This window comes from Paenibacillus sp. GM2FR (assembly GCF_002803325.1).
Taxonomy (GTDB): domain Bacteria; phylum Bacillota; class Bacilli; order Paenibacillales; family Paenibacillaceae; genus Paenibacillus_AQ; species Paenibacillus_AQ lautus.
On the sequence record NZ_MKZM01000008.1, the window covers coordinates 3,170,121 to 3,226,355 of the forward strand.

Genomic DNA, 56,235 nt, shown 5'->3' on the forward strand with positions numbered 1-56,235 from the left:
CCTTAAATACTTTTAGTACACCACTCATTATAAAATTATCAGACATACTAATTTCATCTTGAAATTTAGACATATAACTTGGTTTTTGATCATCAAAATACTTTAATACATATTCAAGCGCCTCTGATTTTGTGTAATATGCTGTAGCAAGATCTGATTTAGCGGCTTCTAATTCTTTTTTTACATCCTTCGGCAAATCTTTTGCTATTTTCATCTGGTAATACTGTGATTGAATATTCTTTGCTGCATCTCTTGCCTTTTCTGTCGCTTCATATGCTGTAAAAATATCAACCGTACCTTGGCTAACTCCATTTAAAGCATTTTGATAATTATCCATATATGGTTTCATCGTTTCCTCAATAGCATACATGTCTTTTTCAAATTGTAATACCACTTCTTGATATTTCTTTGTATTATCTTCTTCGGTTTTCGCTGGCTTAGCTGGCGTCGAAGGCTTCACATCTTTTTTCGTAGCTTCTTTAACTGGTACTTCGACAGGTTTTTCTTCTTCGGGTGTTTGTTTGGCTTCATTGGTATTTACGCCTGCTGTTACTGTAGTCGTAGATTTGCTTGTGTCTGCTTGTTCAGTGTTACCTGATGCAGCATTTATTACTTGAGAAAAAGCTAATATAGCCCAAATAGCACCTAAGACTCTTGCAATCTTTCCAATCTTCTTCCATTCAATAAAAATCATGATAAACGGAATAAATATCCACGCTAATATTCTCCAAACCTTCAAAAAAATAACCCCCAATTATATTTTTTAATTCCATTATAGGATAATTGGAAAATATTATCACTACATTTTATGATTAACTATCACAAATTCCGGGCTTTTTCGATTCAATTAATAGGAGATATTACCCGAAATTCTATTAAAAACGATATCTCAGGAACTATATTCTTCACTTCTTCCCAAACTTTATACAGCCCCTCAAAGAAACCAATGAACTTCAATGTGTTTGGTCATGCTCTCTGTTCCCTCAAGAATCTTCCAACGGTCCGTACTGTCGTAAAACTTGATAATAAACAGAAAAAGACGAGAAGAGTTACGCCCCGGTCATATGCCGCATTCATGCAGCCGTGCGTGTCATTCTCGCCTTATTCTATGATTACATCCTATCATGGGTAAACAGTCATGTGATGTTCAACTTTGGTTCAAATTACGTTCAATTCATGTTCATTTCAGTCTAATTCTAGTTGGTCTTACTCTTTGTTTAATTCATTCTATTGTTAAAATTGATTAGTGTTATTAAGCTAACCAGCAGGATTCACAAGCTACTAAGTAGAATAAAGTTAATTTACGAAAGTAGTACAATAAAAGGAGACTAGAAATGGTACATGAGTATTTTAGTGATCGGGAACTTGGCAAGAAAGAGATGAATTCCGAAGAAATTGAGGATTCTGTCTATGATGGCATTATTGCCGTTTACAAGAAATTTCTTAAGAACTTTTCTCTTGAATTCCCTAATACTTGCCCTGATAACGAAATGGTGTGTGGCACGGACGTTCAGCTTCTTAATGCCGCTATAAAAGCACAAATCCCGAACATGGAAACACCCGTCAACGTAAGATGGGACGGAGACAATGAGATTGATAAATATTCGTTGCTTGATTTCGTTGAATTCTGTTACTCAAAAATCGTAGATATCAACGAAAGTGATTGGCATAGTTATTATAAGCATCATCATATTTTCTTTCCTGGCAGCGAAAACGACAAAGAAAAATTCCGCTCCGAAGTGAACCAAATTTTCCAACGTAACGGAATTGTGTTCTATCTCGACAAAGATGGTGTGGTTAAGCGAAAGTTGCCGACCCAATTGGATGCCGTCCTTCAAAACCTCAACGTCAGATCAAAGGACAAAGATTTGAACGAATTGGTAAACGCAGCAGTCGATAATATCCGCAAACCGATGGAATTTGACCGCCGTATAGCTCTTGAGAAAATTTGGGACGCTTTCGAACGATTAAAAACATTTTATAATCCGAGCAACAAAAAAGCATCAGTCCTGACTTTAACAAAGAATATAGCGGCAGGAACATCACAATTTGACGTGCTGCTCGACAACGAATTCAGGGCGCTTACGACTATCGGTAATGAATATCAAATCCGTCATTTTGAACAAGGGAAAATCAAAATAACTACAATGAAACAAGTCGATTACCTATTCTACCGTATGATTTCGTTGATTGACCTTTGTATGGAAAGTGTGAACACCGAACAGTAATAAAACAACTTTAGCGGCAAACTAAGACATTATTTCACCTTAGTTTGCCGATTTTTTTCTCCATTTCTTAAAACTCAGCATCATCTTGCTCAAAGAATCCCATCAATTTCAGTGTATTTGCCATGCTCTCAGTGCCTTCAGCGATCTTCCGACGAATAGTGCTGTCACTCAGACCATGCCGGAAGAAGAGAAGTGTTTCCTTATAGGAGTAACCCTGCATGTACCTGTAATCGACAGCCTTCCTTTCATCATCGTCTTGAATCAAGCTGAATGCCCTACGGAGCTGATGAGTATAAAACTGATATCTCTGGTATACCCAACGCTGCTTCTCAATCAAGATAGTGGCATTGGCTGTCTTGTCGGCGTGTAGATCCTCCTGATCGATGCGACGAGCTGCTTCACCATCAATGGCCACTTGTTTAAGATCCTGTTCGAATTTTTCAAAATCCTGCATGAGCATCGTCATCTCTTTATATTTTCCGAGCAGGAATTTTGTGCGCTGGATCTCCGCATCATTTGCTTTTGGAAAGAGCTCTCCTTGTCCCCATGCCATCGCCATTCCCCTCAATCCCCTTTATGATATAATAATTGAGAGGAATATATTACCGAGTGACCCCCGCCCCGGCCACGGATAGGGGGTCTCATTCATCCGTAATCACTCCTTATGGGTTAAATATTCCTACCGAGGTGAAAATGATGAACGGTAAGAAATTTGTTATTATCATGGTTCTTATTTTGCTAGTGATATGCGCTTGCTCTTTAGTCGTAGCACAACTGTTGAATTCACTTGGTCACCCAGATATATGAAAATCAGCCCTGCCTTTCAATGTGCTGTCTCTCTTAAACGCCTACGTTTAAAGTCAAACCCCATGCGCTCCAACTTTCCTCGAACACCAAGCGCACTTTTTCCTAGCACCGAGCCGATTGTTTCGTAGCTGTATCCTTCCTGAGCCATTCGGAGCAGTGTCTGAACCTCATCAGGTGTATATTTTATTAGGTTATTCAGACGGACCGGCCGCATTTTGAGGTTGAGATCATGGATGCGTCTTTTTATAGACGATTCCGATCGGTTAAACATGCGGGCTAATTCTGGATAGGTGATATCGGTTTTCAGGATTTGGGAAAGTCTCTGGTCATCTGCAGGTGTCCAGTCTACTGATTGACATGTTTTCTGGGATCTTAATTGATCCGCTTTTCGTTTTACTTTCGCCCATTCAGGTTCAGGACCAATTGTCCCGGGTTCCATTTTTGCTAGGTTCAGCAGTTCTTTATGTTTCTCAGCCCATTTCCAGAAGTCGAAGTACGATATAACCAAAACCCTCGCGCTTTGCGCAAACAACTTCTTCCTGGCTGGCATTCCATAACGATTGATCCAATTTTTCATGGTAGAGTATTCTCGACCAAGCGCTTTACCAAGCTGGCAAACCGTTATACCGTCAAAATTCATTCTGGCATCAGATAGCCCCATACGCTGGGCTTTAAGCTTTACAGCATTGACACTTTTTCCGAGGTGATTCGCAATTCCTTTAATGCTTATCACTCCCCACTGATCTTGAAGGTAATCAGCTTCTTCTTTTGTCCAATTCGGGACCCTTGCCACGTCTACACCCCCAATGACTGGAATTCTGCACCCTCGGTATCGTCGATCGTGACTGTAGACATCCCGTCCCATTTCTCACGGATTTCCTTGGCCTTTGATTTAACCGCGGCTGCTTGTTTCGGCTGCAGCACGATCCCCATCGCTTCTTCATAATGCTGAGCTGCCTTTGCGTAGACTCTATTATGCATGTAGTTCATCCAGTTCCAAAATTTATGATTGCTGAAGGTTTTCACCTTTTGAAATACTCGTCTACGAGTCTGTTCATCCACCGTTTAATCCCCTCCCCAATTCAAGAACTGACGTTCTGTTAAAACCATGTATTTAGGTACCCCGGTCTGCTTCGACCGGGGTTGTGACTCTGGTATCTATTAAGCGGCTCCGCCATCTCTCATCATCTTGGTGACCATTTCCTTATACTTCTTCCACTTCGGCTGAATTTGGCTGGAAGGAATGCCAGCAATCTTTGAAATCTCAACCCATGTCTTACCCTCATTCAGACGTTTTTCCAAAAACAATGGGAAATCCAGTGGGATATCTTCGAAAGAAGGACGTTCTTTTAGAATGAACTGTTCCAATGCTTCCTTGCTGATCTCTTCATCACTGGATGGCTGACTTCCTTCAGAATCATTAGTTCCGTCTGCTGCAGGTTCCTGATCAGCATCCTCAAAACTCATCTCATGTCCATCCGGTTTCTCCTCTTCCTTCTGCTCCTGCATCCATTCCGGAAGATCGGAACCTTCTTGTGTTGAACCCTCGCCCATGATTTCCTTTTCATAATCGTTCAGCTCGTCGTTGTCTTCTGTCGGCGAATGATCTCCTTCAGATCCCTCAGGCTGTCCGCCTTCGGTTTGTTCAGTATCTTCCCCTGATCCGGATCCCACAAGGTCCAGCTCGGCCTGATTTTCGTCTTTTTGTTCATCCGGCTGCTCAACTGCTGTCACTACACCGGAAGCATCTGCAGTTACACGCCGACCACCTTGGTAAAGCTTGTAGGCATCGTCTTCATCTTCATCAAAATCGAATGACATCTGCGGATCTCCCAGGAATACGTTGAGCTCTTCCCCTTGGTTGTTACTTAAGAACACCAAATGCGGTAATGCTGCTTTAAGCGGAAAAGTCAGTTTAATCTCAATAGTCGACTCCCCAATTTTGATGCCTTTTGCCAATTCTCCAGTAAGCTTCGCAAAATCTTTCCCCATATCGATCACTTTCCCTTCTTCTTTTTAGCCGGCTTTTTAGCTGGCGGATTTTTAAGGTTATGAATGACTTCCTGTTGCGGTTTGGTCAGTTGCACAGGCTCATGAATTGCTCTTATGACTTGCGCCAAGACAAAAGCATCCCTGACGTTATCACTTGGATGTTCAAATCCCCATCGTTTATAGATGGGTAAGATTAGCTCTTCTTTAGATCCTTTCCCGACCCCGGTCACAAATTTTTTAAGCTGCGTGGGGGCAACCTCGATATACTTTTGCTTTCGCACATATAGACCAATGCGAATTGCCCAACCTATCGCGTATTGTTGTCCCACAAACGAACCCGTTGAAGCGTAAGAAAATCCTTCGATGGCCACTTTGTCGGTTGGCTGGATTAACCGGAGCGTCCTGATAACGACATCGTTGATTCGTGCAGCATCTAACACACCATCGGCTTGGATCTCGATCCTATTCAAGACATTGCCGTTCGGGTCCAATATAGCGACCCCTGTTTTTGTTGAGTGGTCAACTCCGACGTATCGATTCATAACCCCACCTTTTTCAACTCTTCGGCAGCATACTGGTAAGCTGCAGCAGCCGCCTCGTTATCCACGACCTCGGCCTTCGTTTCAAGATCGTCAATAACTCTTTCGATTTCGTCTCTTACTTCCACGTTTCTTGGCCCTCCTTTTTCTGTTGGACTTCGACCATCCGCGGAGCACGAAAACTTCTCCAATTTGCCGACCGTCGTTGTCATAGAAGATTTCCCAGGGTGACTCTTGAAAAAACGGATCGATTCGAGCTTCACTGCGCAAGCTGTCCGCCTCCGATCTTAATAGCGAGTTCAAACTCATTGACACCCTCGTCAATCTCAGAAGATTCCATGCCCGAGAACTCGATAAACAGTTCCTGACGATCGGGAACGTTGCCAGTATTCATGAACCGGTGTCTCATGTATTCGAACACGCTCCACTTGCTCCAAGGACTCCCCATCAGGCACCTCGGCGGATGGAACGTTTCTTTAATCCGCTCTTGCTAATCAGAAGCAACTCATTCGGGGTATCCTGGACGACTAGCCAGGAGTCCGGAACAAGCTTCCATGCCTTCATTTCTTCCTTCTGCTTACGAGTAGGTTTTGTTGGCCTCGTTTGTTTGCCCAATGTTATTCCTCCCTCACGCCCATTGGCGCTTATCCATATTGACCACCTTGTTCTGTTTTGGTGGCTGCGGACTGGGATCCGAATGCACCCGATCGTAATTGACGAATTTATTGAATTGCTTCAGGAACACCAACTCAATTGTTCCAACTGGGCCGTTCCGCTGTTTAGCTATGATGATTTCGATGATGTTCTTCTTCTCGGATTCCTTGTCGTAGTAGTCATCCCGGTACAGGAAGGCCACGATGTCTGCGTCCTGTTCGATCGATCCGGATTCTCGAAGGTCGCTCATCATGGGACGCTTATCCTGCCGTTGCTCCACGCCGCGGCTAAGCTGGGAAAGCGCGATAATCGGAACATCCAACTCTTTGGCCAGCTGTTTCAATGTCCGGGAGATCTCCGAGACCTCTTGCTGCCGGTTCTCTGGCCCACGACCCTTGCTGCGGCCGACGATCAGTTGCAGATAATCGATTACGATAAGTCCAAGTCCTTCCTGCTTCTTAAGGCGCCGGCATTTCGACTGGATATCATGCACCGTTATTCCAGCTGAGTCGTCGATCAAAATATTCGTACCACCGAGGACACCAGCAGCCGAGGCCATTTTGCTCCAATCATCTTCAGCCATATCACCCATCCGGAGTTTGCTTGCTTCCAGATTCCCTTCTGCGCTGACCATTCGGGTCACCAATTGAGCAGCCGACATCTCCAAACTAAATATCGCTACGGGATCCCTACTCAGAAGTGCTACATTCTGCGCAACGTTGAGAGCAAAAGCTGTCTTCCCGACAGATGGCCGGGCAGCGACAATGATTAAATCGCTACGTTGTAGACCGGCTGTGATTAAATCCAAATCTGTGTACCCAGTTTGAAGTCCCGTAACATTACCTGTCTTATACGCCTCTGATTTAACCTCTGTCGTCTCAATGACTTCCACCAGGACGTCATTGATTCGTTTGAAATCCTTCTTAGGAGCTGCTTGATCTGCCAGTGTTGTCGCAACTTGCTGAGCTGATGTGACTAGGTGTTGTATATCCTCACCGGCCATAGCAGCCTGTATCCCGGCCATACTTGACCGAATATATTCACGAAACATGTACTTGGTTAGGACTGACTTGACGTAAGATTCTATATTTGCTGTCGTCGGAACTGAGCGAGCCAGATTTGACAAGTAGCTGACGCCACCTGTATCTTCAAGCTCTTTCTGATCCTGCAGACGAGAAGCCAACGTCACCAGGTCGATCGGCTGCCCTTCCTCGGCGAGTTCCAACATTCGGCTAAAGATGATCTGATGCTCTGCACGATAAAAGGCGTTCGGGACCAGTGCTTCAACGTACTCGTACACATCCGGATTGACCAGGATTGCACCGAGTACCGAACACTCAGCGGCCAAATCATGCGGCATCTCGGGTAGGATCATGTCATGCACGTTTGAGCTTTGCATATACTGCCTCTTTCCAGCCTGGCGGAGGTGGGCACGCTTCTTCTCGAGCACGAGCACGTTCAGCGAAATACTCCTGGGTGAAGGATTTCATTCGGTCGCGCTCGATCTGTTCCCCCAAGCTCCCTCGGATCTCTGACATGCCGGGTGGCCATTTGTTTGTCTTGATGTGTTGTTCGACATTATGCAAAGCTGCGTCAAACGGGAAATCTTTGAGATATTTCAAGTGACGATCAATCTCTTCGTCACTATCGTTAAATTGCGGATACTCTTGTTTGATTTCGATGAAAAGGTCGATTACCTCAGCTCTGTTCACGCTGTCGTTCCTCCCTTGCTCGTCTTCGTAAGTTTTCAAGCGCCTGCTGCTGCTTGCTCATTCGTTTCGGTTGCTCTGGCGTTCCCTGGGCGACTCCAGCCATCGGAGGACTGGTGGTTTGGGAGTTCTGCCACGCTTCTTCTATTCCGTCCACGTAGTACAAAAAGCTGGTCGGGTATTTAAAGCTCTCTCCCTCTCGTTCACGCTTTGCCTGAAGCAGGCTCTCCATAGTTCGGATGGTAAAGGGTACCGGCATCCCCCCGGCGACCATCTTACCCATGGCTTCGCGTTCTTTTTGTCTAACATGGAAATCAAGCTTGTTATTCAATTTGCAATAAGCGTTTAAAATGGCAATCATTCCGTCTATCTGAGGGTCAGCATCTTCCTCATGCCATTCCCTAGTAGTAGGAGTAGTAGTAATAAGATCTTTAATATCTTTTAGATCAGACATATTTGTCCGATCACTACCCGAAAATGACGTCTGATCGGACATTTTTGTCTGTTCAGTTTGTTTGTGATCAGACATATTTGTCTTATCACCGTCGATGTGATCGGACATTTCTGTCTGTTCACTTCCGGGTGATCGGACATTTTTGTCCGTTCTCTTTTTGGAGTTTCTGACCCAGAGTATTAAGCCTCTTGGAGCCCTGGTCACTCGTATGTATTCATGTTGCTCTAGGTTGTCTAACCAGCGGCTCACAGTTTTTTCATTGACTCCGAACCTTTCGGATATCTCTGATAGCTTCATAGGCTTGTTCCCAAGGACGATGCCCCAGACTGTTCCCTCGTCTTCTCTCTCCGCTGTCGTGGAGCTCACGCACCAAAGGAAAAGCCATATCGCGCTGCCTATTTTCTTGTAGTGTTCTGGCTCCAGTAATCCGGAGTAAATCGGAAAAGGGTAACTGCCTTCGGGCATCTGCTCATCCCCTTAAATTGCTATTAATCCCGCACGATTTTAATAAAGGTTCCATTTACTCCCTTGCCCTGGACGCCTGTCTGCAGCCCTTCCGTAAGGGAATCAATCATTGTAGCGATCATTGGTCCGTATCCTTCAGGCTTGAAGTCAAAACCGATCAATGATCCTAATGTAAAGGCGACAGATGTATAGAAATGGCCGTGCTGATCAATACCCATCTTCTTCGCTTCCTCGTTTTTTTCGGAAAGAAAGTCCACGATCTCCTTCGTACGCTGGTTTAATTCTTCCTTTGTCATTGCTTTCATATCGCACGCTCCCTCTTGATTCTCTCTTTCCATTCCTTATCCCCGAGGCATTGGCCAGGCGTTACTTCAAAGTGCCGGCGGCCGAGGACATAGGAGACAAACTTGTCTGAAGACTGTTCGTAGTACATGCCATTTAAGATTGGTTGTTTGGGCTGATCCTCATAATCCCCGAACAGATCAAGCTGTATAGGTTCATTCACGTTTTATGCCCCCTGTCATCCCGTAGGAACACAATTGGATACTTCACCTTCATAACAGTCCAGCCGGGGTATCCCCGGGAGAAGTAAGCCCGGGTCTCCCGCTTAAACTCATCCGGATCGGATGACATCAGCCGCCATATCCGATTGCCCATCAAGCTACGCAGCATCGGTTGGCCAAATTCATCGTTCATGCGACGAGAACTTCAATGCTGCCATCGTTGTTGTCAAAGCGAATGATTTGATCAAAAGCAGCCTGTGCATCCTCAATGTGCGTAATTACTAAGACCTTTTTAAAACGTTCAGCTACCGATTTGATTGATTCCAACACCAATGCACGATGTTCAGCATCCTGACTCCCTAATCCCTCATCAATGGTGAGCCACTCGACCTTGCTGCCGGCACGTTGCGCTAGCAGTTCGGCCAGCGCGAACCGTATGGCATAATCAATGCGGAGCTGCTCGCCGCCGGAGTACGTCTCATAAGGTCGCTCCGCCGTCCAGTCTCCGATCAAGATATCGAGCGTCTCGGATAGACCTGCACGAGTTTTCAGTTCCTTTTGCGTCTCAAAGCGGACGTAATGTTTGCCCTTCGACATCTGGCCGAGGATTTCGTTCGCGATTCGCTCGAGCTGTGGAACAGCATTTTCGATGATCAGCGCGGGAATGCCGTCACGGCCAAATGCTTTGATAAGCGTCTGGTAACGCGTCCAGCGCTTCGCCTTTGGCTCAAGCTCGGTCGCGATCCGGTCACGCTCCTGCTGATCGGCCTCGAGCGCGGTCAGCACCGTCTTAATTCCGCCGATCTGCTCAGCCAGCGCGGCAAGCTGCCGGCGACGGTCTTGCAATACGTTCTGCAATTGGTCCAGCTCACGCTTCAACGAATCATACTCAAACGTTTCGATCACTAAACTGTTTTTCTCGTTCTCCAGCTTTTCCTTGCGGTCTTGCTTGCTGACGATCTCCTTATCAATTGCGGTGATACGTTCGCTAGCATTTGCAACGGACTCATGTGCGGCAGAAATCTGGTCCTTGAGCCTCGCCCAACGTTCAAGATCGATAGCCTTGGCCGAGAGTTCTGGCAACGGTGCCAAAACAGTTTCGAGATCAACAGTTTGCAACTGAAGGTCATTCAGTCGTTGCCTTGCTGCATCCATTCGCTCCGACTTCTCGGCTTGCTGCTGCTTTAACTGCTGTAAAAGCTCGTCCTTACCAGCAAGTTGAGCATATTGGGACGATGCCTGCCTTAATTCATCCACTCTTGCCTTGCAGGTCCGGTGTGCTGCATTGTCATATTTTAAATTGGCTTGGTCGGCCTCCAGTGCAGCAATCTTTGCCATGATCCCAACAAGACTACTCCAGTCAAGCTCTTCTAATTGCTGCCGCAATGTTGGCAATTCCGCGAGAGCCACCGCCGCGGCTTGCTGAAATTTGCATGTTGGAAGGCAACCACTGTCGTGAATATGTGTCTCTTGCTGCTCAAGTGTAGTGATCTTATCGGCTAAGCGCTGCTCTTCGAGCTTGAGACGAGACTCCTCACGCTGATGCTGAGATTGCAGACTAGCAATTTCAGCAGCCAACAGATTCCACTTGTCCGCCTTCTCCTCGTGTGTCTGCAATTGCTGCGCTTCAGTCTCATAAACCTCGGCCTGCTGCTGGAGCGAATCCCGCCCAGCTAGTTGCTGTTGCAGTACGGTTATGCGCTCGCTTAACTGGTCCGAATCGTCCTTCAATTGGTAGAAATCCAGTTGTGTTGCGGAAAGATCCCGCTCCAATCGGTCAAGCTCCGGTTTTCTGGCCTCTAACGCGGCGATCTGCTGTTTGATCTGTTCCAGTTCTAAAGCTTTTTCCGTGATAGCCGTTTCATTAGCCAATATCTTCTCAGCTCGCTCTAAACGTTCAAGATGGCCTGTCTTCTCTTTCTGAAGCGCTACGATCTCTTCATCGATGGTTGCTGTATCAAGATCAATTTGCTTGATACGATCCCGTTTGCCATCAAACGCTGCAATGTGTGCTTCGGCCAACTTAACTGCTGCTTCATCACTTACGACTTGAGCAGACGCGATGCTGTGCTGCTTCTCGGCATTGAATAACTCTTCTTCCTTCAAAGGCCAATCATTAAGCCGCTCATCCAGCGTCAAAAGCTTGTCCTTCGCTTTCTCAATCTCGATATGAAGCAAAGCAGCACGCTGCCGTGCACGTTCCTGCAATTGTTCATAGACATTAAGTCCGAGAATTTGTGAAAGGGTCTCTTTCCGCTTCCCCGCCGTGGCACCAGTAAAGGCGTTGGCTTGTCCTTGAAGAATCATGGAACTGGATGTGAACGTCTCGTCATCTAGGTTCAGGAGATTGCGAATGACGGCCTCCGTGTCAACAATCTTCTCGGCAGATCGGCTTTCCCACTGGCCGTAAACTTGTTTCTGCAGTTCAAGTGTGGACTTACCTTTGCCTTTCGTGCTGCGCGTCCGGATGACCCGATATACACTGCTTTGATGCTCAAAATGAAACTCGACAGACATTTCTTGGGCTCCCCTGCGAACAAGGTCGTCCAGGCTGATGCCCTTGATTACGTCACCGAAGAGTGCGAAGCGCGGACCCAAGGTAAATGCCGATGATTTGCCTGCGCCGTTACGACCGGCAATCGCAGCTAACGTTACCGCCGACAAATCAATGTCGGCGAATTCAATGGCTCTGAAATTGTGAATGATAAGACGTAATGGAATCATTTCGCACCTACCCTTCGTGCGCCATTTGATCATGTCCATGACATGGCTTATCGGCGCAGTATTGGTTTGTTTTACTATTAACAAATGCTTTCCCGGTTACTGGATGTCGATCACGAAAGCTAATCCTCCCAGACTTCATTTCATTAGAAGGCCGTTCTGCTCCGCAGTATGCACAACGAATTAATTCACTCATAAGCTCCCCTCCATCAGTTCAGTCGTCATTGCCTGCAGCTCACTAATCTCTGTCGTTTCATACTCCTGGTTGTTTCCCCAAGCAGCCAATGCTGTCAAAGGATTCAACCCTTCGGTTACCTCGGTATCACGGATCCGTTCTGATCGTTCAACCTCCGCCCGAATCTCGGCCACGAAGAACGCCCCAGCATCATGCAGAGCCTTCTCCAATGAGCGCCGATCAAACCGCTTCTGTAACTCCTCCGAGCATGTATACCGCACCCGGACGATTGCGTCTTGGATGTTGGCAAAGTCGTCCACTTGACCGTCGAGCCAGGCAGCTACATCCATGTCACACCAGTCAATCGTTTTAAAGTTTCGAGCAGGAGTTTCAATAAATTGTGATCTGACTCCAGGTATTGGTCCGGAAAGTGTGACACCGTCCAGATCATGAATCCAAAATCCCGGAGTCGTTCGTTCATCACCAAAGTTATGCCGTTCTGGCGCACCGCTGTAATAAACGTTGCTGCCAGCGAGCTGCGGCCTGTGAATGTGGCCTAGGCAAACGAGATCAAACATCTTTGCAGCCCGATCCGTCAGGATTGGTTCGTTTTGAAGTAAAGCATCCTCGAACCCAGTGTCGGCCAGATCGAAGGTTAGATGACTCATTAGGATATTAGGCTGCTTACTGCTGCATTGAGACCGCAGCCTCCCACATTCCTCCGTAATCCATTCGGTCATCCGTTGGTGGAACTCATGAGGTGGTAACCCCGCAAACTCCTTCTCGGTAGCAAATGAACTGCGATTCATACCAGGGAGGCACGTTACATTAACCCCTCTGACTTGATGGACCCCTGGGTCTGTAAAAACTTTGACACGTGGAACTTGCATTTCTCGAATGAGATGATATGCACTAATCGCGTCATGTGACGGTGTGCCGCTGATTACGATTACCTCAATGTCGGCGTCTGACAACTTACGGAGCCAGGCAACAAACGCTTTGATTTCCGCCGTTGCCCGATCGATGAACACGCGAGCGTCTTTAAAAGCGTCACCATCGAATAGCACCAACTCGCATCCCTCTTCGATGATGCGGTCAGCGGACCAATCCATCGTGCGGGTAATGTCTTCAAATCGCGCTGCCGGCGTGGGGCCCGGATACCCGAACCCCCAGTGACTGTCTCCAATATGAGCAATTTTCATCGCAAGTCCTCCGGAAGATCATCGAAGTTAATTTCTTCTTGATCGCCGCCTCCACCAAACTCCAGGTAATCGCCAACCGTTTTCCAATCAGCTTCAGATTGAATATCCTGAACAACCTTCTTAACCGGTCGCCCAAGAGCCGTGCTGGCTTCTTCAGCTAAACCATTCCAATCAAGTCCTTGGTTTTTCATCAAGGAGAGTACGCGGTTTTTTTGAACGCTACTGGCTGACCCGCTAGAACGTGAGCTACTTTGTGAAGAACGAGAACCGTTACTTTGACGGGTTTGTTTTGGTGGAGGAGTGCTTCTTCCTTCGGGATCACCGTCTGGATCCTCTCCTTGTAAATATGCTTCGAGTTCATCCTGTGTTTGAGCAAAAATGCCACTTGACCGAGTAGCAGACAGTACTGCATCTACAAGCGCACGTTTCTTAGCCATCTTAAGCACCGTATTCCAAATGGAATGCATGTCGTCATTTTCCATCCGATATTGCACATACTTGCCGTATTGTCCGCTGCGTTCCTTCGAAACCAAGTCTTCCTTGCTAACTCCCTTGGGAACGTCCTTTTCAGATACCCAGCGCCAACGGTAACGACTTTCATACGTGTTCGCATGGCCAACACCTTCAGCGATAATCGAACCGGTCCCTCGATGAAGCAATCGAATCGTCACGTCCACTGCGTAATATCCAGTTTCGTGAACCTTATCCTCAACTTTGGATGCAATTGTTGGGGCCAGATTGTAGAACTCACACAGCCCCTCAGCTCCAGCTTTATATAGAGTTGGTTTATCTGTGCCGGGGATGATGCCATAGTCGACACCATCCTGCATCACTTCTCGGAAAAACTCTTTAGTCAAATTTAGCTTTTGTTTCATGGCATCCAGCTTTCTTCGGAGGTCTGTCGCACTTCCGAATTCAAGGTCAACGATAGCCCCTCCTCCGGTGCTTCCACCGGAGGGAGAGGGCATGACTGTCAAGTTAGTTTCATCCAATTAAGCCACCCCCTGAAGGAGCCCAGCAGCTGCTTGAAGCGCCCGAAGCTCGTCTTTCAATTTGCCCAACCTCACCGCCGCATTCTTCAAATTCAGTTCGGCTTCAGAGAGGTTTCCACGCTCATCTACTGTGTGCGCCCGCATTTGAGCAGCACGGATTTCAGCGTTTTTCCCTTCAATAACATTGCTGAGTAACAAATCATCTTCCTTTTGTTGAAGCAATTCTTTTGCAGTTACTACGTTGCTATTTGCCTCCAACACTTCATCCTCCGCTACTGCGATCTCTGCCGGCAAAGCCAACAATCTATTTGCGATCTCTTGTTTTGTCATGCGATTTCCTCCTCAATGGATGGTTTCATTTCATGATTTAAAATGGCTTGTTGATCCGGTGACTCTGGATAACGAATACCGTCCAGAAATGTCCGGAGCTTGTATTCCAGTTCAGCTAACTGCTCTGGATCTGCATGCAGCTGGAATGAACCTGCTTGTTGCCGTATGGTCAGTACGGGTGGAGAATATTGTGTAGCAGGCTGAATCTCCACATCGATTGTCCGACCAGATACGTCAGCCGAAAAGGCAGTTGACAATTCAATCACTCCCTCTTGTGTGATTCGCCCCCATCTGCTAATATGGGGGCAACAAAATTAAATTTTGGCACCAGATATGACCCGTTCCCGCGGGTCATTTTCTGTTTGATCATGTTCGGCGATGTTCTGCCATTCCACGATGACCGGGCAATTCTCGACACTGGCAATAATCTGTTCGTTCTCATCGATCACCCAAAACTCGGAAATGTGGTCATCACCCACCTGCTTGATCTCAATGACTTCGCGTCTGTTCACCTCTGTTCCGACTTCAAAAACCCGGGTCGGATTACTAACAACCGTTAATTTTTGAATCACTTGCATGGCGTTTCCTCCCTTCATATGTACTTTTCAAGGTGGGCCGGGGGTTGGCACCACCTTGGATGCGTTAGCCGCATCTCTCAACGCCGAACAGGAGAATAGGTTAGAAAACTGTCCGACGCCGAGAGACAGGGCTAACAGCCCTGAACCTATCGATTGAACTCTGCCCAAAATGGGCCTGAAATCTCTCGAGGTAATGAATCGATAACATTTTGGAATAGTTTGAAATTTGAGATGGCTTTCTCGTCTCCTGGTTTTGATACAATCCATGCATCCATAACTTGTTTGTATCGAATAGCGAGTGCATGAACGAATTCCTGAATATCTTCAGCTGTCATTGTTTGTGCTCTTGCCACAACATGCGCTTGTCTACCATTTTCGTAAGCAGAGTAAATAAGTCGTGCAACGGTGCTGCTGGTATCAGAGCTCCAACCATTTAGCCAGTCCACTATTCGGGATTCGTGCTCCGACATATCCCTACCGATCTGCTCCATCACTAAACCCTTATCAATCATGTCGTCCGCTCCTTGCGCTTCCGTTGTTCGTCAGCTACAATAGACACCAAGAGACTCATTAGTCGTGATCTCAGTCGAGACTGCCCTGGCCGGCGGTCTTTTTTCGTTTCCAATTCTTTTTCCGCAAGCCTGATCATGTTGTTCAGATAAACAACTCCGTTATAAAGCTTCCCCGGCTGCATCTTATCCGGATTTCGAGAAATCACTTCGAGATTGTGAGATGCTGACTTCGCAGCCAAGCGTGCTTGTTCTACTAAATCCTCTCTTTTCAAATCAATCATCCTCCTATAAATGGCATTATGCTTTGCATGATCGATAGCCCGTCCATTCCGCAAAGGAATGCGACCACCACTTCTTTAGCACCGGTAACCTCCACCCATCTGAGCATGGTCGGCATGTCCGGGATTTTGTGGTCATTCTCATATTTCGAGATGCAAGCCTGGGTCCGGTGAAGTCTTGCGGCCATTTCCTCTTGTGTCAATCCAGCCCGTTCCCGGCAAGCCTGCATGATTGCACCAAATTTCATTGTTCTTTCACCTCCCCCGAATATTCCATTTTGGAATAGGAAAGTGTGGTTCAACCTTGTAGTATGTAATTAGAGCTTTTCCCCACCCCAATCCCCTCATCCGCTGGAGCTGGATCCGCTCCGGCGGGTTTCTTCAATCCTTTTCAAGCTTTCCGTCGCTTCTTTTAAAACTCTCTTTCTTTCAAGCTTTGATAACTTTTCTGGGTTTACAGCGTACTTCGGAAGGGACATATCCAATGCGATCTCAACATCAATCTTTTTGAGCAAACTCCTTGTTACTGTCGCTGTAACACAGGCAGTTCTGGAAGTTTGACGCATCCATCGAAACCGCATGTTAGGCTCCCTCCTCAAGCTCTTTACTTTCAACTTTTTCTGAATTAGGAGCCTCTTGTACAATTTTCAAAGCCTTGACCATCTTCTCCATATCTGGTTCATATTCAGCCTGATAAGTTATTCCCGGAGGGGTTTTCATCTACCATTCCTCCTCATTTGAATTTCACGAGCACAAAACGGCTACGATTTGGTTCGTGACTGATGAAATTCATCACCCAGCCCTCACTCAACAGCCGGCTGACTTCTAAAGGATCACGTAATTCACGTACTTCTTTGATGTCTTGAATGTCTTGGTCCAAAGTGAGTAACTCCTTTCCGTGTGTGTTTCGTATTTTAATTTGCCATTTCGGTAATTTCCTCAACAAAAAAAAGCTCCTCAATCGATACGCCTAACTTATCAGCCACTTTAGCAAGGGCTTCTGCAGTAAACTTCCCTCTTCCAGTTTCAAGATAATAGTATCCATTAGGGCTTTCATAACCAAGCAATTTGGACATATCATCAAGAGACAGGTCGTTAGCTTTTCGATGAGCCTTTATCTTCACAAGATCCACCTTTTTCATTGTGTCACCCCAATCTTTATTACCGTTTCGGTAACTTGTTATCTAGATTTTATATTACCATTACGGTAATGTCAACATGTTTAATTACCTTTTTGGCAACATTATTTATTTACCAATTTGGTAATGTTATTATTTCCTTATATACGCTGTAGAGTGAGGAATGTGTTATGGAGATTCTCGGAGATCGAATAAAATATCTTAGAGAGAAAATGAACTATACTCAAAAAGATCTTGCCAAGAAGGCTGGGCTCACAGTTGTTCAATTGTCTCGGTACGAGACGAATGACAGAAAACCCGATCCCGACTCTCTAAAAAGAATTGCTGATGTACTTGATACATCAGCAGATTACCTGCTTGGCCGTATAGACAACCCTAAGAGATATGAAAAAAACATGTCATTCTATGGTGGTCCAGAACATTATACACAGGATGAGATCGAAGAGATGGAAGCTGCATTAGAACGATACCGCGCAATGAAACGCCGTGCAGCAGAGCAAGCAGAAAAAGACTCGAAAAATTAGCAAGTACCCCAGCCGATGGGGAGAGTATTTGGGTGAATGTATAATGGAGTTTGCTGATCAGATCAAATCGTTGGCTAAGAGAGTTCAAAAAATGAAGGATAGCATTTTGACAGAAGAGGCTACTAAAACATCTGTAATCATGCCCTTTTTTCAATCTCTTGGTTACGATGTCTTTAATCCTGAGGAATTTCTCCCGGAGTTTGTTGCCGATGTTGGTATTAAAAAAGGAGAGAAAGTTGATTACGCGGTCATGCAAGATCGCAAGCCAATAATTCTGATAGAAGCTAAGTCTATCCAAGAACAACTTACTAAGCACGACTCTCAACTCTTCAGATATTTTGGTACCACTTCCGCCAAATTTGCCATACTAACAAATGGTATTGTCTATAAGTTCTACACAGATTTAGAAGAACAAAATAAGATGGATACCACTCCTTTTTTTGAATTTAATCTTTTTGATATACGTGATCACCAGATTACAGAGTTAAGCAAGTTCAAAAAGGATAATTTTGATGTGGAGAGTATCAACACAACAGCGGCTGAATTAAAGTACACAAATGAGATTAAAAGGTACCTTAAAACTCAATGGGATACTCCTAGCGACGATTTTATTTCGGTTATACTTTCCGATGTTTACCCTGGAAAAAAGACCAGGCAGGTATTTGAAAAGTTTAATGGTATAGTGAAACGATCCCTTAAAGAGTTTGTCAATGATATTTTAAATGATAAACTCCAGACTGCACTTGCCAATACCAACTCGGAACAAGTCTCTAACAAAGAGGTTGCCACTACCATTGAAAAAATCGTCGATGAGAGACCGGAAATCGTTACAACTCAAGAGGAGCTCGAAGGATACATCACGATCCGCATACTGTTAAAAGATATTATTTCGCCCGATCGAGTAAACTACCGTGACAATTTAAGTTATTTTAATATTCTGATAGATAATAATATCCGCAAATGGATTTGTAGGTTGCACTTTAATAGCGTCAACAAGATGATTCAGTTTAATGATGACGAAAAAACTACACTCCAACTTGATGATGTTGCCGATTTAATCTCACATAAAGAAAAGATAATTTCGACTGCTGAACGTTTTATCTAAAAGCCAACTAGCCCATACTACTGGGCTTTTCTTTTTAACACTAAAACGAACATACATTCCCTTTTACGAGGTGTATTTCATGATATTTCCCAATTATTACGAAACGACACTGGAACAGTGGATATCTGATCGTTACCGATCAAATCAAATCCTTCTTCCAGAGGACCTTGATTTACATCGAGTTTCCGATACATTTCTAGTGGATCTCCAATATGATCATTGCAAACCTTTCTCTGATAACGCTGAAAAAGTCATCTTTCTGAACAAGAGAGATCCTTACCCTATATCACGAATGATCTTCTTTCATGAACTTTGCCACGTGCTTAGGCATGTGGGGGATCAGCGAAGGATGAACAAACTTTTCAAGGATGGCCAGGAGGCCGATGCTAACGCCTTTTTGTTGTATGCTTCCATGCCCTTCTTCATGATTTCTAAACTAGGTATCCCGGATAACCAAACTGATGCAATTCAGTATTTGGCTACTACTTTCCGTATACCACCTAAGCTTGCTAAGCAGCGACTTAAGCAAATTCAAAGGAGGGAACTTCAAAGCATCTTGTTTTTCTCCGCTGCACCAACTGAACAGTTAGAACCTGTAGGCGAAGAACTAAGTGATGCTGTAGAAACACAAATTTACGCGTATTACGATCCATCAGGTAATCTGGAATGTCCATCACAATTACTTCTACATATTGATGAACAAACACTACATACTCGTGATGAACTTCAATTCTCTTTGGATGATCATTTTGCTTACATTGACGAGAGTCAGTTAGAGGTATTTGCTGACAGCCAACCCGTTCTTCACAATGATCTGGATTTCAGAGATGGAAAGGTCAAATTAAACCTTCATCGTCTTGCTAGCAGATATCGATATGCCACACAGAAGTTTGTGATTCAAACGAAAGAACTGAAAACTGTTTTAGAATTTCATGGAGTATGTTGCTGATAAGGAGGTCCGCATGATTAACTTTGCTGAAAACCAATTTAAAGATGTAGTGATATATCCCCGTGTTTCAAGTGATGATCAGCAAGAACGAGAAACAATTCAAAGTCAGATCGAGTTCGCAATAAAATACTGTGAACTCCATGGTTTGAATATCACCGATTGGTATAAGGATGATGGTATCTCCGGGACAATTCCTTTGGACGAAAGGCCAGAAGGTAAAAGATTATTAGAAGACGCCAAGGCTGGAAAGATCAAAACCGTATTAATCTATAATATGAAACGTCTTGGACGTAAGGCCCGAATCACTTTAGATGCTATATATCAACTTGAAGAGTACGGTGTAACCATCAAATCGATGACTGAGCCATTTGACACCAGTACACCTATGGGCCGATTTGTTATTACATTATTAGCCGGTCAGGCTGAGTTTGATAGAGATACTTTACTCGAAACTTTATGGCATGGAGCTAACCGAGTTGCTCGTTTAGGCCAATGGTTGGGCGGTATTGTACCTTATGGATATCAGGTTATCGATAAATTTCTGCAGATCAATGAGGAGCCGCTGCCAGGTAAGGAAGATTTATCTGAGGCAGCAGTAATTCGATTAATGTACCACCTTGTAGGTCATGAAAAGTGGTCAACGGTGCAAGTAGCTGATTACTTTAATTCCTTGAAAATCCCGCCTTCGTATGTGAAGGATGGACGTAAAATCAAAAAGGGAAAACGAAAGGTAAACACCGCCGGTGTTTGGACACCAGGCAGAATACGAAACATGATTGTAAGCACCACATATAAAGGAATTCATGTTTACGGAAAACGATCAAAAAAGGATCGAGAACTCATTAAACGAGAGGTGCCTGCAATTGTATCCGAAGATCAGTGGAATAAAGCCCAGCAGGCATTACGCGATAACCAGATTGAGGCTTTCCGAAATCAGAATCGGGACAATCTTTTGCGAAGTCTTATCAAATGTGGTAGCTGTGGTTTAACCTATCATGGGGCTTCTTACGCCGGCTCTGGTCGTAAACCTACAGCCTATTACATCTGCGGTGGTAAGACCGTCTACAGAGGTCCCTTACAAGGCAAATGTCAATCCAAAAACATTCCGGCTGAATGGATTGACAACATGGTCTGGGAGGAATGTGTCCGATTTATACTTAATCCTGGAGATGCGATTAAGGAAATGAACTCGGGAATGGAAATCCGAAAATCGAAGGTCGGGGAGTACTTATCTGAGAAAGAGATGGTCCAGAAAAGTATTGATGACAAGCAAACTGAACGTCAGGATATCCTCTCTCTATACCGGCTAAAAATGATTACTGCATTAGATGTTGAGAAGCAGCTTCAAGAAATCATGTCTGAAACGGCTACCTTAGAGAATCGATTACATGAACTCGATTTATTGATAAATGCTGAAAATGACATGTCCAAAGATTTTAAGACAGCGGAAGAGCTGCTCTATGATCTTCGTATGAAAATTATCGCCGGCAATAACGCTCCATCCTTTAGCACCCGCCGCGAGATTGTTAAAACGCTGGTACATGAGATCATCGTCGACACAATTCCATCACCAACCGGTGGAAGACCAAAAGCATCTGTAAATGTGAAATATGCCTTTAACAAAACAGTTCCCGCTGATATAGCTTTTGCCAAAGGTAAAAATCACACGGTTGTCCGTGCGGTTATTACGGCAGTGATCACCCCCATCAGCGCTGCACGTGCAGCGTTACACGAATTGCTCAATACCGCGCTAGAATATCAGGGCCCTTGATGGATCGGATCGACCTTCAAGTGGACGTGCCGCGGCCCAAGGAATGGCCGGGAAACGCGACACCCATATCCTCCGAGCAAATGCGGGATCAAGTCTATGCGGCACAAACGATTCAATTGAAACGCTACAGCAGGCTCCCGTTCAGCTGGAACAGTGAACTGTTCGGCAGCTTCCTGAGGAAGCATGCCATGCTGGACAAGGACTCGGCAGAGCTTCTGCAAGCGACAATCGATACGCTGGGCCTGAGCATGCGCGCTTACGACCGCATCCTGAAGCTGGCCAGAACCATCGCCGATTTGGAGGCATCCGATGAAATACAAAGCCAGCACGTTGCAGAAGCGATTCAATATCGTCAGCTGGATCGACAATATATCACCGCCGAAGAAACAACTCGTTTATGAAATGTAGTCTTTAGCCCACGGGGGAAGCGAAGTATTTCGAGCCGCGACATGCCCTGTTTAATTTTATGTCTCCAATGTCGAAGAGGCTTATCAGCATCTGAAAGAAATATCAGCATCTGAAAGAAAACGGAGTACGTGTCGATAACATCCGGAGTACGGCGCAACCTATTTCACTTTTTATGATCTGGATAACAACGGTCTGGAAGCTTGCTCCTATTGAATAAATAACCTGTCCTATGCAAAGAAGGTGATGGAGCTCAGCTCCTATCACCTTCTTCTTTATTGTGATTCTTATGGATTCTTTGGATCGCATCCATCTAAAATGCATTCTCGATATGATCCATCGAGACAAGCGTCAGATCTGCCCGAAGCATAACCGAGATAACATCAAACCGGATCGGCCGTTCATAATAACGCTTATGATGAACGTACTGCTGGGCCGTGTTCCGGACCTGCATCACTTTGCGGGCGTTCACGGACTCGGAAGGCGTACCGAAGCTGGTCGTTCCGCTCCGGCTTCTGACCTCAATCACCACAAGGGTCTCCCCTGTTTCGGCAACGATGTCCAATTCTCCAGTGCGGCAGCGCCAATTCCGGTCCAGAACCCGGTATCCTTTTTCAATCAGGGCAGCGGCCGCCAGCTCTTCGGCAGCCGCTCCCTTTTGTTTGCGGTTGTCCTTTTTTCCGGATGGCGAGGTCATTACGGCATTATCCCTCCATCCTTCGCTTGACGATCCGCACGATAAACATATGTCAGCACTTCCGCAACCAGCTGGTACAATTCCTCCGGAATCTGCTGATCCAGATCCAGCTTGGAGAGAATCTCCACCAAAGCGGCATCTTCCTGGACAAGGACGCCATGCTCTTTGGCTTTGTCTAATATAGACTCCGCCAGTTTCCCTTGTCCTTTGGCAACCACAACCGGCGCTTCGCTCTCGCCGGGCGTATATTTAAGGGCGACCGCCTTTTTCATGGCCGTTAGTTCCCCTTGCTCTTTCTCAAGCTTATTCATATTCGCATATCCACCCCTTTGTAGGTTTGCGGGGTGTATTCTGCTGCCGTTCCCTGCACGGACGTGTCTGAAGTAGGCGGCGCAGCTTGGGGCAGCGGTTCTGTTTTTACGCTGAGCAATTGGTAGCCGATAGACGAAACAGCCTGAGCCAACTCTTCCTTTTTCCCCTCAAACAGCTCAGCGGCATAACTTTGATCATTCCGAAAGTTAAGGCTGACAATCCGGTCAACGACCTGCACATCGATCAAGGTCGGACCCAGAAATTTCATGTCCAAGTCGAACAACAGCCTGCAGTTGGTTGCATCCAGCTCACCTCTGCGGCCTCTGCGTGATTGAATATGTACGGATGCAGTCTGTTCCCCGTCGGCCCCATGCAGGGGTATGAACATCGTGACCTGTGCGAACGGAGCCGTTCGATCGGTGTTTAGCAAGAGCTGCTGGCCCGTTAAATGCTGAACGACTTGCTGTGCCGCTTCCTTTAGGGCGGGCGGCGCATCCTGGCTGGATAACACCTGAAGCAATACTCCCTTCAGCGTGTCTTGCAGGGCAAGCGCCGATTCACCCGATGGCGTTGAGGCCATGACGGCTTGCTGTACGCCTAAGGCGATATTCTGCTGGCCGGATGGCACAACCGGCTGTGTTAAGCCCGGCTGATTCACGGCACCGGCCTGAGCATTCGGGACAGCTTGCTGGTTCGCATTCGCCGCACTCCCTGGCGTGGCGAGGGCCCCTGGTGTAATCGCTGCTGAGCCACTGCTGCCAGGGGCAGGGGTTGCTGGCAGGGATCCCGCTTGTCCGCCTGCTTGACCTGCAGCAGCAGCGGTTGGCTGAGCTGCAGGGGGCGGCGGTGCAGCAGCTCCCGCAGCTGGAGCAGGAGCGGGTGCGGGCACTGTCGCATTCGCTCCAGGCGCGGCGGCGCCGGGAGCCGCGCCCGCGGCCGTGCCGCTGCCGGGCAGCCCGGCCCCCGGCTGCCCGGCAGGTGCTGCGGCGCTGCCCGTGCGCGCCGCTTCGCCCGCGGGGCCCGTACCGGCCCCGCGCAGGGCTTGCTGCTCGTGCTCCGCACCGAGCAGCTTCAAGAGCCGCCCCACCCACGGCTCCGCGCCGGGGGTGGGCGGCTTTGGCGAAGGGCCTGCGGCCCCTTCGCCTAGAGCTGCCGCCGGCCCCGTGGGCACGGCGGCGGGTTGTCCGGCGGCAGGCGTTGCCGTGCCGCCGCTGGCCCATGGCTGCGCGAGCTCGCCGCGCAGCTGCTGCAGCAGGCCTTGCAGCTTGGTCAGCAGCGCCTGCTGACCTGAACCGGCCTGCGCTGTACTGCCAGCGGCACCGTTCGCCGCTGCTGCTTGCTGCTGAGCGGCAGCGGCTCCTTCTCCGCCAGCTGCCGTCGGAGGCGCAGCGGATGCTGCATTTTTCCCCGCAGCGGCTGCGTTTCCGGTACCGTTGCTTAAAGCGGACGCCAGCTGCTGCTCCAGCGACTGCAGCAGCTGATGCAGCTGGGGTCCGAACACAGCCTGATGCAGTCCCTTCACGCTTTCGGGGGTAATCGGCAGGCCGCGGTGAAACGCGATCGCAGCCGACTCCGCCCATTCCGCCGCGGGAATCTGCGGAGGCTTCACGGCCAATGCTTCTCGGAACATGGCGATATTGTCCTTCGTCAGCGGAACTCCAGCATTCTGCATGCCCCGGATCATTTCGCGGTTCTCCTTCGTATCCGGAAGACCCGCAAAATCCAGCACCTCAGCCATGGATGACGGGGACAGCGGCTGTCCCGGCGTTTGACTGAGCGGCTTGAGAACGGCCGTCCCTCCCTCTCCCGGCGGCTGAACCTGCAGAAGGGCTGTTTCCCCGGCTCGAAGCGGTGTTTCCAGCTTCGCCTTCACTTGAACGCCCTGGATCTGCACCACGGCTTCCTGCCCGTCTTCCGATACGTTCATAACGACACCGCGAACGACCTGACCCGGCTTTAATTCCAACGTCTTGGCGTCTCCCGGCTTCTGCTCACCCAGGAGTCCGCGAATCAACGATCCGATGTTCACGATAGTTCCTCCCACACCTTCTGTTTACCTTATATATCGGCAGCAGCCCGCCTTTTGACGAGGGCGGGCTGCATCGAAATCTAGAATAGGGACAATTGCTCAATCTCCATATTTTTCAGAAAGCTTCTTCTATGCATGGCTGTAGGTCCGTGCAGCTGCAGCTGCTCCCGGTGAAACTTGGTGGCGTAGCCTTTATGTACGGCGATTCCGTATTCAGGATAACGCTCCTCCCATTCCCCTTCGCACAATCGGTCGCGGGTGACCTTGGCAATAATGGAGGCTGCCGCGATGGACTGGCTGTTGGCGTCTCCTTTGATGATGGCACGCTGGGGAATATCGCAATCCACCTTCTCGGCATCAACAAGCAGAAACTGGGGAGTCACAACCAATTGCTCGATGGCCATCTTCATGGCAAGCCTTGCGGCTTGTTTGATGTTGATTCGGTCAATCGTTTCTGCATCCACCAAACCGACACCCACCGCCAGCGCCTGTTCCATGATAAGGTCGTAGAGGGCTTCCCGCTTCTTGGCACTGAGTTTTTTTGAATCGTTAATCCCTTCAATCACTAACCCCTCCGGCAAAACGACCGCCGCAGCGACCACGTCGCCGAACAAACAGCCGCGGCCTACTTCGTCAATACCTGCAATATGTATATAACGGCTCCAATACTCACGCTCGTACATTAATAAATCTGTCATAGGTTTAACCCCTTTGGTTCCAAAATTACCGTTTGTTACATCTTCGTGCACACGGTGTATCCCATGCTTTCTATCAATCTAGTAACTCTTCTAGATTATCACACTCACCACGGAGCGTCACCCTTTTATCCCGTCCCGATGTTCCTATAGGAGACGGATCTACCTTTGCCAAACAATCGGTTTATCCATCCCCGAAAAAAAGAGCTGCCGGCATCGGCAGCTCTTTCCCTTATTCGATGATCGATCCCTGCATTTCATTGCCAAGCCGCCACCTCTGACGATCCGAAGCGGCATCCGGCACATTCAATTCCAGCCCCGCACCGTCAGCATTCACGGCAAGGGCCCGGCCATCGTGCACCGATAGGATGGAGACCGTATCATCTTCCTGACGTTTCACTCTCCATCGCTGATTGTTATAACCGAGATACGTGTATAGCTGAATCCGGTTCTGCCCGGTATCGACATCCAAAGCCTTCCCTTCCGGCGTGCGAATGGAATAGGTGCCTTCCTCTCCTGTTGGTACCAATACCCATAGCGGGTTGCCCGTACCCGCTGATTCCTTCACGGTAACGGGTTCACCGTTTACGGATTTCTCGGTATAGATCACTTGGTTCACGGCTTCGTTCGTGAAGCTGGTTTTCGTAAGATGAGCTTCAGACGAATGACGGACGTAGACATTTTGATAGGAAGCCTGTCCGCCGAACACATTGACGCCAAAATTCCCTTCGGCAAATGTCCCGTCCATCACATCGATCACCTTCTTCCCGTCCACGTCGACCTGAATATGCGGACCTTTCGCTTCAATCCTCAGGTGATAGGTTCTTCCCCCTTGGATAAATTCAGGGACTTTGGCCAGTACCTGACGTTCCTCAAATCGACCTTCAATCTTGTAAAAGAGTCGAACAGCCTTCATACCAGGGTCCAGATTCAGATAATATCCACTGCGGCCATCCTCGCTTGCCCGAAACAGCATGGATCCTGCACCGCCTGCTTCCCCAAGCCGCATGTCGCCTTCAAACGTGAAGTCGCCGGCCTTCTCTTCCGCCATATAATTGGCATCGCTTGGATGGCTGCCCCGGATTCCATGCTCCGTAACGACCCACTTCGAAGCCTTAAGATCCGGTTTCCACCCCGTCAGATTCGTCAGAAATGTTCCGCTCGTGACCAACACGCGGGTGCTCGCTGATATCTTTCCGTTTGGAGTCGAGGCGGTAATGATGACTTCTCCCGCATTCACCGCTTTTAATACGGCATGAGTGTCATCGGATGAAACAATCCGGACCGTATCGGGATGACTGGATGTCCATACCAGAGGTTTTTTCCCCTTACCCCGGACACGATCCACAGTTGCGTACAGCGATTCAGTCTGTCCCTGGGACAGCTCCAGCTCGTATGAATCCATTAGGATGCGGGAAGCAGGTCCCGAAGGATCAAGATGCCTCCACACGGAATCCAGCTCATGCACCTTAAGGGACTTCAGCTTCACTTGGCCGTCTTGGGTGTAGAAGCTCATCCCCCGTCTGGCCTGATCCGGAAAAATAACGTCCGAGAACACAACGCTTCCGTCATTGCCAAACACCTCCACTGAAGATTCATCGACATAAATACGCAGCTTAACCACTCTATTTACGGGGTGCAGCAAAGCTTTGTGTTCGGTCGTGAACAGGTTGGAGAAATCCGTGGTTCCCGATGCCGAGCGGTCTATAAACATATGATGCGTGGCGTTGTTATAACCGACCACCGTCTGTTGTCCGCCGCCTTCTCGCAGTCGGAAGCCGAATTCCAGCTCGCTGCTGTCTAATGGAATCTCGATTTCCGCCTCGATTTCAAACGCGCCGGCCTGAATTCCCTTTAACACATTCTGCGAGGACTCCGTAACTTCCCTGTTATTCACATGGATTACCGTATTCCGGAGGGTTTCTAGCTCATCGACCGGAGACTGGTGCAGACGTATTCCCTCACTCGTCGTTCTGAGCGACAACTCTCTAGGGATGGTCAGCTGACCCTTCCAGCCCGAAGTCGGAAAATTGAAGGGATAATCCCAGTTCGTCATCCATGCCAGCATGATTCTTCGATTGTCCGGCAGGTCGGAGAAGGACATGGAGGCGTAGAATTCCTTGCCCCAATCCGTTCTCAGCACGGTCCCCGCCGTATGATCATTCATAAATTTGCCGTCTGGCGTCACATCGCCGATAAAATATTCCGCATCGGAGCCTTGGGTGTTCGGATTAGCGCCGCTGCTGATCATCAACACCCATTTGCGCTGACCGGAGCCGTCCACGGCAAGCTGAAACAGATCCGGGCATTCCCACACGCCTCCACGGATATATTCCCCATACCCGAAACGGTCCGTTAAGGTCCAATCGACAAGATTGTCGGAGATATAGAAGCGGATATGGTCTCCCCCTGATACCACCATGATCCAGCGGTTGTTGGCTTCATCCCGAACCACTTTGGGATCGCGAAAATCCCATCCTCCCGGATCCTCGCCCTGTTTGCCCGGGTTCTCGATGAGGATCGGCCGTTCCTTCGAATACGTCCAGGTCCGTCCGTGATCGGTGCTGTAAGCCAGTCCGATCTTCTGATTTCCGCCCGGCCGATCAGGATTGAAGGATGTGTAGTAGGCAATGAGTCCTTTGCCTCCGGAATCCCCGAACAGACCTGAAGCGTTCGTTGTATCGGCTACGGCGGAACCCGACCAGACATGTCCGAGATCGTTCCAAGGCAGTGCGATCGGCAGCCTGTTCCAATGCACCAGATCCCGGCTTACCGCATGCGCCCACTGGCCTCCGTCCTGATGGAAGAGATGATACTCCCCTTCGAAATAGACCAATCCGTTCGGATCGCTTGCCGAGCCTCGGATTGGGCTATAATGATACTGCGGGCGGTATTCCTCCGTATAATAATCCGCCATTGGGGTTACGTACACGTCCTGAAAGTAAGCAGTTCCGGACTTTACCTTCATCCCGATCGATCCGCCCGCGTAACTACTGTCGGATACGCGGATCGCAGCGGGTTCGTAACCATCCACAGCGATTCGAATTCGGTCTCCGGAAATGTGGATCTCCACATGATGCGCACTTGTCGGCAGGCTTGGGTACGTACGACTCGATGCGTCGATCACCATTCCATTCGATGTTTCCAGCGCAACCCGGACCTGATCATCCTCTTTCCTTAATACGGCTTCATATCCCTCCGTTCCTTCATCGTTCCCTCTCCAATAGAACCCGGCTTCAGCCAGCTCCCCTAATATGATATTGCCTTCCAGCACATAATCTGCAGCTGCATTCTTATAGATCCTGCAGGCTTCAAGCCCTTCTGATGCCGTGCCCTTAAGGCCTTTGATATCAGGCTGCCAATCTCCGCTCGTAACTGCCGGACCGAACAGATTGCCTTTCCACTCGCTCACCTTGATGTTTTGAAACAGCGCGGAACCATCCCACACATGAAGACCCAAGTATCCTGTGGAATATGCCGTATCATTGACATCAATCATAGGTTCATATTGACTTCCCCAGTATACCTGGATTTGGTTCCCTACCGCCTTAACCTTGAGGTGAACGATATCTCCTTGACTTAATGAAACCTTTTTTTCTACCTTTAATCTCCCGCTATCTTCACGGGCATCCTTGAGACGAACCAAGCCTGCGCTTGGCACAATTTGCAGCATATACGATGACCAGCCATCAACGCTTGAGCGAAAGACCAGCGAAGCGTCTGCTTGCATATCCGTGATCATCACGTCGGCTTCATACACAAAATCATCCGCTCTTGTTGCGGAAATCGCGGCTGCGTTCTCACCTGGATCGGAGCTAAGCCGTAGTCCTTCAGCCGTATGTTCCATCTTGCCATTCCCCTTCAACTGCCAGCCTTCAAGGTTGGTATTCACATTGGATGCGCTTTCAAAAATGGTGCCCCCTCCTTTCTCTTTCATAGCTGCAGACTCATCTTGGACCGCTGAAGCCCATGCCGATCCCGGAGTAACGCTTGCCGCCAGCATCACGGTCATCATGATCGCAGACACCATGCGCATCATCACCGTATGTATATCCTGCGATAATTTCATATATCCACCTCTCTTCGATTCTTTACCACGCGTTATATAGGAAGGAACAGCCCGATCAATCGGGCTGCACCTCCTCAAGACGAGCCTGTTTATGATTGTGAATCTTGCCATGCCTGTATTCCCAGAGCCAATGCCCCGCACAATCCGGATTGGGTGCCTAATCCCGGTGGAACAATATAATTCCCAATATGGTGTATGATTTCGTCAGCAAGCACATACCCGTTCAAATTGCGCCGCACCTCTGCACGAATGAGGGGATACAACTGAGCTTGCTGCATAACGCCGCCGCCCAGTATGATTTTCTGCGGGGAATTCGTCAGAATCAGTCCTGTTATAGACTGCGCTAAATAATAGGCTTCTACTTCCCAAGCGGGATGGTCGGCTGGCAGCAGCTGCCCTTTCAATCCCCATCGGGCTTCAAGCGCCGGACCTGCTGCCATTCCTTCCAAGCAATCCCCATGATAAGGACAGGTTCCTGCAAAGGCATCTTCGGGATGACGTCTAACGGGAACATGCCCGCCTTCGGGATGAAGCAGTCCATGAACAAGCCGGCCTTCGGAATATAGGCCTACCCCGAGACCTGTACCCACCGTAAAATAAGCGCAGCTGTTCAGAGCCTTGGCTGCTCCCCAAGTCGCTTCTCCCAAAGCGGCAGCATTGACATCCGTATCCCAGCCATAGGGTATGTCCATATGCGACTTCATCTTGCCGAGGACATTGATCTGCGACCAGCCTGGTTTCGGTGTGGAAGTTACATAACCATAAGTTGGGCTATCCGGTTTCAGATCGATGGGACCAAATGACCCGATGCCAATGGCTTCTACCTGATGATCTTGAAAATACGAAACCACTTTGGACAATGTGTCTTCCGGCTGCCCTGTCGGAAAGCTGATGCTGTCCTCAACGATTCCATCCTTGCTTCCAATGCCGCAGACAAATTTGGTGCCGCCCGCTTCTATCGCTCCAATACGCATATCGCTGGTTCTCCTTGCCATTTATACATTCATTTAACGTAAACTAACCTCTAGAAGAAAGATCATAGATGTGCAGCGATTTTATGACCTTCCGGTCATCATCCGCAAACACGGTTATCCCCGTAGATGCAGGATCAGGATAAATCAAATCCGTGATTACCGCCTGCCCGCGATCCGCGAACAATTCCACGGACGACCGGTCCACGAATATCCGCAGCTCCAGGAGTGCGCCCGTAACCCGTAGTGACGCCATGTGCTTCCCGGGAAAATCTTCATGGAAATCAGCCAGCCCTGAACGGGTGCGATCCACGTAAACTTCGTTTGTCTTGGCATCCCAGCCGACAACCGTCTCTTGGCCCGGACCTACCCTTACTTTAAACCCAAGCGAAAACGCTGCATCGAAGCGGACATGAATTTCGCAGCTCTCCAGCCGTACATCGGCTAACCGGGCAGCCGCTTCATCCACGATTACATCATGGAAGGATCGTACTTCATTTCGGTACGCTTCCATTTCACGGATCGGCTGCTGCGTTACCGCGACTTCGCCTTCCAGCGTCTCCAGCTTGAGTTCCCGGACCAAGGTCATGGCCCCCCTCCAACCATCCGTTGGCGTCAGGTTGGCGTATTTCCAATTGCTCATCCAGCCGATGAACAGCCTTCTGCCATCCGCTGCCGGAATGTCCGACCAGCTGACCCCGGCATAATTATCTCTGCCGTAATCCAGCCACCGCACATCACCTCTGGATCGTTCATCCGGCAGAAACGTTGTCCCGTCAAAGTTTCCAATGAAATATTGCGTTCTGGAGCCCTCAACATAGGCCGGATCATCGCCAATGCTGACCAGCATGACCCATTGGGCTTGACTATCTTCCGTAGAAAGAGGGAACAGATCCGGACATTCCCAGACTCCATCATGAAATCCGATGCCTTCGCCAAACTCGCTGGCAAAGATCCATTCTTTTAAATTCGAAGATCGATAGAGGCATACCGTCTGCCCGCACGCAACAATCATCACCCATTGCGATGACGGCTCATGCCAAAACACTTTGGGATCCCGGAAATCAACATAGGTGTCATGCCTAAGGACCGGATTACCTTCATATTTGGTCCAGGTCCTCCCATTATCCTTGCTATACGCAAGACTTTGGCACTGAACGATTTGATTTGCGCCCGTCGAATCGTCATGGTGCGTAAAGATTGCCACAAGGCCGGGCTCTTGATCGAAGAACCCGCTGGAATTGTTCCAGTCCACAACCGCACTGCCTGAAAAGATCGTGCCGTGTTCATCCGGCGCTAAAGCGATGGGAAGCTCTTCCCAGGACACCAGATCCTTGCTGACCGCGTGTCCCCAATGCATGGGCCCCCAGGTTGTGCCCTTGGGATGATGCTGATAGAACAAATGGTATTCTCCTTTAAAATAGACCATCCCGTTCGGGTCATTCATCCAGTTCTCCCGGGGAGAGTAATGATAGGCATTTCGGTAATTTTCAAGTTTGATGTTAGACATTGGCTGTACTCCTTCATTATCGTAATCAGGGATATACGGCCGTATTTGGACTGATATTCCTTACACGGCCGTTTCACTTTATGACTTTATTTCATATTTCGGTCATAACCCGTTTGCTTGATCGTCAGCCATTCCTGGAGTCCCAGTCGATCCAGCTCCTTCAGGTAGGCGTCCCATTCCTGATTCACTTTCCCATTCTGATACCATTCGGTACGCATTCTTTCCAGGTAAGGAAACAAGTCCGCTTCAATCGTGGATAAGCGGTCCAATTCCTCGATGGAGAAAAATACTTTCGGGTACGTATTCTCCGCCTTCATGTGCGGTACCATGACATCCTTCATCAGTTTTAATCTCCATGCCGCATCATCCGGCATCGTGGTGTATTTGCCATAATACTCGTCCAGGATCGCAAGCGGGCCCGCAATACTTGTTTTTTGTCTGAGCTCTACAGGCGCCGTGCCTTCAAGCGGAAGATGCTTCAGCATCCCTTTGGCTTCGTCCAGCTCAAAAATATTTTGCTGGGTATCGTCACCGTAAGTTCCCCAGTTGTTCTGAACCGATTGGAGCGGTTCATACATCGCGTCAATCCATTTTGCCGTTTCTTCCAGCTTCTTGTTGCTGCTGGTAATGACCAATCTTCCCCGGTCAAGACCGATCCCGTTCGTTCTCGTTACATTGATCTCGCCGGATGGTCCTGCAAGCGGCGGCATCAGATCATATGTATCATTCATGCCTGTGATGTTGGCTTTATCCCAAGTAAAATACATCCCGTACCGGTGGTCTTTGCCTTTGGCCAAGTAGGTGTTCCAATCCTGCTGGAATGCTTCGATATCGATAAGTCCCTCTTTGTATAATTCATGGATGAAGTTGATTGCTTCCTTATACCCCTCCTCTGCGGCGGTAAACACCACCTTCCCGTCATCCGTAACAACGGTGTGGTCCCAATTCTCGCCCAAGCCGAATGAAGCAAACAGGAATGTCAGATCCTCGCCGCCCGGCTTATTAATGAAGGAAAGCGGTATTTCATCCGCCTGCCCGTTGCCGTTCGGATCTTGGGTTTTGAACGCTTTCAATACGGTTTTCAGCTCTTCCGTCGTAGTTGGCATGTCCAGCCCCAAGGCGTCGAGCCACTCCACGTTAATCCAGGGGAAGTTATCCACCGATTGAATCCGTTCTTTCCCTGAGCCCAACTCCTCGATCCATGGAAAAGAATAGATATGTCCATCCGGCGCCGTAATCATATTGACGTATTCCGGAGCTTCCTCCAGCACCTTTTTCAAATTCGGCATATGCTGTTCGATTAAATCCTCCACGGGAATGATGACTCCGTCCTTTGCCAGCTTCAGCAGATCGTAATCTCCGTACCCGGCGTCAAAAATGGCATCCGGCAAATCCCCGCTCGCCACGGCCAGATTGCGTTTTTCCGCAAACACATCGCTGGTATAGTTCTTCCACTTGATATGAATGCCCGTCTTCTCCTCCAGCCGCTTGTTGATCAGCTTCTCGTTAGGGTCTGCCGGAGCCAGCGGCGAGCTTTGCGTCAGGACATTCAAGGTCACCTTACCGTCCGGCGACTCTGTTGATGATTCCCCGCTGTTGCCACAGCCGGCCAAGAGCAGCACGGCTGCCAGAGCCGTAAGGGATACCGTTTTTTTACTGATATGTTTCTTTGATCTCTTCTTATTCATATCAATGACCTCCCGAATCATGTATTTGGATAATGACTTTATGTTGAAGGCGACCCGCTATTTAAGCGAGCCTACCATAACACCTTTTTCGAAGTACTTTTGGAAGAACGGGTACATAATCAAAAGCGGAAGACTGGATATCACGATCGCCGAATATTTAATCATCTCCGAGAGCCGTTTCAGCTCCGCCATCGCAAGCTGGTCGCTGATCATGCCGGGCGCCGCTTGATTTTGAATCAGAATCGATCTGAGGACAAGCTGCAGCGGGTGCAGCTTGGGATCGTCCAGATAGATCATAGCGTCGAAGAATGCGTTCCACTGGCCAACGAAGGCATACAGGGCGAGTACAAAGATAATGGGTTTGGACAGCGGAAGAACGATCCGGAAAAAGATTTTCATATCGGAAGCACCATCCACATTGGCTGCCTCCTTCAGTTCATTCGGCACCCCTTTGAAGAAGGTTCGGGACAAAATGATATTCCACACATTCACCGCACCCGGGATGATCACGGCCCACACCGTATTGAGCATGCCTAGCTCCCTCACAAGCAAGTACGTAGGTATCAGTCCGCCTCCAAAAAATATGGTGATGATGAACAGCGTCATGAAGAAATGGCGTCCGGCCAGCCGGCTTTCCGAAAGTGCGTATCCCGCACAGACCGATACCGTTACCGTTAGTAGCGCAAATGCTGTTGAATACAACACCGCATTGCCAAAACCGCGAAGCATCGCTGGATTGGACAGGATCATCTGATATCCTTCCAGACTCCAATCGGAAATGTTAAAAGATAGTCCTTGATTCAGCAGCACGGTGGGATCCATGAACGAGGCCACCACGATATAAACCAATGGAACGACAACGACCAGTACGGCAAGCGTTAAAAAGATCGCATTTAATGACAACAGAAAGCGGTCGAAGCGTGAGTGTTTGACGGCCATGAGTATGACTCCTTTCCTAGTAGAGGCCTTCGCCTTCATTAAGTTTTCTGACAATAAAATTCACCGTCACGAGCAAAATGACATTGATGACGGAGTTGAATAAACCAACCGCTGCAGAGTACGCGTAATCGCCAGACTGCAAGCCGACCTTGTATACGTAGGTAGCGATAATTTCCGAAGTAGGAAGATTCATCGAGGTTTGCATCAGATAGGCCTTCTCAAAGCCAATCGACATAATGCCGCCTGCCGCAAGTATGAATACAATCGCCATAATCGGCCTTATGGTGGGCAGATCGATATTTCGGATGCGCTGGAGCAGGTTAGCCCCGTCCAGGCTGGCCGCATTATGCAGCTCGGGGTCCACATTCGCAAGAGCTGCCACATAGATAATCGAGGCCCAGCCCGCGCTCTGCCATATATCCGAGAGAATATAAATCCACCTGAAATATTCCGGCTGCGACATAAACATCAGCGGACTTCCCGTCATCCATATGACCCATTGATTGATTGGCCCCGTTGGGGACAAGAAGATAAACAGCATCCCGACAATGACAACCACCGAGATGAAATTGGGTGCGTAAAGAAACAATTGAACATTTTTCTTGACTGTCGCTTTGCGAACCTGATTTAACATAAGTGCAAGCAGGATCGGCACCGGAAAGCTAAAGATAAGACCAAAAAGACTCAATTTAAGCGTATTCATAAAAATGACGTCAAAATTCGGCGAGGCGATAAACTTTTCAAAATGCTTGAGCCCGACCCACTCGCTGCCGAGAATCCCTCTAATGGGACTGAAATCCTTGAATGCGATAACGGCACCGTACATCGGGACGTACTTGAATATAAGGGTCAATATAAGCGCCGGAGCTAGCAGTATGTACAGAAAATAGTTTTTCTTGATAAAAGCTAGCGTTCTTCCTGCAGAGCTCCGTCCCCTGATTCCCCCTGCCCCATGATGGGCTGGATCCACTGAATTTTCCAAACCTGTTCCCCCGTTCTTTCTAGAGAAGTTTACATATTGCTTACAGAAAAGGCTTTCATTTTTCACTTATGTTGAATGTCGCTTTTACAATTTATCAAATGATGTAACATCAGTCAATAGTTTTTGTAAAAATTAAATTGTGCAATTGACAACAATGTTTGTTCATTTATTTCACCTTCCTATCATGAAAATGAGCAGCATAAGCCGTTTTCTTTGCAAAGTTGCGGAGAATCGTTCGTTATTTCCTTGTTTGGTGATGTTTTATCCCCTGTAAATGAATATTGAAGAGAAACACAACAAAACCCGCTATGTTTAAATGTTAACTGAATTGTGCATTTGTAAAGTTGAGGTTGCTATTTTAGCTAATCTATTATACATTTGATTTAAGATATTCAGAGGTCATTAGCGACTGGAAGAAACTGCGGACCTTAGTATGAACTTGATCATTTGAGGAGAAATCAGATACATGTCGAAAGAAAAAGTCACAATTCAAGATATTGCCGATGCACTGGGCATCTCCAGAAATACGGCCTCCAAGGCTTTGAACGGGAGCGAAAGTATTCCGGACGAGACGCGCAGCAAGGTTATCCGAAAAGCGATTGAACTGAAATACAAACAATTTGCTTTCATGGAGACGGACAATCTGCTGACCAAAAACCCGGGAAATATCGCTCTTCTGACGGCAAATCTTCCGAGCACCTCCCATTTTGGCTCGCGGTTAATCAGCGGGCTTGAGAAACGAATCAGCGCGGAGGGCTATAATCTGTCCATTCATATTGTCCGGGATATCGATCGAAGCTCTCGGTCGCTGCCTAACAATTTTGAATCATCCAAGGTCGATGGAATTATATGTATTGAGTTATTTGATATGGAATACACCAAGTTGCTCACAAGCCTTGGGCTTCCTACCGTATTTATCGATTGTGCGGCAGATATGTTCTACCCGGATCTGCAGGCGGATTTACTTCTGATGGAGAATGAACACAGCACCTGTCATATGACCAAGCAGCTCATTGCGCAGGGCAACACGAGCTTGGGATTTATCGGTGATATCCGTCATTGTAAGAGCTTCAATGAACGCTGGGCGGGATTTAATCGGGCTCTGACCGAGAAGGGGATACGGCTGGATTTGGAACAATGTGTTCTGAACCCGGACCGGGAATTTTTCTCTGAGTCCGATTGGATGGACAAACGACTGGGGCAAATGAAACAGATGCCGTCTGCCTTTGTATGCGCCAATGATTTTATTGCGGTCAATGTGATGAAATCGTTAAAAAATAAAAACATCTCCATTCCCGGTGACATTGCGGTGTGCGGCTTCGATAATGCACCTGAATCGCGTATTGTTGAACCTCACTTATCAACTGTACATATATATAGCGATGAAATGGGAATTGCTGCGGCTAACATGCTGTTATCCCGGGTGAAAGAACCGAAGTTACCCTATCAAGTCACGCATATCCAAACGAAGCCGATCTTCAGAGCATCTACCGAGTTACATTAGATGGCATAGAATGAGTGCAGTCTAATCTCCTCTTCCTGTTCTGATCCAGAAAAAATAACCATTCCGCCGTTATCCGGCAGAATGGTTATTTTGGGTTTAATCTGAGTAGAAGGGATCTCTCGTTCACCCTATTGAATCAATAAGGCGATTCCATGGAATAACGCCCAAGCTTGCCTGCGCGAAGCTCACGCAGGAAAATGCCCGAGGCTTTTTCCAGATCGACTCTTCCTCCGCTGACGATGCAGCCTCGTTTTCTTCCGACGGCTTCCATTACCGCAACAATTTCATCCGGGTTATCCAGATCTGTTGGGCGCTCCTTCAGATCAAAGCGCTCGCTCATCGATTCCCAATAATAGTTGGAGAAATATTTGATCGCAAAAAAGGCAATGTCCTCTACGTTCAAAATTTCCTCTTTGATGGCGCCGGTTACCGCAAGGCGGTACCCTACATTCTGATCCTCGAACTTTGGCCACAGGATACCGGGTGTATCCAGCAATTCCATCTCACCGCCGGCAACCTTAATCCACTGCTGCCCTTTCGTGACACCCGGACGGTCTCCCGTCTCCGCGATGTTACGGCCGGCAAGCCGGTTAATCAGCGTGGATTTGCCTACATTCGGTATGCCTACAATCAACACACGCATCGCTCGCGGGTTCATGCCCTTGGCTATTTGTTTGTCGATCTTCTCTTTCAGCAGCAACTTAATCTGGTTCGGAATATCCTTAACACCTGTCCCGGTTGAAGCATCTACAGGAAAGGCGGTTAGGCCGTTTTCCTTGAAATGGGCTTGCCACTGCCTTGTAACCTCAGGATCTGCCAAATCGGCTTTGTTCATAATAATGAGCCTCGGCTTGCCCTGCAAAATCTCGTCAATCATCGGATTTCGGCTTGAGAGCGGAAGCCTCGCATCGATCAGTTCAATTACTGCATCGATCAGCTTCAGCTTCTCCTGAATTTGGCGGCGCGCTTTGGTCATATGTCCTGGAAACCATTGTATTGTCAAACGTCGTCACCTCTACTTTGCTCTGCAAACTTTCATCGTTTCTATAGCGCCAGGCTAATGGTTGATGAGCCCTATGTCTTTAATCGGCCAGAAGATCAAGTCTGCTCGCCCGATAATATCCCCCAAAGGAACATATCCTATCATACGGCTATCCGTGCTGTTGGAGCGGTTATCGCCCATCACAAACACATGCCCCTCTGGCACAACGCCATCCTGAACGAACGAGTTCGGAAAATCCGTGTTATTGTATAACCTGTTTTCAGCATGGGCTTGATCAATCGCTTCCTGTATGTAGGTTTCATTCACAGGCTCCCCGTTGACAAGCACTTTATCGCCTTCAACTTTAACCGTATCACCAGCAACTGCGATTACGCGTTTAATGAAATCCCTGCCCTCATCAGGTACATGGAACACGATAACTTCTCCACGTTCGGGTTTGCGGATATCATATAAAATCTCGTTGACGATCAGCTTCTGATTGGATACAAAGTTAGGTTCCATGGATGGGCCCTGCACAATAAACGGTTTAAAGAGAAGCCAGCGAATGAGAACGACGAGAACCAGAGCAATGAGAAGAGCCTTCAGCCATTCTACAAGCTCGTTCTTAGCCTTTTTGGCCGGTTTCCCCACGTTGGTTTCAATTGCCTCCTGGTGTTGATCTTTCTCCATAACCCACCGTCCTTCCCTATAGATCGCTTTCGCATTATAGCGATTTTTGGATATACAAAAGGGGCTTGTATATACGCACAAGCCCCTTTTACCGCCTTGTAATTAACGACGAATTTCTTTAATTCTCGCTGCTTTACCGCGCAGTTCACGAAGATAATAAAGCTTCGCACGACGCACTTTACCACGGCGAGCCACTTCGATTTTATCGATTTTAGGCGAGTTGATTGGGAAAGTTCTTTCCACACCAACACCGTAAGAAATTTTACGAACGGTAAAAGTCTCACTGATTCCGCCACCGCGACGTTTAATTACTACACCTTCAAACAACTGGATACGCTCACGAGTTCCCTCGATAACCTTAACGTGTACTTTTAAAGTATCACCAGGACGAAAGCTCGGAATATCTTTACGAAGTTGTTCTTGAGTAATCGCTTGAACGATATTCATCTATGACTCCCTCCTCTCACACAGGTGTTCTTGCATCTTCCGGAAACTCTATGTATTTCCTTCATTATCCGCAGCGGACCACCGTATTCACAACAAAAGAAATAATAACATATTTTGCAGTCCGAATCAAGTATTTTATCTTTACACCCTTATGTATAAACCGGATTTTGTACCGAGCTCACGTCAATAAAAAAACCACTTCCAGCATGAAGAATCCTGCCGAAAGCGGTTAGCCTCAACTTAATTTACGGTTTCTTTCGAGTCGTGCATGCCCTTATGACGCTTGCCATAGTATTCAAGGATGTCGTCTACCGTTTGAAATTGGGCTTCTGTATTTTTTGTTTCTTCAATTTTCGCTTCATGTTGTTGTCGATGTTCTGTCATAACAAGATGCCTCCAGTCTCTCTAGTGATTCTCCAGTTACATATTACCCACCAATGCAGGAGTTGTATCAACATGATTAAAAAAATGACACTGAAGTATACAATACTGGACTATGAGCCAATTCTAAAGATAGAAATCCTTGCGCCGGTTTGCAGAGCAGTAATCGATTTGGTTGTTGGCGATAAATTATAGAGCCCAACGGTATTACCTGCACTTAAATTGATCACGGCAGATCCTGAAACTTCGGCGTTGGTTGAATTCGAGTTCATGTTCGCCGCATTAGTCGTATTACCGTTAACAACGATTCCGAAAGCATTCGGCGCAGTCGAACCAGTTTCGAGCGAAATCTGCCAATCAAAGTAGTAGAAACCAGCTGTCACAATGGTCAGGGTCGTGGCACCGTTAAAGGTTACACCTTGAAGCGTGCTTGTTGAAAAAGTAACCGGCGAGTTGGTGGCCACTTTCTGTGCCGTCCCATTACTGGCATAAATCACACTTCCACCCACAAGGACAGGGCCCGTCGGAACGGTTGGTCCGGCAGGGCCTGAGGCTCCAGCTAATCCGGTTACGACCATCGGGCCTGTTGGTCCAGTTGAACCGGTTGGACCTATGGCTCTTGCTGCCCCAGTAGCTCCTGTGGCTCCGGTTACAGCTATTTCTCCGGTCACTCTTGTCAGACCTATAACACCTGTTGACCCGGTCCTGCCTGTCGATCCTGTGCCTCCTGCTGCTCCTGTAGCTGCCGCAGCCCCTGTCTCCGCAGTTACATCTGTGGCGGCCCCTACTTCTTCTGTTGCCTCAGTCGGGCCCGGTGCGCCTGTTACACCTGTGGCGCCTGCTTCTTCTGTAGTTCCCGCAACTCCCGTTCGCCTAGTTACGCCTGTAGCCCCTGTGGCTCCTAGAACGCCTGTCACCCCGGTTACCCCTGTGACCCCTGCTTCTCCTGTAGCCCCGGCAGCCATAGCTCCAGGCGGACCTACTGGCCCGGTTTTTCCTGTAGCTCCAGTTACGCTTGTCGCCCCTGCAGCTCTGATTCCGGCGTCTCCCGTTGCCACGGTCTCGCCTATTGCCTCCGTCGCACCTGTTTCCCCAGTTGGTCCGGTCGCTCCGCTAATCCCACCCGGCACCCCCGGTGCTCCCTCAGGACTTGTTGGTCCTGCAACCTCCCTTGCACCCTTAGGGCCGGTTGCCCCCGGCAAACCGCCCAATCCGGTCGGACCTGTAGTCCCTGCTGCACCTGTTACTCCTATTGATCCTGTCGCAGTCGACGCTCCATTCGACAGTAATGCATTCATTCCATCCGCTGCTTGCAGCCTTTCCAGCTGTTGTTCTGAACTCACTGATCTGGAAGCCTGCTCATTAATGCCTTGGAACACTTCAGCAAGCCGCTGACGCGATCCAACCCCTGGCTTCGTAGTCGCGTCCATGATATATAAAGGTATATTATCCATATTGTTGACTGGTGGAGCGGCTTCCATACTCTGAATCGACTCTATGCAGGATTGGATTTCATGCTGTGAGGCGGCGATGTCCGGACCGATCTCGCTGCCGACTCCAATTCGTTCTCCATACGATTGAATCAACGTCAAAACTTCGTTCAATCTTGTTAAAATCCCTTCCAGATTATCCGCATTGGAAATCCTTGCAATTTGTTGTACGACCAGCCTAAGGCCCCGTCGTTCCCGCAGCGAGAACCTCATGCCCGAGACCAGATCGTTAAGGCTCTGCAATTGTATTTTGATTAGCGTGAAATTCTCATTAACCGGCTGTTCCACAAATGCGCGTAACCGTGATGTTAATTGACGGATCAATGTAACGAATCGAGTGGCTTGGTTCTTTCCGACACGGATTCGCCCGGGTGTAAGTCCCTGAATTACAGCCTTGCTGTCCCTACGTTTCCTTCTTTCTTGCCTCAATCGATTTCACCCCTTACGATCTCATGCATCCGCAAACGCCTATTTATCACACTATTCAATTCATACGATTTTTGTTCTCGGGTGCCAAGCAAGAAACGTGCATATCACTACATACGCGCACATGATAGAAAAAAAACGAACAGACCTGTGCTTACAGATCTGTTCGTTAGATTGAGCAATAAAACTTATGAGGATCCCGCTTCTCGCTGAAGCTTGTTTAAATACGCCTGATCCTGTTTGGACAATTCCAGCTTGTCTAACAACTCCGGGCGACGCTCCCATGTCCGCTTAAGGGCTTGTTCCCGACGCCACTCGTCAATATTCGCATGATGACCGCTCAGCAAAATATCCGGCACTTTCCAGCCGCGAAATTCAGCCGGACGTGTATAGTGCGGATATTCCAGCAGGCCTGTACTAAATGAATCCGTCACCGCTGAGGTTTCATTGCCAAGCACACCCGGCAGCAATCGGACCACAGAGTCGATGACAACCATCGCCGGCAGCTCTCCGCCGGTAAGCACGTAATCCCCGACGGATAACTCATCGGTAACAAGAAACTCGCGAATGCGTTCATCATAACCCTCGTAATGCCCGCATATAAACACCAGATGGTCTTCCTGAGACAACTCTTCCGCCTTTTTCTGCGTAAAGGTCTCTCCTTGCGGACACATCAGAATGACACGCGGAGGCTTGGCTGTTCCGGCGATATCCGCTGAGATCTCACCGGAAGGATTAGCCCCATCCTCATGATTCGAAATCGCATCCGCATCAAAAGCTAGGATATCCTCCACCGCAGCAAAAATCGGATCCGGCTTTAACACCATTCCCCCTCCGCCGCCATAGGGAGTATCATCGACCTGACCATGCTTGTTCCCGGCATATTGGCGAAAGTTGATAGCATTCAAGTTCACAATTTGTTTTTCGGCCGCTTTCCCCAAAATACTCGAATGAAACACACCATCAAACATCTCGGGGAACAGCGTCAGCACATCAATCCGCATGAACTATAACAACCCTTCCATGAGATGCACGCGGACAAGCTTCGATTCCTTGTCTACATCAAGTACGACATCCGGTATGGCCGGAAGGAGAATTTCTTTTCCTTGAGGCGTTTTGACAACCCATACATCGTTAGCGCCTGGCGTCAAAATTTCGGAGATCGTGCCGAGCTCCTCGGCCGGGTCTTCATCGGTCATCACCTTGCAGCCAATGATCTCATGGAAATAGTACTCGTTCTCCGGAAGCTCCTCCTGAAGATCCGCTGGAATCTTCAACAGTGAGCCCTTATATTTTTCGGCATCATTAATGCCATGCAGCTCCTTGAATTTAAGGATATACATGTTTTTATGAAAACGGGATGTATCCACCGTTACTTCTAACTTGCTCCCTTTGTCCGGGACAATATACAACTGGCTCTTTGGAGCAAATCGCTGATCGGCAAAATCCGTATGCGGCATGACTTTAACTTCCCCGCGGATGCCGTGCGTATTCACGATTTTCCCTACGGTAAACAACTTTTCAGACATGGTCTTCCTCCTGCATCACTTAATGAATGTTCTCTCTGGTATGACCGGCTGATTTCTTCAGCATGTACGAAAAAGGGCTAGGACATGCATCCTAACCCCCTTTCGTATATTTTAAGAAATGATATCAACGGTCACCCGTTTATCCATTTTAACCGCCGCCGATGTTACGACTGTACGCAATGATTTGGCGATACGCCCTTGTTTGCCTATGACCTTCCCGACATCGTCAGGATGCACGTACAGCTCATATACAATCAAGTGCTCCTTCTCAACGGTTTTCACAGTCACATCTTCTGGATGATCCACTAAAGCCTTAGCAATAACGCGAACTAATTCTTCCATAGATAACCCTCGCGATCAGTCTTATTTCTGATGCTTCAGCTCATGAAATTTCTTCATTACGCCCGCTTTGCTAAGCAAGTTGCGAACCGTGTCAGATGCTTGCGCACCATTTTGAAGCCAGTTCAGTGCTTTCTCTTCATCGATTTTAACTTCAGCCGGTTGAGCAACCGGATTGTAATAACCGATTTCCTCGATAAAACGGCCGTCACGTGGGGAACGGGAATCAGAAACCACCACGCGGTAGAAAGGAGCCTTGTGAGCACCCATGCGTTTCAGACGAATACGTACTGCCATTTGAAAATTCACCTCCTTCAAAAAATGTCCATTCGATATATCCGAGACTTAACGGAATGGAAACTTCATGCCTTTTCCGCCAGTCAAGCCTTTCAGCTGTTTCATCGCTTTGTTCTTGCCGCCTTTAGGACCCATCATATCCGAGAACTGTTTCATCACGCGGCGCATTTCATCAAACTGCTTGATGAGCCGGTTCACTTCAGCCAGCGAGGTTCCGCTGCCTGCCGCAATCCGTTTACGGCGGTTGTGATTGATAATGTCAGGCTGCTGCTTCTCCGCCGTTGTCATGGAGTGGACGATAGCCTCGATGCGTCCCATCTGCTTCTCGTCAACCTTGAGATCCTTGGCTTGCTTCATCTTGCCCATGCCGGGAATCATATCCATCAGCTGGTCCAGAGGACCGAGCTTCTTGACCTGGTCCATCTGCTCCAGGAAATCCTCGAACGTAAATTCGGCATTACGCATTTTACGTTCCATTTCCTTGGCCTTGTCCGCATCAATGTTCGATTGTGCTTTCTCGATAAGTGACAGCATATCGCCCATTCCGAGAATCCGCGATGCCATCCGTTCCGGATGGAACGGCTCCAGCGCATCAATCTTCTCGCCAAGCGCCGCGAATTTGATCGGACATCCGGTAACCGCCTTAACCGAGAGGGCGGCACCGCCTCGGGTATCCCCGTCCAGCTTCGTGAGCACGACACCCGTCAGCGTCAATTGCTGGTTGAAGCTTTCCGCGACGTTCACCGCATCCTGACCCGTCATTGCGTCAACGACAAGCAGAACTTCGTCAGGATTTACGACGCTGTGAATCTGCTTCAATTCTTCCATCAGCTCTTCATCGACATGAAGACGGCCGGCGGTATCGATAATGACATAATCGTGACCATTATCTTTGGCATGCTGGAGGCCTTGCTTCGCGATTTCGACCGGGCTTGTCTTGTCTCCTAAAGAGAACACCGGCACGTTGATCTGATCACCGAGTACTTCGAGCTGCTTGATCGCAGCAGGACGATAGATATCGCCGGCAACGAGCAGCGGTCGGCTGTTCTGCTTCTGAAGCAGCTTGGCCAGCTTGCCCGAAGTCGTTGTCTTACCGGCACCTTGCAAACCGGCCATCATAATGACCGTTGGCGGCTTATTGCTCTTCGCCAGTTTGGCTTGGCTTCCTCCCATCAACTCCGTCAGCTCTTTATTCACGATGTCAATGATCACCATGCCGGGCGTAAAGCTGTCCATCACTTCCTTGCCGATGGCCTTCTCTTTTACTTTGGATACGAAATCCTTAACCACTTTGAAGTTAACGTCGGCTTCTAGAAGCGCGAGTCGAACTTCACGCATGGCGGCTGTTACATCTTCTTCGGACACCTTGCCTTTACCACGAAGCTTGCTGAACACATTCTGTAGTCTGCTGGTCAATCCTTCAAACGCCATATCCGCCACCTCCGTTCATACTTAATCCCATACTTTTAAACGTTCAACCATATCGGTTATTGCATGCTTATCATGTTCACCCAGGTCGCTACTCTCCACCATTTCCCGAAACTTATCCAGCTCCCGGATGCGCGTTTCATGCTTGCTCAGGAGCCCCAGCTTCTCTTCATAGGACTCGAGCACCTGTTCTGCGCGCTTAATATGTTCATAGACGGCCTGGCGACTAATCTCGAATTCACCAGCGATTTCTCCGAGGGAAAAATCGTCATGGAAATAATATTTCAAAAAGGTCTGCTGTTTCTCTGTCAGCAGCTGCTCATAGAAATCGAACAGCAAATTGATCCGGTTCGTCTTCTCGAGCCGATTCTCCTGACTCATTTAAGGGCACCCCCCTCGTCAAGGAAAAACACTTTACAGTTCGCTTAACGAACCTTATCATACAAAAAACAAAGAAGGATGTCAAGCCATTTCCCTTGTCATCCTTCTTCATGTGCAGGAAGCCTTCTTCCTACCCGTTCAACCGATCGGAAGAAGGTAAATCAATATCGCAAAAAAGTGGAGAATCGAACCTGCCAGCACAAACAAATGCCAGATGGCATGATGGTAAGGAAAGCCCCGCCATACATAGAATATGGTGCCCAGCGTATACAGCACGCCCCCGATGGCAAGCAAATTCATGCCTTGCGGCGCTACAACCGCCGTTAACGGATTCCAGGCAATGACGATCAGCCAGCCCATCGCAATGTAAAATATCGTGGAGAGGAACAAAAACTTCTTGACGAAGAATGCTTTAAATACGACGCCGAACAGCGCAATGCCCCATACGATCCCGAAAAGACTCCAGCCCAGCGATCCCCGGACGGCAACCAGCAGGAATGGCGTATACGTCCCTGCGATGAACAAGTAAATGGAGGAGTGGTCCATAAACTCAAAGAAATCCTTGGCTTTCCCGTCTCTCAAGCCGTGTACGAGCGTTGAGCTCAAATACAGCAGGAGCATCGTCGATCCGTAGATCGTGAAGCTCACCACATGCCAGGCTGTGCCTTTCAAACTTGAAAATACGATCAGGAGCACGAGTGCAGCAACGCTTAGTGCCGCTCCTATGCCATGCGTTATTGCATTCGCTATCTCTTCTCTGCGTGGATAAGTGTAAGTATTGGCCATAACAGGTATCCTTTCGCTTAAAATCTTATAGAGGTTGTTCAAAAAGTCCGCTTTTGATCACGAAGCGAATCAGGAAGCAGCTCGGCATCGAATCTTGAATTCAGCCGGGCCTTCCGGTGCTCAAGTACCCAAAACGTACGCTCCGCTCCTCAGTCCCTAGCTTCATCCAACCTTCTCGGTGCTGAAAACCTGACTTTTTGAACCCGACTTATACTTCATTATACGCCCTGCGGGCATGCAAAATCAAAGCCGCCCCCTAGATCAGCCCCCCTGCAATTGGAAAAATTGCTGGATGGCGCTGACGATTTGGCGGGACGCAGTGCCGTCGCCAAACGGATTATGGGCTTTTGCCATGCTGCGGTACGCTTCCTTATCCGTCAGCAGCTGCTCTATTCCTGCCTGAACCGCTTCACACTTCGTGCCGACGCACTTTAGGGTACCGGCCGTGACTCCTTCCGGGCGTTCGGTTTTATCCCTCAGTACCAATACCGGCTTCCCTAGTGACGGCGCTTCCTCCTGTATGCCCCCGGAGTCCGTCAAGACCAGATAGGAACGCTGCATGATATGATGCAGATCTACCACATCGAGCGGTTCGGTCAAATGGATTCGCTCGTGCCCCTCAAGCTCTTGCGCGACCGTCTCCTGCAGCACAGGGTTTGGATGGACCGGATATATCACTTCAATGTCAGGGTGCTTTTGGATCACCCGCTTCACCGCCTCAAATACCCCTTTCATCGGTTCTCCCCAATTCTCCCTGCGATGCATGGTCATCAGTATTAATCGGCTATCTTTCCGTAACTTGCTCTGTATCGGATGCTCAAAAGGAGCCTGAAGCGTCCACTTCATCGCATCGATTCCCGTGTTTCCCGTTACATATACGTGAGCCGAACGGTTCTCGGCTTTGAGATTAGCTGCGGACAGCGCCGTCGGGGCAAAGTGCATATCAGCCACCCTGCCGATCCACTCGCGGTTCATTTCCTCTGGAAACGGCGCGTATTTATCATACGTCCGCAGCCCTGCTTCCACATGTCCCACCGGAATCTTCGCGTAATACGCTGCCAAAGCACCGATGAATGCTGTCGTTGTATCCCCGTGGACCAGCACAAGATCATATGTTCTCGCTTGGAATACCTTCTCCATCCCTTTTAGCAGTTCAGCGCTCAGACTGTATAAGGATTGCCCTTCCTTCATGATATTCAGATCCGTTTGCGTCTGAATTTCAAAAAAACGAAGCACCTGATCCAGCATCTCACGATGCTGTGCGGTTACGCATACGATTGGAGTTAATCCCGGGGCTGACTCCAATTCCTTGACCAAAGGTGCCATTTTGATCGCTTCCGGACGCGTTCCGAATATAACAAGAACATTTTTCTGTTTCACGAACCTTCACTCCCCCTCGTTTTATATGAAAAGATAGATCTGAAACCTCATATCTTAAGCATTATATGGCAAGTTGATAGATTCGTTCCGGTCAGTTGCATCCTTGTAGAAATCAACCATTTTTCGGCCTTTCGGCTCATTCGTCCAATTCTATGAAGCTAGCAATGCATATATTATCCCGAGTACAAAAGAAAGGAGGAAACCTCTTGGCTGTTATCATTTATCCGAGAACGATGAACTGGTCGTATATGAAACAGAGACCGCAGCAGCTTATGACTCAATTGGGGGCGCTTGGTCATCAGGTTTTCTTCGAAAACCTGGCACCGCTGGATAAGGAGTTCAAAGAAGTGGAACCGAATGTGTTCCTATTCACAGATACCAAAACATTTCTGCACAAAAAACTGCCTGCCCTTCGCAAAGAACATCCGATTGTCGTCTGGACGACGTGGTCTAAACTCCGGACGCGCATTTCCACTCTCTTTAAGCCCGACATTACGATTTACGACTGCTGCGATGAATTTCCGCATTGGGCTAAGTATGAACCCAAAATGATTGACGAGGCGGACCATGTTGTATGTACCGCAGAGGTGATTCACACCCGGTTATCCTTGGCGTATCCGGATAAACCGCTTACCTTGATCCCGAATGGCGCTGACTCTTCATTTTTTCATATTCCATTCAGTGAAAGACCCGCCGATCTCCCTCCGGGTCCTGTTGTTGCTTATATCGGTGCTTGGGCGTATTGGGTAGATCATGAACTGTTCGCCAAAGCGGCCATTCAATTTCCAAACGTCCAATTCGTTTCCATTGGAGCTCCTTATGGCAGCTCAGGCGATTATTCGAAGCTTCCCAATGTGCATATTCTCGGGGAAAAGCCGCACCAGGAGCTCAAGCGTTATCTCGCTCACATTGACGTGGCATTGATCCCCTTCCAATACCATCCGATTACGCTGGCAACCAATCCAGTCAAAGCATACGAGTATTTGGCTTCCGGTGTTCGCGTATTGTCAACGGCTCTGCCGGAATGCATTGCCATGGAGCCGCATGTTACCACGGCGACAACCCATGATGATTTCTTGGGCAAGCTGGCCTCCATGCTCCATCACCCGGATACAGCAGAGCATAAGCTGGCCCGCATTGCCTACGCCAGAGAGAATCGCTGGGTTGAACGCGGATTGAAAGCCGATCAAGTGATTCGACAGGTCATCCTGGACAAAGGCATGAACACCCTTTGAAACCCTATGCCATACTCCGTACGCAGCCATTCGGCTATAGAGCCACCGATACGTTAGCCTATCGTGAACAAATCATTCAGGAAGTTTCACAAATTGACCGTGAGTGGATTCTATGGGGCGGTAACTTCTCTTTTTTCCATAAAAGCGCACAGACTTTCATTCCAATGCCAGCTCATATTCCAGATCGTGTTGTCTGTATTTGTATGAACGGCGCACCAATCTATTGGAGAAAAACCTGGCTGCTTGCCGCCCTCACCCGCTGGAACGACAGGCTTCCTGCTGCCAGATTTCTGCCTTATGATCTGCTGCCCGCCGATCCAAGCCTTACGATGCATCTAAACCCATCGCAAAGCCCTCCGTATCAAAAGGATCTGGAGTATATTCTCCCTGTTCTGTCTGCAACAAGGATGCGAGAGAAAACCGCCAGCTCCACAGGGACTTTATCCCCTGAAACCCCTCAGCAACCTGTCGTCTCCATTCTGATGAGCATTCATAATATGAAGGACACTTTAGGCTGGAGCATCCGTTCCGTGTTGGCACAATCAAGCGATAACTGGGAGCTGTTAATAGGCGATGACGGCTCTGAGGACGATAGCTTGGAGGAAGCCTGCGCTTATACTGACAGCAGAATTCGGGTTCTGTCCCAATCGCGTAACCGCGGAAAAGCAATCATGATGAATCGCCTGCTTTTTGAAGCAAAGGGTCGATATATTCTGGAATTGGATGGAGATGACTGGCTGGTTCCCGATGCCACCGCACTCCTGGCCGAAGCGCTTGACAAGAATCCGGACGGCAGGATCGCCACAGGCTGGTATGGGTGCTGGGAACGAACCCGGCAGCTCGGTCCTCTATGGAGAAGAAACGTTGATTCGGGCAAGCTTTATTCGGCATGGTCTGCTTCCTTAAATCGAACGAATCAGCAGGGCCACCCGCTCGTCCCCCGTATGTATCGAAAGTCATCCCTAATCGCCATTGGCGGTTGGTGGAATCGGGAGGATCGTCTCGGACGTATCTTCGAAGATATCGATGTCACCGCCAGGCTTCTTAAGCACAGCTCGCCGGTTCAAGTCGATGCCCTCTTGTATCATCGAGTCATTTATGGCAGCAGTACCAGCCAACGTAACCGCAGCCTCTTCGAAGCCTGGAATCAGCAAACACACAAGAGCTAGACAGCGCTCGAAAAGGAGGTGATACGTACATGCATATTGCCGCTTCCGGGTACTATGGAATGGGAAACTTCGGTGATGATTTATTTCTTCATACCCTTCGCCAAGTATTCCACGATCATCACGTCTATCCCTGGAACGCCCGCTTGGACCCCCATCAGACGGATGCCTTCATCATCGGCGGTGGCGATTTAATTACACCCTACTCGTTCAATTCATATTACTTCCCTCCGCAGCTCAAAGGACAGCCTACCTGGGTCTACGGTGTCGGCATCGTGGATGCCTACCCGGAACACACTTGGCCGGAGGAGCAGGTATCCGCCTACCGGGAGATGATCTCCAAGGCAAACCGCGCGGTGTTCCGGGATGAACGATCGTCGGCCATCGCCAAACGGGCAGGCTTCCATCGAAACGTCGAAACAGCCCCTGACATGGTATTTGGCTATCGTCAGCCCGATATCCCGGTGAAACGTTTCTCTAAGCGTCCAACGATTGGCGTCGTTGTATTTTCCTATGAATCATTTCCGATGGACAACATGACCAAATTGCTGGGACATCTTATTGCAAAAGGCTATCATGCCGTCCTGATCCCGGTCATTCATCATCCGGGCAATGCGTATTCCGATTACAACACATGTCTGCAATTGCAGCAAAAGGTAAAGGAGTCTACACCCGGCGCTTCTATTGAGACGCTGCCGTTCCTTATGGATATTGAGCTCACTTACCGTTTCATTCAATCTGTCGACTATTTAATATCGTTCAAGCTTCACCCGTCGCTAGCCGCTTTACGCGGCGGCAAGCCTGTACTGGCGCTCAGCACCATGAGCAAAGTGCATAGCCTGCTGAGTTCTTTTCATCTCGGCCAGTATTTTACTGATTATCGTCAGCCGCTTGATGTTCTGGTCGATAAAACCGAAACCTTCCTTAAATACGGCCCTGGTCATGTGCAGCAGATTATGCCGATGATCCGCGCAGCGGAGGAAGAAAGCACTGCCTCGCTTCGGGGTTTAAAGAAGCATATCGAAGAGCACAACCATTGGTAATACAGAAAGGAGAATGACTATGTGTTGCTTCCTGTTCTGCAGAAGACTTGCAAGGCGAGTCAAGGTGTTAACGCGGCAGGTCGAACTTCTAAGCCAGGAAACCAGTCAATTAACTGAGCGCGTAGAGTCGCTGGAGAATCAGGTCCTCACGGGTTTAACAATTAATCCGGAGCTGGTTCAATTTTTCGAAGTCCGTACCGGCCAAAAGGTACGGGTCAGCACAACCTTTGTCACGTTGGAAGGGGTCGTTTTGGCTACTGCTGAAGATGGTGTTCAGCTCCGTGAAGCATCGGGTGACCTCGTGCTGATTCCGTTCGCCAATATTACTTCCGTTCAGTAATTCCTGCGGATGATACTGGATGTCAGCTTCAAACTTTCATTACGGCAAGGAGGTTAACCGATATGCGCTACGTGGATTGGCTGCAAGGATTTATCGGCTCGGAAACCGAAGTAACGGTGTCGGGAGATGTGATCATTGGCACGCTGACCGAAGTGGGCGAAGGAACCATCACCTTAAAAGTACCGCCCATCATCTACGGTCCTCCTACAGATACTGCCCTTATCCCGCTTCGTTCGATTGAATTCGTTCGGATCGTCTCTTCATAAAAAAACTTGTGCCCGTAGATCGAGCCGAACATGAAAAAGGACCGAAAGTATATCTTTCGGTCCTTTTGTATACATATTCGACTAGACCCGTTCTAGTCTTGTTGTTCTACGGCATTCTCTTCTTCCTTAATTAAACCCGCAAAGAGGGCATGAACAAACTGCTCCGAGTCAAAGGTCTGGAGATCACCCATTTTCTCTCCCAAGCCTACCAGCTTCACCGGAAGATTCAACTCTTGACGAATCGCGATCACGATGCCGCCCTTAGCCGTACCATCCAGCTTGGTTAATACGAGGCCGGTCACGCCGCTCTTCTCCCCGAACAGCTTCGCCTGGCTCAGTGCATTCTGTCCTGTCGTCGCATCAAGGACCATCAGCACCTCATGCGGGGCACTCGGGATTTCGCGTTGAATGACGCGGAAGATTTTATTCAGCTCTTCCATCAGATTGGTTTTGTTCTGAAGGCGTCCTGCCGTATCGCAGAGCAGAACATCCGCTTGCCGCTGCTTGGCTGCTTGAACCGCATCAAACATGACGGCTGCCGGGTCTGAGCCGGGCTGCTGTTTAATGACTTCAACGCCAACCCGTTCTCCCCATACTTCCAGCTGTTCGATTGCACCCGCACGGAACGTGTCGCCCGCTGCAAGCAAAACCTTCTTGCCCTCCTGCTTGTAACGATGCGCCAGCTTGCCAATCGTAGTTGTTTTACCGACTCCGTTAACGCCGACAAACAGAATGACCGTAATTCCATCCGGATTCTCCCGCAGCTCATTGCTGCTGTCATCACGAAGGAGTCCCATCAGCTTCTCTGACAATACCGGCTGCAGATCGGCAGCGTCCTCAATCCGCCGTTTCTTCACTTCGGCACGAAGATCGTCCATCAGATCCATGACGGTATTGACGCCGACGTCAGCGCCAATCAAAATCTCTTCCAATTCCTCGTAAAATTCTTCATCGATCTTTTTACGGCGAATCACCAGGTCCGACACTTTCTCGATAAATCCCTTCCGGGTTTTCTCGAGGCCGTCGCGGAACTGTTTTGTTACGTTTTCCGTTTTGCTGGAAATGCTCTCTTTTAACTTCTTAAAAAAGCTCATTACGTACCCTCCATGTCGTTATGTTAAATTAGGCAATCTCCGCTTCCTCATTCTCAAGCTTGACGGACACCAGCTTCGACACGCCGCCTTCTTCCATCGTGACGCCGTACAGCACATCCGCCTCTTCCATCGTTCCTTTGCGGTGGGTGACCACAATAAACTGCGTTTGTTCGGAGAACTCCCGCAGATACTGGGCAAATCGGACTACGTTCGCTTCATCAAGCGCCGCTTCGACCTCATCCAGTACGCAGAACGGAACCGGCTTCACCTGCAAAATGGCAAACAGAAGCGCCATAGCGGTTAATGCACGTTCTCCACCGGAGAGCAGCTGCAGATTTTGCAGCTTCTTGCCAGGAGGCTGAGCAACGATATCTATCCCCGTCTCAAGCAATCGATCCGGATCGATCAGGACCAGGTCGGCTCGTCCGCCTCCGAACAACTTCGTAAATACCGTGCCGAACTCGCGCCGGATTGCATCGAATGTCAGTTTGAAGCGCTTGGACATTTCATCGTCCATTTCCTTAATGACCTGATACAGCGTTGTCTTCGCTTCAACCAAATCCGCCTTTTGCTCACTCAGGAACAGGTATCTCTCATTGACGCGCTGGTACTCTTCAATGGCCCCCAGATTCACATCTCCCAGGGAAGTTATCGACCTCTTCAAATCACGCACTTCGTTCTGAGCGGCCGTGATGTCTTCCGGAATCGGATACCGCTGCTTGGCAAGCTCATAACTCAGCTCATAGTCCTCGCTTAATTTCTTCAATATATTCTCAAGCTCAACATCGAGCCGGTTTACTCCAATCTCGGTCTGGCGAAGCTGATCATCCACGGCCCGCAGCTGCGTGCGCTGCTCCTTGGTTTCGCTCTCTTCCAGCTCCAGCTTCCGGCTTAGCGCGGTGCGTGCAGCCCGTTTGAATTCCAGCTGCTGCGTAGCCTCTTCCTTCTTCAGCTTGTACTGGTTCAGATCCTCGATCTGCTTCACGCTTTCGCTTTCGTTCTGATTCAGGTCGGCTTGAACGGAGGCCAGCATCGTGCGGTTCTGTTTCTGTTCCTTCTCGTGGTTGTCTACATCCGACTGAAGGCGCTTGAGCTGCTCCTCCAGCGAGAAGGTTTCCTGATCCAGCTTTCCTTCGCGAACCTTGAGGTTTGTCAGCTGACTCTGAAGCTCTTCCTTCGCCGATTCATTGGCTTTCCGGGCAAACTCTGCAGCTTGAATGGCCAGATGGGTCGATTTCTCTTCCTCCTCCAGCTCAGACAACAGCTTCTGGGCGCGTTCACGGCTTTGCTGAATTTCTTTGGCTTCCTTCTCTTGACTGCTCTTCTCTTCGCCTGCCAGCTCGGCTTGTTCGAGGACGTGGCGCAGCTCATGCTCAAGCTGCTTGCGGTCGCCTGCAGCCTGCTGTTCCTCAATCCGCTTGTCGTCTCCGGCTTTGCGGAGCTCGTCCAGCTTATCCTGAGATTCAATCATTTGATTCCGGACGCCTTCAATGCCCTGCTGCAGCTTCTCCAGCTGCTTCTCGGTTTCCGAAATTTCCTGATCGAGCTGCTCCAGCTGCCGCTTGCGCCCCAGCAGGCTGTTCGTTTTCTTATGCTGACTGCCGCCTGTCATGGAGCCGCCTGCATTGACCACGTCTCCCTCAAGCGTAACCACGCGGAAGCGATAGGAGAATCTGGCAGCAATCTTGTTCGCTTGCTCCAGGGTCTCGGCGATAACGACATTGCCCAGAAGACTCCCGACGATGTTACTGTATCTCGAGTCGTACTGGACCAGCTCCGAGCCAAAGCCTACAAACCCGGCTTCCCCTTCTGCCAAGTGACGGTCCGAAGCGGATACATTCCGTGGACGAATGACGTCCAAAGGCAGAAATGTCGCCCGTCCTAACTGGCGCTGCTTCAGGAAGGCAATCGCCTGCCTGGATACGGATTCGTTCTCCATGACGATATGCTGAACCGATGCGCCAAGAGCGGTCTCCATGGCAAGCTCCAGCTTTTCCGGCACGCGAATAAGCTCGGCCACCGCACCATGGACCCCGTGGAGCACGGATTTTCGGGATGCCTTCAGTACTTCCTTAACACCCAGCATAAATCCGTCAAAGTCGTCTTGAAGCTCTTTCATGGTATCGCGGCGGGAAATTTGCGCTTCCCGCTTCTGCTCCCATTTCCGAAGCGCTCCCTGCGTCTCTTCCTGCAATTTCTGCAGGGATTGATATCGCTCACTCTCGCTGATATAACCGCTGCGGAGGTCTGCAATCTCTTTACCGAATCGTTCAATACTTCGATCGATGCTCTCTTTGCGGCGGAGCAAATCCTCTTTCAGGGCTTCCCATTTACCGGACTCCTCTTGCGCCCGATTCATTCGACGGTCCAGCGCTTCCTGCTGCTGGTCGGCGTACCGGATTTCATTCCGGGCTTGAGCCATTTGGTTCATAAGCTCCAGTAAATTCCCCTTCAAGCTCTCTTCCTGCTGCTGGCTGATTCCGCCGGTTACGCCAACCAGCTTCGCTTCTTCCGCTGACAGCTGGTCCCGCACCTGGGTTAATTCCTGCTGGAGCTCCTGCAGCTTGCTCTTCATGCTCGCAAGCTCGCCTACGCGCTCTCCCAGACGATGATCGCCTGATTGCAAACTGTCTTCCAGCTGCTCGCGCGTACGTTCCAGGTTGCGGCGGCGTTCCTTGAGCACCTCGCCATAGCCTTCGCTTTTCTCAAACAGCTCGCTGAATTGAAGCAGCTGGCTCTGCAGATCCTCAACTTCCTGCTCCAGCTGGCGCAGCGCCGATCGGTCACTCTCCAGCTTGGCATCGTGCGCGGATACAACAGTGGACAAGGCGAGCTGCTCTTCCTTCAGCTGCTCCAGCTTGGCATTGGCCTCGCTCCATGAGGTATGTATCTGTTCGATCTGATACACATACAGAGAAATTTCCTTGTGCTTCAGCTCTTCCCGAAGCTCCTTGTAGCGAATGGCCTTCTCGGACTGCTCTTTCAGCGGTCCGATCTGATCTTCAAGCTCTGTGACCAAGTCGTGGATACGAAGCAGGTTTTGCTCCGTTTCATCCAGCTTGCGCACAGACTCTTTTTTACGAGATTTATATTTAACGATCCCGGAC

64 protein-coding genes and 1 pseudogene (2 of these 65 running past the window's edge) are annotated in these 56,235 nt (G+C 48.8%); 12 read left to right on the forward strand and 53 right to left on the reverse strand.

Annotated features, from left to right (window positions below):
- Positions 1 to 739: the 5' portion of a hypothetical protein gene (locus PAEVO_RS14210; RefSeq protein ID WP_100538124.1), read on the reverse strand. Its footprint begins 35 nt before the window's first position; 739 of the gene's 774 nt are visible here — the first part of the coding sequence; the start codon lies at positions 737 to 739; the stop codon falls past the left edge of the window.
- Between the two features lie 595 nt (positions 740 to 1,334).
- On the opposite strand from PAEVO_RS14210, the gene PAEVO_RS14215 reads away from it, so the two are divergent.
- Positions 1,335 to 2,228 carry an AbiJ-NTD4 domain-containing protein gene (locus PAEVO_RS14215; RefSeq protein WP_100538125.1) on the forward strand — a complete coding sequence of 298 codons (894 nt, stop codon included), beginning with the start codon at positions 1,335 to 1,337 and terminating at the stop codon, positions 2,226 to 2,228.
- 67 nt (positions 2,229 to 2,295) lie between these two features.
- Here PAEVO_RS14215 and PAEVO_RS14220 read toward each other — a convergent pair whose 3' ends face one another.
- The 27 genes from PAEVO_RS14220 to PAEVO_RS14325 all read right to left on the reverse strand — a co-directional run bounded on the left by PAEVO_RS14220 (position 2,296) and on the right by PAEVO_RS14325 (position 17,281).
- Positions 2,296 to 2,787 carry a hypothetical protein gene (locus PAEVO_RS14220; protein WP_243390767.1) on the reverse strand — a complete coding sequence of 164 codons (492 nt, stop codon included), beginning with the start codon at positions 2,785 to 2,787 and terminating at the stop codon, positions 2,296 to 2,298.
- Between the two features lie 264 nt (positions 2,788 to 3,051).
- A complete protein-coding gene (locus PAEVO_RS14225) occupies positions 3,052 to 3,828 on the reverse strand; it encodes a hypothetical protein (protein WP_100538126.1) in 777 nt (258 codons plus the stop codon).
- 2 nt (positions 3,829 to 3,830) lie between these two features.
- Entirely contained in the window at positions 3,831 to 4,097 is a 267-nt protein-coding gene (locus PAEVO_RS14230) for a hypothetical protein (RefSeq protein ID WP_100538127.1), read from the reverse strand.
- A gap of 99 nt (positions 4,098 to 4,196) precedes the next feature.
- Entirely contained in the window at positions 4,197 to 5,027 is an 831-nt protein-coding gene (locus tag PAEVO_RS14235; protein WP_133120327.1) for a hypothetical protein, read from the reverse strand.
- A gap of 5 nt (positions 5,028 to 5,032) precedes the next feature.
- Positions 5,033 to 5,518: a hypothetical protein gene (locus PAEVO_RS14240; RefSeq protein WP_243390768.1), complete on the reverse strand. Its 486-nt coding sequence runs from the start codon at positions 5,516 to 5,518 to the stop codon at positions 5,033 to 5,035.
- Between the two features lie 47 nt (positions 5,519 to 5,565).
- Positions 5,566 to 5,694 (reverse strand): hypothetical protein, encoded by a 129-nt coding sequence (locus tag PAEVO_RS34650; protein ID WP_279300453.1) that lies wholly within the window; start codon positions 5,692 to 5,694, stop codon positions 5,566 to 5,568.
- Positions 5,695 to 5,825: 131 nt separating this feature from the next.
- Positions 5,826 to 6,014 (reverse strand): hypothetical protein, encoded by a 189-nt coding sequence (locus PAEVO_RS33810; RefSeq protein WP_165789592.1) that lies wholly within the window; start codon positions 6,012 to 6,014, stop codon positions 5,826 to 5,828.
- Complete coding sequence (locus PAEVO_RS33815) at positions 6,014 to 6,181, reverse strand: DUF6906 family protein (protein ID WP_165789593.1); 168 nt, start codon at positions 6,179 to 6,181, stop codon at positions 6,014 to 6,016. Before PAEVO_RS33815 ends, PAEVO_RS33810 begins: the two co-directional genes overlap by 1 nt.
- Before the next feature lie 13 nt (positions 6,182 to 6,194).
- Positions 6,195 to 7,619: a replicative DNA helicase gene (gene dnaB / locus PAEVO_RS14245; RefSeq protein WP_100538130.1), complete on the reverse strand. Its 1,425-nt coding sequence runs from the start codon at positions 7,617 to 7,619 to the stop codon at positions 6,195 to 6,197.
- Entirely contained in the window at positions 7,597 to 7,932 is a 336-nt protein-coding gene (locus PAEVO_RS14250; RefSeq protein WP_100538131.1) for a replicative helicase loader/inhibitor, read from the reverse strand. The genes dnaB and PAEVO_RS14250 overlap by 23 nt, the downstream gene beginning before the upstream one ends.
- Entirely contained in the window at positions 7,919 to 8,680 is a 762-nt protein-coding gene (locus PAEVO_RS14255; RefSeq protein WP_243390769.1) for a MarR family transcriptional regulator, read from the reverse strand. The genes PAEVO_RS14250 and PAEVO_RS14255 overlap by 14 nt, the downstream gene beginning before the upstream one ends.
- 191 nt (positions 8,681 to 8,871) lie before the next feature.
- Entirely contained in the window at positions 8,872 to 9,153 is a 282-nt protein-coding gene (locus PAEVO_RS14260; RefSeq protein WP_100538133.1) for a hypothetical protein, read from the reverse strand.
- Complete coding sequence (locus tag PAEVO_RS14265; protein ID WP_100538134.1) at positions 9,150 to 9,353, reverse strand: hypothetical protein; 204 nt, start codon at positions 9,351 to 9,353, stop codon at positions 9,150 to 9,152. The genes PAEVO_RS14260 and PAEVO_RS14265 overlap by 4 nt, the downstream gene beginning before the upstream one ends.
- Positions 9,350 to 9,544: a hypothetical protein gene (locus PAEVO_RS14270; protein ID WP_100538135.1), complete on the reverse strand. Its 195-nt coding sequence runs from the start codon at positions 9,542 to 9,544 to the stop codon at positions 9,350 to 9,352. Before PAEVO_RS14270 ends, PAEVO_RS14265 begins: the two co-directional genes overlap by 4 nt.
- Positions 9,541 to 12,108, reverse strand: coding sequence for an AAA family ATPase (locus tag PAEVO_RS14275; RefSeq protein ID WP_165789664.1), 2,568 nt, complete (start codon positions 12,106 to 12,108; stop codon positions 9,541 to 9,543). Before PAEVO_RS14275 ends, PAEVO_RS14270 begins: the two co-directional genes overlap by 4 nt.
- Positions 12,109 to 12,264: 156 nt before the next feature.
- Positions 12,265 to 13,449 carry a metallophosphoesterase family protein gene (locus tag PAEVO_RS14280; RefSeq protein WP_100538137.1) on the reverse strand — a complete coding sequence of 395 codons (1,185 nt, stop codon included), beginning with the start codon at positions 13,447 to 13,449 and terminating at the stop codon, positions 12,265 to 12,267.
- Positions 13,446 to 14,441 carry a hypothetical protein gene (locus PAEVO_RS14285; protein WP_100538138.1) on the reverse strand — a complete coding sequence of 332 codons (996 nt, stop codon included), beginning with the start codon at positions 14,439 to 14,441 and terminating at the stop codon, positions 13,446 to 13,448. The genes PAEVO_RS14280 and PAEVO_RS14285 overlap by 4 nt, the downstream gene beginning before the upstream one ends.
- Positions 14,442 to 14,771 (reverse strand): hypothetical protein, encoded by a 330-nt coding sequence (locus tag PAEVO_RS14290; RefSeq protein WP_100538139.1) that lies wholly within the window; start codon positions 14,769 to 14,771, stop codon positions 14,442 to 14,444.
- A complete protein-coding gene (locus tag PAEVO_RS14295; RefSeq protein WP_100538140.1) occupies positions 14,768 to 15,028 on the reverse strand; it encodes a hypothetical protein in 261 nt (86 codons plus the stop codon). Before PAEVO_RS14295 ends, PAEVO_RS14290 begins: the two co-directional genes overlap by 4 nt.
- Before the next feature lie 57 nt (positions 15,029 to 15,085).
- The gene (locus tag PAEVO_RS14300; RefSeq protein ID WP_100538141.1) at positions 15,086 to 15,349 is read right to left on the reverse strand and encodes a hypothetical protein; all 264 of its coding nucleotides are present in this window, start codon (positions 15,347 to 15,349) and stop codon (positions 15,086 to 15,088) included.
- A gap of 146 nt (positions 15,350 to 15,495) precedes the next feature.
- Entirely contained in the window at positions 15,496 to 15,861 is a 366-nt protein-coding gene (locus PAEVO_RS14305) for a hypothetical protein (protein ID WP_100538142.1), read from the reverse strand.
- On the reverse strand, positions 15,858 to 16,142 hold the full coding sequence (locus tag PAEVO_RS14310; RefSeq protein WP_100538143.1) for a hypothetical protein: 285 nt from the start codon (positions 16,140 to 16,142) through the stop codon (positions 15,858 to 15,860). The genes PAEVO_RS14305 and PAEVO_RS14310 overlap by 4 nt, the downstream gene beginning before the upstream one ends.
- A complete protein-coding gene (locus PAEVO_RS14315; protein WP_100538144.1) occupies positions 16,139 to 16,387 on the reverse strand; it encodes a helix-turn-helix domain-containing protein in 249 nt (82 codons plus the stop codon). Before PAEVO_RS14315 ends, PAEVO_RS14310 begins: the two co-directional genes overlap by 4 nt.
- Before the next feature lie 96 nt (positions 16,388 to 16,483).
- Entirely contained in the window at positions 16,484 to 16,720 is a 237-nt protein-coding gene (locus tag PAEVO_RS14320; RefSeq protein WP_100538145.1) for a hypothetical protein, read from the reverse strand.
- Between the two features lies 1 nt (position 16,721).
- On the reverse strand, positions 16,722 to 16,859 hold the full coding sequence (locus PAEVO_RS33820) for a hypothetical protein (protein ID WP_165789665.1): 138 nt from the start codon (positions 16,857 to 16,859) through the stop codon (positions 16,722 to 16,724).
- A 13-nt stretch (positions 16,860 to 16,872) separates the two neighbouring features.
- The gene (locus PAEVO_RS33825; RefSeq protein ID WP_165789666.1) at positions 16,873 to 17,019 is read right to left on the reverse strand and encodes a hypothetical protein; all 147 of its coding nucleotides are present in this window, start codon (positions 17,017 to 17,019) and stop codon (positions 16,873 to 16,875) included.
- Between the two features lie 34 nt (positions 17,020 to 17,053).
- Positions 17,054 to 17,281, reverse strand: a complete 228-nt coding sequence (locus tag PAEVO_RS14325) for a helix-turn-helix transcriptional regulator (RefSeq protein WP_100538146.1) — start codon at positions 17,279 to 17,281, stop codon at positions 17,054 to 17,056.
- 167 nt (positions 17,282 to 17,448) lie between these two features.
- Between PAEVO_RS14325 and PAEVO_RS14330 the strand changes: the two genes are divergently transcribed.
- The 5 genes and pseudogenes from PAEVO_RS14330 to PAEVO_RS14350 form a co-directional block, all read left to right on the forward strand.
- A complete protein-coding gene (locus PAEVO_RS14330; protein ID WP_100538147.1) occupies positions 17,449 to 17,802 on the forward strand; it encodes a helix-turn-helix domain-containing protein in 354 nt (117 codons plus the stop codon).
- 43 nt (positions 17,803 to 17,845) lie between these two features.
- Complete coding sequence (locus tag PAEVO_RS14335; protein WP_100538148.1) at positions 17,846 to 18,907, forward strand: type I restriction endonuclease; 1,062 nt, start codon at positions 17,846 to 17,848, stop codon at positions 18,905 to 18,907.
- Positions 18,908 to 18,986: 79 nt separating this feature from the next.
- The gene (locus PAEVO_RS14340; RefSeq protein ID WP_100538149.1) at positions 18,987 to 19,856 is read left to right on the forward strand and encodes an ImmA/IrrE family metallo-endopeptidase; all 870 of its coding nucleotides are present in this window, start codon (positions 18,987 to 18,989) and stop codon (positions 19,854 to 19,856) included.
- Positions 19,857 to 19,869: 13 nt separating this feature from the next.
- Positions 19,870 to 21,627 carry a recombinase family protein gene (locus PAEVO_RS14345; protein ID WP_100538150.1) on the forward strand — a complete coding sequence of 586 codons (1,758 nt, stop codon included), beginning with the start codon at positions 19,870 to 19,872 and terminating at the stop codon, positions 21,625 to 21,627.
- Positions 21,528 to 22,028, forward strand: a pseudogene (locus PAEVO_RS14350) (magnesium chelatase subunit ChlI family protein); the annotation flags it as partial. The gene PAEVO_RS14345 and the pseudogene PAEVO_RS14350, both read left to right, overlap by 100 nt.
- 317 nt (positions 22,029 to 22,345) lie before the next feature.
- On the opposite strand, the gene PAEVO_RS14355 reads toward PAEVO_RS14350, so the two are convergent.
- The 10 genes from PAEVO_RS14355 to PAEVO_RS14400 all read right to left on the reverse strand — a co-directional run bounded on the left by PAEVO_RS14355 (position 22,346) and on the right by PAEVO_RS14400 (position 35,882).
- Positions 22,346 to 22,729, reverse strand: a complete 384-nt coding sequence (locus PAEVO_RS14355) for a YraN family protein (protein ID WP_100538151.1) — start codon at positions 22,727 to 22,729, stop codon at positions 22,346 to 22,348.
- The gene (locus PAEVO_RS14360) at positions 22,729 to 23,040 is read right to left on the reverse strand and encodes an EscU/YscU/HrcU family type III secretion system export apparatus switch protein (RefSeq protein ID WP_100538152.1); all 312 of its coding nucleotides are present in this window, start codon (positions 23,038 to 23,040) and stop codon (positions 22,729 to 22,731) included. The genes PAEVO_RS14355 and PAEVO_RS14360 overlap by 1 nt, the downstream gene beginning before the upstream one ends.
- The gene (locus PAEVO_RS14365; RefSeq protein WP_100538153.1) at positions 23,037 to 25,070 is read right to left on the reverse strand and encodes a hypothetical protein; all 2,034 of its coding nucleotides are present in this window, start codon (positions 25,068 to 25,070) and stop codon (positions 23,037 to 23,039) included. The genes PAEVO_RS14360 and PAEVO_RS14365 overlap by 4 nt, the downstream gene beginning before the upstream one ends.
- A gap of 80 nt (positions 25,071 to 25,150) precedes the next feature.
- A complete protein-coding gene (locus PAEVO_RS14370) occupies positions 25,151 to 25,768 on the reverse strand; it encodes a ribonuclease HII (protein WP_100538154.1) in 618 nt (205 codons plus the stop codon).
- 229 nt (positions 25,769 to 25,997) lie between these two features.
- Positions 25,998 to 29,834 carry a GH32 C-terminal domain-containing protein gene (locus tag PAEVO_RS14375; RefSeq protein WP_100538155.1) on the reverse strand — a complete coding sequence of 1,279 codons (3,837 nt, stop codon included), beginning with the start codon at positions 29,832 to 29,834 and terminating at the stop codon, positions 25,998 to 26,000.
- A gap of 89 nt (positions 29,835 to 29,923) precedes the next feature.
- Positions 29,924 to 30,808: an ROK family protein gene (locus PAEVO_RS14380; protein ID WP_100538156.1), complete on the reverse strand. Its 885-nt coding sequence runs from the start codon at positions 30,806 to 30,808 to the stop codon at positions 29,924 to 29,926.
- Positions 30,809 to 30,851: 43 nt separating this feature from the next.
- Complete coding sequence (locus PAEVO_RS14385) at positions 30,852 to 32,315, reverse strand: glycoside hydrolase family 32 protein (protein ID WP_100538157.1); 1,464 nt, start codon at positions 32,313 to 32,315, stop codon at positions 30,852 to 30,854.
- 86 nt (positions 32,316 to 32,401) lie between these two features.
- Entirely contained in the window at positions 32,402 to 34,003 is a 1,602-nt protein-coding gene (locus tag PAEVO_RS14390; protein ID WP_100538158.1) for an ABC transporter substrate-binding protein, read from the reverse strand.
- 57 nt (positions 34,004 to 34,060) lie between these two features.
- Complete coding sequence (locus PAEVO_RS14395; RefSeq protein ID WP_100538159.1) at positions 34,061 to 34,942, reverse strand: carbohydrate ABC transporter permease; 882 nt, start codon at positions 34,940 to 34,942, stop codon at positions 34,061 to 34,063.
- 16 nt (positions 34,943 to 34,958) lie between these two features.
- Positions 34,959 to 35,882 carry an ABC transporter permease gene (locus PAEVO_RS14400; RefSeq protein ID WP_243390872.1) on the reverse strand — a complete coding sequence of 308 codons (924 nt, stop codon included), beginning with the start codon at positions 35,880 to 35,882 and terminating at the stop codon, positions 34,959 to 34,961.
- Positions 35,883 to 36,390: 508 nt separating this feature from the next.
- On the opposite strand from PAEVO_RS14400, the gene PAEVO_RS14405 reads away from it, so the two are divergent.
- A complete protein-coding gene (locus PAEVO_RS14405; RefSeq protein WP_100538161.1) occupies positions 36,391 to 37,428 on the forward strand; it encodes a LacI family DNA-binding transcriptional regulator in 1,038 nt (345 codons plus the stop codon).
- Between the two features lie 136 nt (positions 37,429 to 37,564).
- On the opposite strand, the gene ylqF is transcribed toward PAEVO_RS14405, so the two are convergent.
- From ylqF to wecB, 13 genes are all read right to left on the reverse strand, one after another.
- Positions 37,565 to 38,431, reverse strand: coding sequence for a ribosome biogenesis GTPase YlqF (ylqF, locus tag PAEVO_RS14410; protein WP_100538162.1), 867 nt, complete (start codon positions 38,429 to 38,431; stop codon positions 37,565 to 37,567).
- A gap of 54 nt (positions 38,432 to 38,485) precedes the next feature.
- Positions 38,486 to 39,100 (reverse strand): signal peptidase I, encoded by a 615-nt coding sequence (gene lepB, locus PAEVO_RS14415; protein WP_036663956.1) that lies wholly within the window; start codon positions 39,098 to 39,100, stop codon positions 38,486 to 38,488.
- A gap of 102 nt (positions 39,101 to 39,202) precedes the next feature.
- A complete protein-coding gene (gene rplS, locus PAEVO_RS14420) occupies positions 39,203 to 39,547 on the reverse strand; it encodes a 50S ribosomal protein L19 (RefSeq protein WP_015736355.1) in 345 nt (114 codons plus the stop codon).
- 240 nt (positions 39,548 to 39,787) lie between these two features.
- Positions 39,788 to 39,931 carry a hypothetical protein gene (locus PAEVO_RS33830; RefSeq protein ID WP_164817561.1) on the reverse strand — a complete coding sequence of 48 codons (144 nt, stop codon included), beginning with the start codon at positions 39,929 to 39,931 and terminating at the stop codon, positions 39,788 to 39,790.
- A 110-nt stretch (positions 39,932 to 40,041) separates the two neighbouring features.
- Positions 40,042 to 41,847 (reverse strand): collagen-like repeat preface domain-containing protein, encoded by a 1,806-nt coding sequence (locus tag PAEVO_RS14425; protein WP_100538163.1) that lies wholly within the window; start codon positions 41,845 to 41,847, stop codon positions 40,042 to 40,044.
- Positions 41,848 to 42,032: 185 nt separating this feature from the next.
- Positions 42,033 to 42,848 carry a tRNA (guanosine(37)-N1)-methyltransferase TrmD gene (trmD, locus tag PAEVO_RS14430; RefSeq protein ID WP_100538164.1) on the reverse strand — a complete coding sequence of 272 codons (816 nt, stop codon included), beginning with the start codon at positions 42,846 to 42,848 and terminating at the stop codon, positions 42,033 to 42,035.
- Between the two features lie 3 nt (positions 42,849 to 42,851).
- Positions 42,852 to 43,373 (reverse strand): ribosome maturation factor RimM, encoded by a 522-nt coding sequence (gene rimM / locus PAEVO_RS14435; protein WP_100538165.1) that lies wholly within the window; start codon positions 43,371 to 43,373, stop codon positions 42,852 to 42,854.
- Positions 43,374 to 43,484: 111 nt separating this feature from the next.
- On the reverse strand, positions 43,485 to 43,715 hold the full coding sequence (locus PAEVO_RS14440) for a KH domain-containing protein (protein WP_006211360.1): 231 nt from the start codon (positions 43,713 to 43,715) through the stop codon (positions 43,485 to 43,487).
- Positions 43,716 to 43,736: 21 nt separating this feature from the next.
- Positions 43,737 to 44,009 (reverse strand): 30S ribosomal protein S16, encoded by a 273-nt coding sequence (gene rpsP, locus PAEVO_RS14445; protein ID WP_006211361.1) that lies wholly within the window; start codon positions 44,007 to 44,009, stop codon positions 43,737 to 43,739.
- Between the two features lie 48 nt (positions 44,010 to 44,057).
- Positions 44,058 to 45,440, reverse strand: coding sequence for a signal recognition particle protein (gene ffh, locus PAEVO_RS14450; protein WP_076325017.1), 1,383 nt, complete (start codon positions 45,438 to 45,440; stop codon positions 44,058 to 44,060).
- 21 nt (positions 45,441 to 45,461) lie between these two features.
- Positions 45,462 to 45,818: a putative DNA-binding protein gene (locus PAEVO_RS14455; RefSeq protein WP_100538166.1), complete on the reverse strand. Its 357-nt coding sequence runs from the start codon at positions 45,816 to 45,818 to the stop codon at positions 45,462 to 45,464.
- 138 nt (positions 45,819 to 45,956) lie between these two features.
- Positions 45,957 to 46,604 (reverse strand): PAQR family membrane homeostasis protein TrhA, encoded by a 648-nt coding sequence (gene trhA, locus PAEVO_RS14460; protein ID WP_100538167.1) that lies wholly within the window; start codon positions 46,602 to 46,604, stop codon positions 45,957 to 45,959.
- A gap of 261 nt (positions 46,605 to 46,865) precedes the next feature.
- Entirely contained in the window at positions 46,866 to 47,984 is a 1,119-nt protein-coding gene (wecB, locus tag PAEVO_RS14465) for a non-hydrolyzing UDP-N-acetylglucosamine 2-epimerase (RefSeq protein WP_207797479.1), read from the reverse strand.
- 206 nt (positions 47,985 to 48,190) lie between these two features.
- Here wecB and PAEVO_RS14470 point away from each other — a divergent pair, with 206 nt between their 5' ends.
- From PAEVO_RS14470 to PAEVO_RS14490, 5 genes are all read left to right on the forward strand, one after another.
- The gene (locus PAEVO_RS14470) at positions 48,191 to 49,219 is read left to right on the forward strand and encodes a glycosyltransferase (protein WP_100538168.1); all 1,029 of its coding nucleotides are present in this window, start codon (positions 48,191 to 48,193) and stop codon (positions 49,217 to 49,219) included.
- 203 nt (positions 49,220 to 49,422) lie between these two features.
- The gene (locus PAEVO_RS14475) at positions 49,423 to 50,388 is read left to right on the forward strand and encodes a glycosyltransferase family 2 protein (protein WP_243390770.1); all 966 of its coding nucleotides are present in this window, start codon (positions 49,423 to 49,425) and stop codon (positions 50,386 to 50,388) included.
- A gap of 29 nt (positions 50,389 to 50,417) precedes the next feature.
- A complete protein-coding gene (locus PAEVO_RS14480; protein WP_100538170.1) occupies positions 50,418 to 51,428 on the forward strand; it encodes a polysaccharide pyruvyl transferase family protein in 1,011 nt (336 codons plus the stop codon).
- Between the two features lie 64 nt (positions 51,429 to 51,492).
- Positions 51,493 to 51,768 (forward strand): hypothetical protein, encoded by a 276-nt coding sequence (locus PAEVO_RS14485; protein ID WP_243390771.1) that lies wholly within the window; start codon positions 51,493 to 51,495, stop codon positions 51,766 to 51,768.
- A 62-nt stretch (positions 51,769 to 51,830) separates the two neighbouring features.
- Positions 51,831 to 52,034 carry a hypothetical protein gene (locus tag PAEVO_RS14490; RefSeq protein WP_100538172.1) on the forward strand — a complete coding sequence of 68 codons (204 nt, stop codon included), beginning with the start codon at positions 51,831 to 51,833 and terminating at the stop codon, positions 52,032 to 52,034.
- A gap of 92 nt (positions 52,035 to 52,126) precedes the next feature.
- Here PAEVO_RS14490 and ftsY read toward each other — a convergent pair whose 3' ends face one another.
- Both ftsY and smc read right to left on the reverse strand, forming a co-directional pair.
- A complete protein-coding gene (ftsY, locus tag PAEVO_RS14495; protein ID WP_098747111.1) occupies positions 52,127 to 53,128 on the reverse strand; it encodes a signal recognition particle-docking protein FtsY in 1,002 nt (333 codons plus the stop codon).
- 28 nt (positions 53,129 to 53,156) lie between these two features.
- Positions 53,157 to 56,235: the 3' portion of a chromosome segregation protein SMC gene (gene smc, locus PAEVO_RS14500; protein ID WP_100538173.1), read on the reverse strand. Its footprint extends 491 nt past the window's final position; the window shows 3,079 of its 3,570 coding nt (coding positions 492-3,570); the start codon falls outside the window, past its right edge — the gene reads right to left on this strand; it ends in the stop codon at positions 53,157 to 53,159.

What these genes read in the sequence shown, in the direction of transcription:
- PAEVO_RS33810 (WP_165789592.1), bottom strand. Translation starts at nt 6,014, where the DNA reads ATGGGGAGTCCTTGGAGCAAGTGGAGCGTGTTCGAATACATGAGACAC.
- PAEVO_RS14275 (WP_165789664.1), bottom strand. Translation starts at nt 12,108, where the DNA reads ATGATCAAATGGCGCACGAAGGGTAGGTGCGAAATGATTCCATTACGT.
- PAEVO_RS14270 (WP_100538135.1), bottom strand. Translation starts at nt 9,544, where the DNA reads ATGAACGATGAATTTGGCCAACCGATGCTGCGTAGCTTGATGGGCAAT.
- PAEVO_RS14335 (WP_100538148.1), top strand. Translation starts at nt 17,846, where the DNA reads ATGGAGTTTGCTGATCAGATCAAATCGTTGGCTAAGAGAGTTCAAAAA.
- PAEVO_RS14440 (WP_006211360.1), bottom strand. Translation starts at nt 43,715, where the DNA reads ATGGAAGAATTAGTTCGCGTTATTGCTAAGGCTTTAGTGGATCATCCA.
- PAEVO_RS14390 (WP_100538158.1), bottom strand. Translation starts at nt 34,003, where the DNA reads ATGAATAAGAAGAGATCAAAGAAACATATCAGTAAAAAAACGGTATCC.
- ftsY (WP_098747111.1), bottom strand. Translation starts at nt 53,128, where the DNA reads ATGAGCTTTTTTAAGAAGTTAAAAGAGAGCATTTCCAGCAAAACGGAA.
- PAEVO_RS14255 (WP_243390769.1), bottom strand. Translation starts at nt 8,680, where the DNA reads ATGAAGCTATCAGAGATATCCGAAAGGTTCGGAGTCAATGAAAAAACT.
- PAEVO_RS14380 (WP_100538156.1), bottom strand. Translation starts at nt 30,808, where the DNA reads ATGCGTATTGGAGCGATAGAAGCGGGCGGCACCAAATTTGTCTGCGGC.
- PAEVO_RS14320 (WP_100538145.1), bottom strand. Translation starts at nt 16,720, where the DNA reads ATGCGGTTTCGATGGATGCGTCAAACTTCCAGAACTGCCTGTGTTACA.
- PAEVO_RS14475 (WP_243390770.1), top strand. Translation starts at nt 49,423, where the DNA reads ATGAACGGCGCACCAATCTATTGGAGAAAAACCTGGCTGCTTGCCGCC.
- PAEVO_RS14370 (WP_100538154.1), bottom strand. Translation starts at nt 25,768, where the DNA reads ATGACAGATTTATTAATGTACGAGCGTGAGTATTGGAGCCGTTATATA.
- PAEVO_RS14290 (WP_100538139.1), bottom strand. Translation starts at nt 14,771, where the DNA reads ATGACAAAACAAGAGATCGCAAATAGATTGTTGGCTTTGCCGGCAGAG.
- PAEVO_RS14345 (WP_100538150.1), top strand. Translation starts at nt 19,870, where the DNA reads ATGATTAACTTTGCTGAAAACCAATTTAAAGATGTAGTGATATATCCC.
- PAEVO_RS14215 (WP_100538125.1), top strand. Translation starts at nt 1,335, where the DNA reads ATGGTACATGAGTATTTTAGTGATCGGGAACTTGGCAAGAAAGAGATG.
- PAEVO_RS14480 (WP_100538170.1), top strand. Translation starts at nt 50,418, where the DNA reads ATGCATATTGCCGCTTCCGGGTACTATGGAATGGGAAACTTCGGTGAT.
- PAEVO_RS14235 (WP_133120327.1), bottom strand. Translation starts at nt 5,027, where the DNA reads ATGGGGAAAGATTTTGCGAAGCTTACTGGAGAATTGGCAAAAGGCATC.
- rimM (WP_100538165.1), bottom strand. Translation starts at nt 43,373, where the DNA reads ATGTCTGAAAAGTTGTTTACCGTAGGGAAAATCGTGAATACGCACGGC.
- PAEVO_RS14360 (WP_100538152.1), bottom strand. Translation starts at nt 23,040, where the DNA reads ATGAATAAGCTTGAGAAAGAGCAAGGGGAACTAACGGCCATGAAAAAG.
- PAEVO_RS14315 (WP_100538144.1), bottom strand. Translation starts at nt 16,387, where the DNA reads ATGAAATTTGGTGCAATCATGCAGGCTTGCCGGGAACGGGCTGGATTG.
- PAEVO_RS14375 (WP_100538155.1), bottom strand. Translation starts at nt 29,834, where the DNA reads ATGAAATTATCGCAGGATATACATACGGTGATGATGCGCATGGTGTCT.
- dnaB (WP_100538130.1), bottom strand. Translation starts at nt 7,619, where the DNA reads ATGCAAAGCTCAAACGTGCATGACATGATCCTACCCGAGATGCCGCAT.
- lepB (WP_036663956.1), bottom strand. Translation starts at nt 39,100, where the DNA reads ATGGAGAAAGATCAACACCAGGAGGCAATTGAAACCAACGTGGGGAAA.
- PAEVO_RS14405 (WP_100538161.1), top strand. Translation starts at nt 36,391, where the DNA reads ATGTCGAAAGAAAAAGTCACAATTCAAGATATTGCCGATGCACTGGGC.
- rpsP (WP_006211361.1), bottom strand. Translation starts at nt 44,009, where the DNA reads ATGGCAGTACGTATTCGTCTGAAACGCATGGGTGCTCACAAGGCTCCT.
- ffh (WP_076325017.1), bottom strand. Translation starts at nt 45,440, where the DNA reads ATGGCGTTTGAAGGATTGACCAGCAGACTACAGAATGTGTTCAGCAAG.
- rplS (WP_015736355.1), bottom strand. Translation starts at nt 39,547, where the DNA reads ATGAATATCGTTCAAGCGATTACTCAAGAACAACTTCGTAAAGATATT.
- PAEVO_RS14395 (WP_100538159.1), bottom strand. Translation starts at nt 34,942, where the DNA reads ATGGCCGTCAAACACTCACGCTTCGACCGCTTTCTGTTGTCATTAAAT.
- trmD (WP_100538164.1), bottom strand. Translation starts at nt 42,848, where the DNA reads ATGCGGATTGATGTGCTGACGCTGTTCCCCGAGATGTTTGATGGTGTG.
- PAEVO_RS14340 (WP_100538149.1), top strand. Translation starts at nt 18,987, where the DNA reads ATGATATTTCCCAATTATTACGAAACGACACTGGAACAGTGGATATCT.
- PAEVO_RS14325 (WP_100538146.1), bottom strand. Translation starts at nt 17,281, where the DNA reads ATGAAAAAGGTGGATCTTGTGAAGATAAAGGCTCATCGAAAAGCTAAC.
- PAEVO_RS14385 (WP_100538157.1), bottom strand. Translation starts at nt 32,315, where the DNA reads ATGTCTAACATCAAACTTGAAAATTACCGAAATGCCTATCATTACTCT.
- trhA (WP_100538167.1), bottom strand. Translation starts at nt 46,604, where the DNA reads ATGGCCAATACTTACACTTATCCACGCAGAGAAGAGATAGCGAATGCA.
- PAEVO_RS14330 (WP_100538147.1), top strand. Translation starts at nt 17,449, where the DNA reads ATGGAGATTCTCGGAGATCGAATAAAATATCTTAGAGAGAAAATGAAC.
- PAEVO_RS14260 (WP_100538133.1), bottom strand. Translation starts at nt 9,153, where the DNA reads ATGAAAGCAATGACAAAGGAAGAATTAAACCAGCGTACGAAGGAGATC.
- PAEVO_RS14310 (WP_100538143.1), bottom strand. Translation starts at nt 16,142, where the DNA reads ATGATTGATTTGAAAAGAGAGGATTTAGTAGAACAAGCACGCTTGGCT.
- PAEVO_RS14300 (WP_100538141.1), bottom strand. Translation starts at nt 15,349, where the DNA reads ATGCAAGTGATTCAAAAATTAACGGTTGTTAGTAATCCGACCCGGGTT.
- PAEVO_RS14490 (WP_100538172.1), top strand. Translation starts at nt 51,831, where the DNA reads ATGCGCTACGTGGATTGGCTGCAAGGATTTATCGGCTCGGAAACCGAA.
- PAEVO_RS33830 (WP_164817561.1), bottom strand. Translation starts at nt 39,931, where the DNA reads ATGACAGAACATCGACAACAACATGAAGCGAAAATTGAAGAAACAAAA.
- PAEVO_RS14220 (WP_243390767.1), bottom strand. Translation starts at nt 2,787, where the DNA reads ATGGCGATGGCATGGGGACAAGGAGAGCTCTTTCCAAAAGCAAATGAT.
- PAEVO_RS14280 (WP_100538137.1), bottom strand. Translation starts at nt 13,449, where the DNA reads ATGAAAATTGCTCATATTGGAGACAGTCACTGGGGGTTCGGGTATCCG.
- PAEVO_RS14355 (WP_100538151.1), bottom strand. Translation starts at nt 22,729, where the DNA reads ATGACCTCGCCATCCGGAAAAAAGGACAACCGCAAACAAAAGGGAGCG.
- PAEVO_RS14455 (WP_100538166.1), bottom strand. Translation starts at nt 45,818, where the DNA reads ATGAGTCAGGAGAATCGGCTCGAGAAGACGAACCGGATCAATTTGCTG.
- PAEVO_RS14305 (WP_100538142.1), bottom strand. Translation starts at nt 15,861, where the DNA reads ATGATTGATAAGGGTTTAGTGATGGAGCAGATCGGTAGGGATATGTCG.
- PAEVO_RS33820 (WP_165789665.1), bottom strand. Translation starts at nt 16,859, where the DNA reads ATGAAAACCCCTCCGGGAATAACTTATCAGGCTGAATATGAACCAGAT.